Annotated in this window: 72 protein-coding genes and 2 other annotated features (1 of these 74 cut by a window edge); of the genes, 2 read left to right on the plus strand and 70 right to left on the minus strand. The window is 39.2% G+C overall.

Features of this window, described 5'->3' with window-relative positions:
• Window positions 1–215 precede the first annotated feature (215 nt).
• Window positions 216–434 carry a hypothetical protein gene (locus tag BAU23_RS00010; RefSeq protein WP_033656695.1) on the minus strand — a complete coding sequence of 73 codons (219 nt, stop codon included), beginning with the start codon at window positions 432–434 and terminating at the stop codon, window positions 216–218.
• A gap of 193 nt (window positions 435–627) precedes the next feature.
• On the opposite strand from BAU23_RS00010, the gene pdaB reads away from it, so the two are divergent.
• Complete coding sequence (gene pdaB / locus BAU23_RS00015; RefSeq protein WP_000464714.1) at window positions 628–1392, plus strand: polysaccharide deacetylase family sporulation protein PdaB; 765 nt, start codon at window positions 628–630, stop codon at window positions 1390–1392.
• Between the two features lie 126 nt (window positions 1393–1518).
• Here pdaB and kbaA read toward each other — a convergent pair whose 3' ends face one another.
• Window positions 1519–2130 carry a KinB signaling pathway activation protein KbaA gene (gene kbaA / locus BAU23_RS00020; protein WP_001088505.1) on the minus strand — a complete coding sequence of 204 codons (612 nt, stop codon included), beginning with the start codon at window positions 2128–2130 and terminating at the stop codon, window positions 1519–1521.
• A gap of 139 nt (window positions 2131–2269) precedes the next feature.
• Here kbaA and gerD point away from each other — a divergent pair, with 139 nt between their 5' ends.
• Window positions 2270–2884: a spore germination protein GerD gene (gene gerD / locus BAU23_RS00025; protein WP_000826157.1), complete on the plus strand. Its 615-nt coding sequence runs from the start codon at window positions 2270–2272 to the stop codon at window positions 2882–2884.
• Window positions 2885–2936: 52 nt separating this feature from the next.
• Here gerD and BAU23_RS00030 read toward each other — a convergent pair whose 3' ends face one another.
• From BAU23_RS00030 to BAU23_RS00365, 68 genes are all read right to left on the minus strand, one after another.
• The gene (locus BAU23_RS00030) at window positions 2937–4004 is read right to left on the minus strand and encodes an Mrp/NBP35 family ATP-binding protein (RefSeq protein WP_000256622.1); all 1068 of its coding nucleotides are present in this window, start codon (window positions 4002–4004) and stop codon (window positions 2937–2939) included.
• A 143-nt stretch (window positions 4005–4147) separates the two neighbouring features.
• On the minus strand, window positions 4148–4861 hold the full coding sequence (gene cwlD, locus BAU23_RS00035) for an N-acetylmuramoyl-L-alanine amidase CwlD (protein ID WP_000822448.1): 714 nt from the start codon (window positions 4859–4861) through the stop codon (window positions 4148–4150).
• A 66-nt stretch (window positions 4862–4927) separates the two neighbouring features.
• Complete coding sequence (locus BAU23_RS00040) at window positions 4928–5356, minus strand: YbaK family protein (RefSeq protein WP_001101006.1); 429 nt, start codon at window positions 5354–5356, stop codon at window positions 4928–4930.
• 162 nt (window positions 5357–5518) lie between these two features.
• A complete protein-coding gene (gene rpsI, locus BAU23_RS00045; RefSeq protein WP_000079986.1) occupies window positions 5519–5911 on the minus strand; it encodes a 30S ribosomal protein S9 in 393 nt (130 codons plus the stop codon).
• 21 nt (window positions 5912–5932) lie between these two features.
• Window positions 5933–6370, minus strand: coding sequence for a 50S ribosomal protein L13 (gene rplM / locus BAU23_RS00050; RefSeq protein ID WP_001260795.1), 438 nt, complete (start codon window positions 6368–6370; stop codon window positions 5933–5935).
• Window positions 6371–6522: 152 nt separating this feature from the next.
• Window positions 6523–7266, minus strand: coding sequence for a tRNA pseudouridine(38-40) synthase TruA (truA, locus tag BAU23_RS00055; protein WP_002094769.1), 744 nt, complete (start codon window positions 7264–7266; stop codon window positions 6523–6525).
• Between the two features lie 14 nt (window positions 7267–7280).
• Entirely contained in the window at window positions 7281–8075 is a 795-nt protein-coding gene (locus BAU23_RS00060; protein ID WP_001186537.1) for an energy-coupling factor transporter transmembrane component T family protein, read from the minus strand.
• On the minus strand, window positions 8063–8944 hold the full coding sequence (locus BAU23_RS00065) for an energy-coupling factor ABC transporter ATP-binding protein (protein WP_000406526.1): 882 nt from the start codon (window positions 8942–8944) through the stop codon (window positions 8063–8065). The genes BAU23_RS00060 and BAU23_RS00065 overlap by 13 nt, the downstream gene beginning before the upstream one ends.
• Window positions 8920–9762: an energy-coupling factor ABC transporter ATP-binding protein gene (locus BAU23_RS00070; protein ID WP_071733275.1), complete on the minus strand. Its 843-nt coding sequence runs from the start codon at window positions 9760–9762 to the stop codon at window positions 8920–8922. Before BAU23_RS00070 ends, BAU23_RS00065 begins: the two co-directional genes overlap by 25 nt.
• A 105-nt stretch (window positions 9763–9867) precedes the next feature.
• Window positions 9868–10230 (minus strand): 50S ribosomal protein L17, encoded by a 363-nt coding sequence (gene rplQ, locus BAU23_RS00075; protein WP_000331490.1) that lies wholly within the window; start codon window positions 10228–10230, stop codon window positions 9868–9870.
• Window positions 10231–10265: 35 nt separating this feature from the next.
• Window positions 10266–11210 carry a DNA-directed RNA polymerase subunit alpha gene (locus BAU23_RS00080; protein WP_000569644.1) on the minus strand — a complete coding sequence of 315 codons (945 nt, stop codon included), beginning with the start codon at window positions 11208–11210 and terminating at the stop codon, window positions 10266–10268.
• Window positions 11211–11390: 180 nt separating this feature from the next.
• Window positions 11391–11780: a 30S ribosomal protein S11 gene (gene rpsK / locus BAU23_RS00085; protein ID WP_000101797.1), complete on the minus strand. Its 390-nt coding sequence runs from the start codon at window positions 11778–11780 to the stop codon at window positions 11391–11393.
• 24 nt (window positions 11781–11804) lie between these two features.
• Window positions 11805–12170 (minus strand): 30S ribosomal protein S13, encoded by a 366-nt coding sequence (gene rpsM, locus BAU23_RS00090; protein WP_000090790.1) that lies wholly within the window; start codon window positions 12168–12170, stop codon window positions 11805–11807.
• A 21-nt stretch (window positions 12171–12191) separates the two neighbouring features.
• Window positions 12192–12305 carry a 50S ribosomal protein L36 gene (rpmJ, locus tag BAU23_RS00095; RefSeq protein WP_000868344.1) on the minus strand — a complete coding sequence of 38 codons (114 nt, stop codon included), beginning with the start codon at window positions 12303–12305 and terminating at the stop codon, window positions 12192–12194.
• A 35-nt stretch (window positions 12306–12340) separates the two neighbouring features.
• Window positions 12341–12559, minus strand: a complete 219-nt coding sequence (infA, locus tag BAU23_RS00100; protein WP_001029884.1) for a translation initiation factor IF-1 — start codon at window positions 12557–12559, stop codon at window positions 12341–12343.
• A gap of 68 nt (window positions 12560–12627) precedes the next feature.
• The gene (gene map / locus BAU23_RS00105; RefSeq protein WP_000582542.1) at window positions 12628–13374 is read right to left on the minus strand and encodes a type I methionyl aminopeptidase; all 747 of its coding nucleotides are present in this window, start codon (window positions 13372–13374) and stop codon (window positions 12628–12630) included.
• The gene (locus BAU23_RS00110; RefSeq protein ID WP_001048996.1) at window positions 13374–14024 is read right to left on the minus strand and encodes an adenylate kinase; all 651 of its coding nucleotides are present in this window, start codon (window positions 14022–14024) and stop codon (window positions 13374–13376) included. The genes map and BAU23_RS00110 overlap by 1 nt, the downstream gene beginning before the upstream one ends.
• A gap of 56 nt (window positions 14025–14080) precedes the next feature.
• A complete protein-coding gene (secY, locus tag BAU23_RS00115; RefSeq protein ID WP_000490151.1) occupies window positions 14081–15382 on the minus strand; it encodes a preprotein translocase subunit SecY in 1302 nt (433 codons plus the stop codon).
• The gene (gene rplO, locus BAU23_RS00120; RefSeq protein ID WP_000766083.1) at window positions 15382–15822 is read right to left on the minus strand and encodes a 50S ribosomal protein L15; all 441 of its coding nucleotides are present in this window, start codon (window positions 15820–15822) and stop codon (window positions 15382–15384) included. Before rplO ends, secY begins: the two co-directional genes overlap by 1 nt.
• Before the next feature lie 33 nt (window positions 15823–15855).
• Window positions 15856–16038, minus strand: a complete 183-nt coding sequence (gene rpmD, locus BAU23_RS00125; RefSeq protein ID WP_001085231.1) for a 50S ribosomal protein L30 — start codon at window positions 16036–16038, stop codon at window positions 15856–15858.
• Between the two features lie 13 nt (window positions 16039–16051).
• On the minus strand, window positions 16052–16552 hold the full coding sequence (rpsE, locus tag BAU23_RS00130; protein WP_000554646.1) for a 30S ribosomal protein S5: 501 nt from the start codon (window positions 16550–16552) through the stop codon (window positions 16052–16054).
• Window positions 16553–16573: 21 nt separating this feature from the next.
• Window positions 16574–16936 (minus strand): 50S ribosomal protein L18, encoded by a 363-nt coding sequence (gene rplR / locus BAU23_RS00135; RefSeq protein WP_000628818.1) that lies wholly within the window; start codon window positions 16934–16936, stop codon window positions 16574–16576.
• Between the two features lie 31 nt (window positions 16937–16967).
• The gene (gene rplF / locus BAU23_RS00140) at window positions 16968–17507 is read right to left on the minus strand and encodes a 50S ribosomal protein L6 (RefSeq protein WP_000086551.1); all 540 of its coding nucleotides are present in this window, start codon (window positions 17505–17507) and stop codon (window positions 16968–16970) included.
• A gap of 32 nt (window positions 17508–17539) precedes the next feature.
• Window positions 17540–17938, minus strand: coding sequence for a 30S ribosomal protein S8 (gene rpsH, locus BAU23_RS00145; RefSeq protein ID WP_000245511.1), 399 nt, complete (start codon window positions 17936–17938; stop codon window positions 17540–17542).
• Window positions 17939–17967: 29 nt separating this feature from the next.
• The gene (rpsN, locus tag BAU23_RS00150; RefSeq protein WP_001085700.1) at window positions 17968–18153 is read right to left on the minus strand and encodes a 30S ribosomal protein S14; all 186 of its coding nucleotides are present in this window, start codon (window positions 18151–18153) and stop codon (window positions 17968–17970) included.
• A gap of 33 nt (window positions 18154–18186) precedes the next feature.
• Complete coding sequence (rplE, locus tag BAU23_RS00155; RefSeq protein ID WP_001080830.1) at window positions 18187–18726, minus strand: 50S ribosomal protein L5; 540 nt, start codon at window positions 18724–18726, stop codon at window positions 18187–18189.
• 26 nt (window positions 18727–18752) lie between these two features.
• Window positions 18753–19064, minus strand: coding sequence for a 50S ribosomal protein L24 (gene rplX, locus BAU23_RS00160; RefSeq protein WP_000558200.1), 312 nt, complete (start codon window positions 19062–19064; stop codon window positions 18753–18755).
• Window positions 19065–19102: 38 nt separating this feature from the next.
• On the minus strand, window positions 19103–19471 hold the full coding sequence (gene rplN / locus BAU23_RS00165; protein WP_000615912.1) for a 50S ribosomal protein L14: 369 nt from the start codon (window positions 19469–19471) through the stop codon (window positions 19103–19105).
• Between the two features lie 43 nt (window positions 19472–19514).
• Entirely contained in the window at window positions 19515–19778 is a 264-nt protein-coding gene (gene rpsQ, locus BAU23_RS00170) for a 30S ribosomal protein S17 (protein WP_000004106.1), read from the minus strand.
• A 20-nt stretch (window positions 19779–19798) separates the two neighbouring features.
• Window positions 19799–19999 (minus strand): 50S ribosomal protein L29, encoded by a 201-nt coding sequence (rpmC, locus tag BAU23_RS00175; RefSeq protein ID WP_000855718.1) that lies wholly within the window; start codon window positions 19997–19999, stop codon window positions 19799–19801.
• Window positions 19989–20423: a 50S ribosomal protein L16 gene (gene rplP, locus BAU23_RS00180; RefSeq protein WP_000928969.1), complete on the minus strand. Its 435-nt coding sequence runs from the start codon at window positions 20421–20423 to the stop codon at window positions 19989–19991. Before rplP ends, rpmC begins: the two co-directional genes overlap by 11 nt.
• A 1-nt stretch (window position 20424) precedes the next feature.
• On the minus strand, window positions 20425–21084 hold the full coding sequence (gene rpsC / locus BAU23_RS00185) for a 30S ribosomal protein S3 (protein WP_000529958.1): 660 nt from the start codon (window positions 21082–21084) through the stop codon (window positions 20425–20427).
• Window positions 21085–21087: 3 nt separating this feature from the next.
• A complete protein-coding gene (gene rplV / locus BAU23_RS00190; RefSeq protein WP_001148024.1) occupies window positions 21088–21429 on the minus strand; it encodes a 50S ribosomal protein L22 in 342 nt (113 codons plus the stop codon).
• A 17-nt stretch (window positions 21430–21446) separates the two neighbouring features.
• A complete protein-coding gene (gene rpsS / locus BAU23_RS00195; RefSeq protein ID WP_000124454.1) occupies window positions 21447–21725 on the minus strand; it encodes a 30S ribosomal protein S19 in 279 nt (92 codons plus the stop codon).
• A 60-nt stretch (window positions 21726–21785) separates the two neighbouring features.
• A complete protein-coding gene (rplB, locus tag BAU23_RS00200) occupies window positions 21786–22616 on the minus strand; it encodes a 50S ribosomal protein L2 (protein ID WP_000511584.1) in 831 nt (276 codons plus the stop codon).
• A 28-nt stretch (window positions 22617–22644) separates the two neighbouring features.
• A complete protein-coding gene (gene rplW / locus BAU23_RS00205) occupies window positions 22645–22935 on the minus strand; it encodes a 50S ribosomal protein L23 (protein WP_001205557.1) in 291 nt (96 codons plus the stop codon).
• Complete coding sequence (gene rplD, locus BAU23_RS00210; protein ID WP_001127261.1) at window positions 22935–23558, minus strand: 50S ribosomal protein L4; 624 nt, start codon at window positions 23556–23558, stop codon at window positions 22935–22937. The genes rplW and rplD overlap by 1 nt, the downstream gene beginning before the upstream one ends.
• A gap of 25 nt (window positions 23559–23583) precedes the next feature.
• Window positions 23584–24216, minus strand: a complete 633-nt coding sequence (gene rplC / locus BAU23_RS00215; protein WP_000160209.1) for a 50S ribosomal protein L3 — start codon at window positions 24214–24216, stop codon at window positions 23584–23586.
• A 34-nt stretch (window positions 24217–24250) separates the two neighbouring features.
• The gene (gene rpsJ / locus BAU23_RS00220) at window positions 24251–24559 is read right to left on the minus strand and encodes a 30S ribosomal protein S10 (RefSeq protein WP_001040595.1); all 309 of its coding nucleotides are present in this window, start codon (window positions 24557–24559) and stop codon (window positions 24251–24253) included.
• Between the two features lie 401 nt (window positions 24560–24960).
• Complete coding sequence (tuf, locus tag BAU23_RS00225) at window positions 24961–26151, minus strand: elongation factor Tu (protein WP_001029616.1); 1191 nt, start codon at window positions 26149–26151, stop codon at window positions 24961–24963.
• A gap of 117 nt (window positions 26152–26268) precedes the next feature.
• Window positions 26269–28347 (minus strand): elongation factor G, encoded by a 2079-nt coding sequence (gene fusA / locus BAU23_RS00230; RefSeq protein WP_000196380.1) that lies wholly within the window; start codon window positions 28345–28347, stop codon window positions 26269–26271.
• 206 nt (window positions 28348–28553) lie between these two features.
• Complete coding sequence (rpsG, locus tag BAU23_RS00235) at window positions 28554–29024, minus strand: 30S ribosomal protein S7 (RefSeq protein ID WP_001137492.1); 471 nt, start codon at window positions 29022–29024, stop codon at window positions 28554–28556.
• 29 nt (window positions 29025–29053) lie between these two features.
• Window positions 29054–29476 carry a 30S ribosomal protein S12 gene (gene rpsL / locus BAU23_RS00240; protein WP_001142341.1) on the minus strand — a complete coding sequence of 141 codons (423 nt, stop codon included), beginning with the start codon at window positions 29474–29476 and terminating at the stop codon, window positions 29054–29056.
• Window positions 29477–29590: 114 nt separating this feature from the next.
• The gene (locus BAU23_RS00245) at window positions 29591–29839 is read right to left on the minus strand and encodes a 50S ribosomal protein L7ae-like protein (protein ID WP_000121832.1); all 249 of its coding nucleotides are present in this window, start codon (window positions 29837–29839) and stop codon (window positions 29591–29593) included.
• 113 nt (window positions 29840–29952) lie between these two features.
• On the minus strand, window positions 29953–33564 hold the full coding sequence (gene rpoC, locus BAU23_RS00250; protein ID WP_000567946.1) for a DNA-directed RNA polymerase subunit beta': 3612 nt from the start codon (window positions 33562–33564) through the stop codon (window positions 29953–29955).
• 37 nt (window positions 33565–33601) lie between these two features.
• Entirely contained in the window at window positions 33602–37135 is a 3534-nt protein-coding gene (rpoB, locus tag BAU23_RS00255) for a DNA-directed RNA polymerase subunit beta (RefSeq protein WP_000147546.1), read from the minus strand.
• A 291-nt stretch (window positions 37136–37426) separates the two neighbouring features.
• Window positions 37427–38026: a class I SAM-dependent methyltransferase gene (locus tag BAU23_RS00260; protein ID WP_000763273.1), complete on the minus strand. Its 600-nt coding sequence runs from the start codon at window positions 38024–38026 to the stop codon at window positions 37427–37429.
• A gap of 76 nt (window positions 38027–38102) precedes the next feature.
• A complete protein-coding gene (gene rplL / locus BAU23_RS00265) occupies window positions 38103–38462 on the minus strand; it encodes a 50S ribosomal protein L7/L12 (RefSeq protein WP_000159737.1) in 360 nt (119 codons plus the stop codon).
• Between the two features lie 67 nt (window positions 38463–38529).
• Window positions 38530–39030: a 50S ribosomal protein L10 gene (gene rplJ / locus BAU23_RS00270; RefSeq protein WP_000048724.1), complete on the minus strand. Its 501-nt coding sequence runs from the start codon at window positions 39028–39030 to the stop codon at window positions 38530–38532.
• Window positions 39031–39069: 39 nt separating this feature from the next.
• Window positions 39070–39214, minus strand: a sequence feature (ribosomal protein L10 leader region).
• A gap of 49 nt (window positions 39215–39263) precedes the next feature.
• Window positions 39264–39956, minus strand: coding sequence for a 50S ribosomal protein L1 (gene rplA, locus BAU23_RS00275; protein ID WP_002074134.1), 693 nt, complete (start codon window positions 39954–39956; stop codon window positions 39264–39266).
• Window positions 39957–40135: 179 nt separating this feature from the next.
• On the minus strand, window positions 40136–40561 hold the full coding sequence (gene rplK, locus BAU23_RS00280; protein ID WP_001085872.1) for a 50S ribosomal protein L11: 426 nt from the start codon (window positions 40559–40561) through the stop codon (window positions 40136–40138).
• A 167-nt stretch (window positions 40562–40728) separates the two neighbouring features.
• On the minus strand, window positions 40729–41262 hold the full coding sequence (nusG, locus tag BAU23_RS00285; protein ID WP_000415796.1) for a transcription termination/antitermination protein NusG: 534 nt from the start codon (window positions 41260–41262) through the stop codon (window positions 40729–40731).
• Between the two features lie 131 nt (window positions 41263–41393).
• Window positions 41394–41573: a preprotein translocase subunit SecE gene (gene secE / locus BAU23_RS00290; protein WP_001241321.1), complete on the minus strand. Its 180-nt coding sequence runs from the start codon at window positions 41571–41573 to the stop codon at window positions 41394–41396.
• A gap of 32 nt (window positions 41574–41605) precedes the next feature.
• The gene (rpmG, locus tag BAU23_RS00295; protein WP_012260172.1) at window positions 41606–41752 is read right to left on the minus strand and encodes a 50S ribosomal protein L33; all 147 of its coding nucleotides are present in this window, start codon (window positions 41750–41752) and stop codon (window positions 41606–41608) included.
• A 130-nt stretch (window positions 41753–41882) separates the two neighbouring features.
• Window positions 41883–42542, minus strand: coding sequence for an RNA polymerase factor sigma-70 (locus tag BAU23_RS00300; protein ID WP_000387197.1), 660 nt, complete (start codon window positions 42540–42542; stop codon window positions 41883–41885).
• Between the two features lie 67 nt (window positions 42543–42609).
• Window positions 42610–43122, minus strand: coding sequence for an NYN domain-containing protein (locus BAU23_RS00305; protein WP_000997890.1), 513 nt, complete (start codon window positions 43120–43122; stop codon window positions 42610–42612).
• A 3-nt stretch (window positions 43123–43125) separates the two neighbouring features.
• Entirely contained in the window at window positions 43126–43869 is a 744-nt protein-coding gene (rlmB, locus tag BAU23_RS00310; protein WP_000093762.1) for a 23S rRNA (guanosine(2251)-2'-O)-methyltransferase RlmB, read from the minus strand.
• On the minus strand, window positions 43866–44273 hold the full coding sequence (locus tag BAU23_RS00315) for a Mini-ribonuclease 3 (protein ID WP_000564269.1): 408 nt from the start codon (window positions 44271–44273) through the stop codon (window positions 43866–43868). Before BAU23_RS00315 ends, rlmB begins: the two co-directional genes overlap by 4 nt.
• A 2-nt stretch (window positions 44274–44275) precedes the next feature.
• Window positions 44276–45673: a cysteine--tRNA ligase gene (gene cysS / locus BAU23_RS00320; RefSeq protein WP_071733277.1), complete on the minus strand. Its 1398-nt coding sequence runs from the start codon at window positions 45671–45673 to the stop codon at window positions 44276–44278.
• Window positions 45654–46319 carry a serine O-acetyltransferase gene (gene cysE, locus BAU23_RS00325; RefSeq protein WP_000476504.1) on the minus strand — a complete coding sequence of 222 codons (666 nt, stop codon included), beginning with the start codon at window positions 46317–46319 and terminating at the stop codon, window positions 45654–45656. Before cysE ends, cysS begins: the two co-directional genes overlap by 20 nt.
• A gap of 144 nt (window positions 46320–46463) precedes the next feature.
• Window positions 46464–46710, minus strand: a binding site (T-box leader).
• A gap of 47 nt (window positions 46711–46757) precedes the next feature.
• Window positions 46758–48215, minus strand: a complete 1458-nt coding sequence (gene gltX / locus BAU23_RS00330) for a glutamate--tRNA ligase (protein ID WP_000415162.1) — start codon at window positions 48213–48215, stop codon at window positions 46758–46760.
• Between the two features lie 89 nt (window positions 48216–48304).
• A complete protein-coding gene (ispF, locus tag BAU23_RS00335) occupies window positions 48305–48781 on the minus strand; it encodes a 2-C-methyl-D-erythritol 2,4-cyclodiphosphate synthase (RefSeq protein ID WP_000488381.1) in 477 nt (158 codons plus the stop codon).
• Between the two features lie 117 nt (window positions 48782–48898).
• Window positions 48899–49579: a 2-C-methyl-D-erythritol 4-phosphate cytidylyltransferase gene (ispD, locus tag BAU23_RS00340; RefSeq protein WP_000288301.1), complete on the minus strand. Its 681-nt coding sequence runs from the start codon at window positions 49577–49579 to the stop codon at window positions 48899–48901.
• Between the two features lie 16 nt (window positions 49580–49595).
• Complete coding sequence (locus BAU23_RS00345) at window positions 49596–50705, minus strand: PIN/TRAM domain-containing protein (protein ID WP_000919674.1); 1110 nt, start codon at window positions 50703–50705, stop codon at window positions 49596–49598.
• A gap of 162 nt (window positions 50706–50867) precedes the next feature.
• Complete coding sequence (disA, locus tag BAU23_RS00350) at window positions 50868–51941, minus strand: DNA integrity scanning diadenylate cyclase DisA (RefSeq protein WP_000392161.1); 1074 nt, start codon at window positions 51939–51941, stop codon at window positions 50868–50870.
• 3 nt (window positions 51942–51944) lie between these two features.
• Window positions 51945–53321 (minus strand): DNA repair protein RadA, encoded by a 1377-nt coding sequence (radA, locus tag BAU23_RS00355; protein ID WP_001085206.1) that lies wholly within the window; start codon window positions 53319–53321, stop codon window positions 51945–51947.
• Between the two features lie 95 nt (window positions 53322–53416).
• Window positions 53417–55852 carry an ATP-dependent protease ATP-binding subunit ClpC gene (clpC, locus tag BAU23_RS00360; RefSeq protein ID WP_000971189.1) on the minus strand — a complete coding sequence of 812 codons (2436 nt, stop codon included), beginning with the start codon at window positions 55850–55852 and terminating at the stop codon, window positions 53417–53419.
• Window positions 55853–55874: 22 nt separating this feature from the next.
• Window positions 55875–56722 carry the 3' portion of a protein-arginine kinase McsB gene (locus BAU23_RS00365; protein ID WP_000050844.1) on the minus strand. The gene runs 217 nt beyond the window's last position, so 848 of the gene's 1065 nt are visible here — the last part of the coding sequence; its start codon lies off the right edge, out of view; it ends in the stop codon at window positions 55875–55877.

Below are 56722 nucleotides of genomic sequence, written 5' to 3' on the forward strand. Positions count from 1 at the left end.
GTCTAGCATCTAAAAATAAAAATTGACGTTCACGTTGTTTGTTTCGTTCAGTTTTCAAAGAACTTCTTGGTCGCTCATTTGCGACTTCCTTATGTTAACATCTTCGTTTTTCGATGTCAACTAAGTTTTTTAATTTCTTTTTTGTCGTTTTCTGCGTTTCCGCATCAGCGACGGTTATTAATTTATCATATACTTACTCTTAACGTCAACACTTTTTAATAAAAAATTCTTTTTCTTACATAACGAATACATTCTTCCCTATTAGCAACTCTCCGAAATAAACAAAAAATGATTTTATATCTTTCTTCCATCGCTTTTTTCACAACGCTATGTATACGCTCATCTTCAAAATCAAATAAAAGTTCCTCTAACTCTCTCTTCAGTATGTATTCCATTTCTTTTCTCTCTTCCTTCGTTAACATAATCCCAAGCAAATTATCACCCCAATAGTTCCTTACACACATCAATAAACGCCCTACTTATTTTCAATTACCAATAATGTATCATCAAAAAATAAAATTCTATCATTCATTATATCCACCACTAACGATGTTAATCCCTTGTTCTCTTTTTTAAATTTAAAGCATATATGTAACTGAAAAGGATTGGACAAAGGGGCGTAATATTATGTTTTTCTTTTTTATTACGAGTAAAAGAACATTTAAACACATTAGCTTAATAATCGTACTTTCCTTATTTACAGCATGGCTACTCTTTTTAAAAACATATTCACATGAGTCTGCTTTTTCAACTGCTACTGGCCCGAAAGTGATTTACAAAGGGGACACTGCAAAAAAACAAGTTGCATTCACGTTTGACATTAGTTGGGGAGATAAAAAAGCTATTCCAATCCTTAATACACTCAAAGAAAGAGACATTAAGAATGCAACCTTCTTTCTCTCTGCTGCATGGGCCGAAAGACACCCTGATATTGTCGAACGAATCATGAAAGATGGACATGAGATTGGTAGTATGGGCTATAATTACACATCCTATAATTCACTAGAAGCAAATGAAATACGAAGAGATCTTTTGCGAGCGCAAGATGTTTTTACGAAACTTGGCGTAAAACAAGTCAAGCTATTACGCCCACCTAGTGGCGACTTTAACAAAACAACCCTTAAAATAGCTGAATCACTCGGATACACCATCGTTCATTGGAGTAACAATTCAAATGACTGGAAAAATCCCGGCGTAAATAAAATCGTTTCCACAGTCTCTAGCAATTTAAAGGGTGGAGATATCGTCTTATTACATGCTTCTGATTCTGCTCTTCAAACAAATAAGGCTTTACCATTACTCTTACAAAAACTAAAGAGCGACGGATATGAACAAACATCTGTATCACAACTTATTTCCAACACAAGTACGAAAAGCGAAGATATTAAGTAGTTCCTTTCTACACGGTTCTTCACACATAAAAGGCTCCGCTATCTTAATGAAAGATAGCGGAGCTTTTTTATCCTGCGATTTACAAATGATAAGAATCTGGCTAATTACAAATCCACTCTCTCCTCATTAAGCTGACTTACTCTTTTGTCCAATTAAACGATGCAATACAAGTAACTGATATGCATTACATAATAGGAGTGGTATCACCATTAAATATAACCAATCTGTATCATTAATCCGGAGCGCCGGTACCCATTCAAGAATTGTTACAACAACCATAAAGAACAGAGCCGGCACAAATGCTTTTTTATTCGTTTCTTTACTCTTTATGTATGCGACAATTGCCCCAAACACGAATAACACCCCCGCAACAAGTATGTTATTCCCTAATGAAACTTCCCCATTCGCAATAAGTACTGACCTTAAATAAACGAAATCAAACAATACGAACGCAATAAAGAAGAGTTGCACCGCATTCCATAAAGACGATGACCGAAACATCCCTAATCCAAAACGATGGATTGTTAAATACGCAAAGAACCCCATTTGACTTATAACACTAAAAATAAATCCTACGCCCATCAACCAAAAAGAAATTGCTAAAATCTCTTTTCCGTCGAAATTTTGAAAAAATTTAGCGTACTTGTCCCACTCTAAAACAAATCCAATAATGACTGTGCTAATCCCACCTAGAAATAACGTCGTAAAAAATAGTCGTACCCACTTGCGGCTATTCACAACACATCCCCCATTATTCTTATATTTCTAATTAAATTGTATCAATGACAATTTCAAAAAGCTAGCCATGTTAATGTATAAATTCCTTAAAGAGATTTATATTAAAAAAAGAGAACTGTGCTGAAAGGAGCTCCAATTTATGAAACGGCTGCTGCTCGTTTTGATTTCTTCTTTTCTATTTATCGCACTAGTGGCATGTGCACAAGAAAAAGAAGCAAAATCCGAACTTGATTATGATCAAACAAAAAAAATGATTGTTGATATTTTAAAAACAGACCAAGGAAAAAAAGCGATCCAAGATGTATTAACTGATGAAAAAATGAAACAAGCACTCATACTAGATGAAACAGTAGTAAAGAAAACGATCGAAGATGCGATGGTATCTGAAAAAGGGCAACAATTCTGGGAAAAGCTCTTTAAAGACCCTGAGTTCTCATCAAAATTTGCTAAAAGTATGGGAAAAGAACAAACAAACTTAATGAAAACTTTACTAAAAGACCCTGAATACCAATCAGGTGTTATAGAGATTATGAAAAATCCTGAAGTAGAAAAAATTATGTTACAAACAATGAAGAGTAAAGAGTATCGTCAATATTTACAACAAGTACTAACCGAAACTGCCGAAAGTCCACTCTTCCAGGCTAAGATGATTGACATCATTAGTAAAGGTGTACAAAAAGCTGAAAAAGGTGGGTCTGATAAAAAAGGTGCAGGCGGTGAAGGTGGTTCTCAAGATGGGAACAAAGAACAATAATAAAAATTATAGTAACGAGTGGACAATGATATATTGCCCACTCGTTACTACTTTACTTTTGTGTAACAGCTGTCTTATCAATAACTGTCTCAGCTATCGAACGATAAATAAGACCAGTTGTATGTGTATCTTCATATACTGACGGCGCAAAGTCCTCTTTATTCCAATCCGGTTGTTGAAGTGGAATTCGGCCAAGCACATCTGTTTGGAGTTCCGTAGCTAATTTATCTCCTCCACCTCTTCCAAACACATACTCTTTTTCACCAGTTGCTTTACTTTCAAAATACGCCATATTTTCAACAACACCAAGAATACTATGTTCTGTACGTAAAGCCATAGCTCCAGCACGCGCTGCTACAAATGCAGCTGTTGGATGCGGCGTTGTTACAATAATCTCTTTGCAAGCCGGCAACATCGAATGCAGATCTAGAGCAACATCACCCGTACCTGGTGGTAAATCCAATACTAAGTAATCTAAATCACCCCACTCTACTTCTGTGAAAAAGTGATTTAACATTTTCCCAAGCATCGGTCCTCTCCAAATAACGGGTGCGTTATCTTCTACAAAGAATCCCATTGAGATTACTTTCACACCTAGACGCTCCACTGGTATTATCTTATCCCCTCTTACGATTGGGCGTTTTTCGATGCCCATCATATCAGGTACACTAAAACCGTAAATATCCGCATCAATGATACCGACCTTTTTTCCTAGACGAGCTAAAGCAATTGCAAGGTTAACGGAAACAGTCGATTTCCCTACTCCACCTTTTCCACTTGCCACTGCTAAAAATGTAGTATTTGAGTTCGGCGATAATAAAGATTCACTTTTCTCTTCCTCTTGCGGTGGTGCAAACTGAGCTAATTCCTCTTCTGTAAATTCTGCAAAACGAAGTCCAACTGTTGTTGCCCCAAGTTCTTTTACTAACTTTACAATTCCAGACTGCAACTGCATTTGTTCCGCTGTACCTGTTTTTACAATTGCAATTTTAACACTTACATGTTCCTTCTCCGGCTTGACTGTTACCTCTTTAATTGCATTTGTTTCTTTTAACGTCTTATGTAAAAATGGATCTACAATCCCTTCCAACGCTTCCACTACCTGCTCTTTTGTTACCATAATTAGCCCAGCCCCCTGTATGAAAAATAACGTAATGTTAATTAAATTTATCTCTCTTTATTTTTGAAATAAATGCGTTTACATTTCCAGTATAACATATTTTCGGAAAACTTCGTTAACGAGAGAAACTCGAAAAATCCTCCTTATTCCGGAGGATTTCCTTTTTCTGTGAAGTAACGTAATATACCACGATATATTGCAGCTGCTACTTTTTGCTGGTACTTCTCCGAATTTAGCATATACCTTTCATTCACATTCGACAAAAAGCCGGCCTCAATTAAAGCACCCGGTTTTTTAGCATACTTCAATAAGTACACGTGAGGAATTGTTTTAGCAGAACGATTCGTATTTTCTAAGCTCGTTCTCAATTCAGCCTGTATAAATTTCGCAGCCCGTTCATTTTCAATTAAAGAACGGTAGTAGAACGTTTGTGCGCCTTTAGATCCACTGCTAGTTAGAGCGTTTAAATGAATGCTTGCAAAAAAGTCTACATCAGGCTTATTAATAATCTCTACACGTCTTTTTAAATCCTCTGCTTTACGTCTACTATATGACTTTGTATCTTTGTTGGCTAAATCATAATCTCCTTCACGAGTTAAAATAACTAATGCACCTTGTTCTTGTAAATAATCTTGTACTTTTTTTGTAATCTCGAGCGTAATATCTTTTTCTACAATATCCTTTCCACCAACAGCCCCTCCGTCTGGACCACCATGCCCAGCGTCTAGTACGATTACTTTCCCTGATAAGGGTAAATTCCAAGCTCGCCACGATTTTGTAATTTGAAATTCTTGTTTGACCAAAAAAAACAAAACAACCGCAGCGAGCGCAAAAGAGATAATTCGAATTCTCTTCATACCTTTCCTCCTCCAGCTAGTCCCTCTAATTACTTATATGGGACAAGAGGAAAGTTTATGCTTGTCTTAGTGTAGCTTTAATCGATACCTTCGTTCACCTTTTTCATACCCTTCCTGCCACCACAGGCCGATAAACTGCTGGCAAGATTCAAAAAGTAATTCCTCGTCTTGCAATTTAATTTCACGCATAGTCATACTTGTTAAAAATTGAAATAATGTTTCAGTTAATTGTTGCTCTTCTTCTAAGGCTCTATATTTCACATCAAAGAATGATTCACCATAATAACCAAATTTACTGTATCTCGCTCCTAATAAATAAGATTCTATCCCTAGTTCAATACAATAATCTTCATACTGACGATGAAGTTCTTGCATCTGAAAGGCATCACGAATATTTGAGCGCAATGTTTTTAATGATAATTCTCGCAGCATCTTCCGCTCGTATTTCAACTGCTTTTCTTTTTGTTTTTCTTGTAAGCTGACAATGACATTCATAGTACTTATAAACCTCCCTAATACGTATTAGTCTAAACTTCTAAAGAAGAAGCATACGCGAGGCCGTAGCACTAAAATATTCCAAGCCAAAAAAATTGTAAAAGAGGAATTAAACATAAAAAAACCCCAACCAAAATGGTTGGGGTTTGTAGTTCGCAAAAATTAACGTTTTGAGAACTGAGGTGCACGACGTGCGCCTTTAAGACCGTATTTTTTACGCTCTTTCATACGTGCGTCACGAGTTAATAGACCTGCACGTTTTAGTGTTAGACGGTATTCTGGATCAGCTTTTAATAAAGCGCGAGAAATACCGTGACGAATAGCACCAGCTTGACCAGTGTATCCACCACCATTTACGTTTACAAGTACATCGTAGTTACCTAAAGTTTCTGTTGCAACTAGAGGTTGTTTCACTACTTCACGTAATGCAGCAAATGGGATATAGTTTTCAAAATCACGACCGTTAATGATAACGCGTCCTTCGCCTGGAACTAGGCGCACGCGCGCTACTGAACTCTTACGACGTCCAGTGCCATAGTATTGAACCTGTGCCAAAGTAAGCCCTCCTTTAATTGATTATCCGCGAAGTTCGTAAACTTCTGGTTTTTGTGCTTGGTGTGGATGCTCTGCTCCAGCATACACGTTTAATTTCTTAGATACTTGACGTCCTAAACGTCCTTTTGGAAGCATCCCTTTAATTGCAAGCTCTAACATTTGTACAGGGTAGTTTGTACGCATTTCTAGAGCTGTTCTTTGCTTAAGTCCACCTGGGTGGTTAGTGTGACGGTAGTAAATTTTATCGTTTAATTTATTACCTGTTAAATGAATTTTCTCAGCGTTAATAATAATTACATGATCACCCGTGTCAACGTGTGGTGTAAATGTAGGTTTGTTTTTACCACGTAAAATGGATGCTACTTCCGTAGATAGGCGACCTAAAGTTTGACCTTCAGCATCAACCACATACCATTTACGCTCAACTTCGTTAGCTTTTGCCATAAAAGTCGTACGCATGTGTTTCCCTCCTCGTTATCTTTTCCATAGAAAAAATCTATTGTTTATCTTAAACACGATTTCCTTCCGGGGCTAATCGTGGTTTTAGAAACAATACCATATGTTATGATATACTTTTGAGTTTCTAATGTCAAGCAAATGTTACACCAGGATTAGTTGTTATAGTTTACCTGCCATAAGTAAAGTCCATGACCTGGAGCCATCTTTCCAGCAAACTGGCGATTTTGTTTCGCTAAAATCTCTGGAATGCTATCAGGATCAAGCTTTCCTTGCCCTACGTTAAGTAACGTACCAACAATAATTCTGACCATATTATATAAAAATCCATTACCTACAAAACGAAAAATTAATTCATCGTCTTGCTCGATTAACTCAATTTCATAAATTGTTCGCACTTTATCTTTTTTGTCAGTTTTTGCCGAACAAAAAGAAGTGAAATCATGCGTTCCAATAAAATAAGGAATCGCTTTTCTTATAGAGTTTATTTCAAGTGGATATGGATATTGATATACGTAATTTCTACGGAATACATCCGCAGTCTTTGATAATAATACACGATAACGATATTCTTTTTTCTCGACACCGTAACGCGCATGAAATTCTTCTGTTTTTTTCTCTACCTGTCTGATAACAATATCATCTGGCAACATTGTGTTTAAAGCATTACTCCATTGCCACTCTGCAAGAGACAAAGGGGTATCAAAGTGTATCACTTGTCCTTTTGCATGAACGGTAGAATCTGTCCTGCCCGATGCTTGAACACGAACAAGTTCTCCTTTATGCAATTTCTGCAATGCTTTCTCTATCTCTTGTTGAACAGTACGATGCTGCGGCTGAATTTGATAACCACAAAAATGCATGCCATCATATGCAACCGTACATTTTATTCTATCCATTTCTTTATTCTCCATTACGATCGCACCCATGCCAAAATACAAGCTAAACAAAGTAAGCTTATAATCGTTACTGTATCACTTGTTTTCCAGCGTAGTTGCCTAAATTTAGTGCGCCCTTCGCCACTTTGATATCCACGAGCTTCCATCGCAATCGCTAAGTCCTCTGCACGCTTAAAAGCACTAATAAATAGCGGAACGAGTAGTGAAATAATAGCTTTCATCCTATCTTTTATCGGTCCCCCGGCGAAATCAATGCCACGTGACGCTTGTGCTTTCATAATTTTACTCGTTTCATCCATTAATGTCGGGATAAAACGTAGTGAAATTGACATCATTAATGCGATTTCATGAACAGGAACTTTTATACGCTTCAACGGCTTTAATAACGTCTCCAACCCATCTGTAATTTCAATAGGTGTCGTCGTTAACGTTAATAATGTCGTCATTAAAATAATAACAAAGAATCGTATAGAAATGTATATCCCTTGCTCTAATCCTTTTTCATGTATCGAAAACCAACCAAGCTGGAATAGTACTTCCCCTTCTTTATTTGTAAAAATATGCAGGAAAAATGTAAAAAGAAAAATCCATAGAATTGGTTTTAAGCCCGAAAGTACATAACGAATCGGCACTTTTGCAAAAAATAAAGCAATGAGTGCATACAAAAATAAAAATCCATATGAAATCGCATTATTTGCTAAAAAAACAACAAATACATATAAAAAGACAATCAACAGCTTCGTACGAGGATCAAGTTTATGAATGACTGACTGACCTGGAATGTATCTCCCAATAATCAACTGCTGCATGATTCATGACCACCTTTTCGTAACACCTGTACAACTTCATGAGTAAGATCCTCTAAAGATAAGGTAGCCTTCGAAATTGAAATACCAAACTTTTCTTCAATTGCACGTTTATACTTTAAAGACATCGGAAGATCCACACCAATTCTCTCTAATTCATCTGCATGTGAAAATACTTCCTCTGCTCTTCCTTGCAAAAAGACCGTTCCTTTATGCATGACCACAATTTGATCTGCATACTTAGCAGCATCCTCCATATTGTGGGTGACAAGAATGACTGTAAGCCCCTGTTCCTTATGAAGCTTGTAAAACATCTCCATGAGCTCGTGCTGTCCTTTAGGATCAAGCCCTGCTGTAGGTTCATCTAATACAAGCACTTCGGGTTCCATCGCAAGTACGCCTGCTATTGCAACGCGCCTCATTTGCCCACCGCTTAACTCAAACGGAGAACGTGCTAATAACTCTATGTCCAATCCAACAAGCTGGATTGCATCTTTCGCCTTTTGTTTTGCCTCTTCTTCAGATACACCAAAATTAGTAGGCCCAAAACAAATATCCTTCTCAACTGTCTCTTCAAATAGCTGATGTTCTGGGAACTGAAAGACAACCCCTACTTTTTTTCGTAGTGGCTTCAGTTTCTTTTCTTTCTTCCCTGCTGAAATTAAATGTTCACCAATTTGAACCGTACCATTTGTCGGCTGTAATAAACCATTTAAATGTTGAATCATCGTCGACTTTCCTGAACCAGTATGACCAATAATGGCATAATAGCCCCCACTTGGAAACGACACGTCTACATCATAAAGTGCGCGTCTTTCAAATGGAGTTTTATATTGATAACGATGTTCTACTTTTTGGAATGTAATCTCCAAAGTTCGTTCACCAAGCTTTCCATTGTAAGATGCGTATTTTGCAAGTGAATTTCATTTCTTTTTAATAATTCTGCTATTTTAACCGAAAAAGGTACATCTAATCCAATCTCTTGAAGCATATGAGAGGATTTGAAAATTTGCCCTGGAGTACCTTCCTCTAATATTTCTCCCTTGTTCAAAATAATAATACGGTCTGACTGTGCCGCTTCTTCTAAATCATGCGTAATCGATAACACCGTAATACCCTTTTGATTAACAAGTTGTCTAACCGTTTCTACTACTTCAAGTTTCCCCTGAGGGTCTAACATTGAAGTTGCTTCATCTAATATTAAAATAGATGGCTGAAGTGCTAAAACACCTGCTATTGCGACTCGCTGTTTTTGTCCGCCAGATAACGAATGGGGTTCATCATTAAGAAAATCTTCCATACGGACCAGTTGCAGGGCTTGTTCTAGTCTTTCTATCATCTGCTCCCTTGGCATTCCGATATTTTCTAGACCAAATACAACGTCATCTTGTACTGTCGTTCCCACAAATTGATTATCAGGATTTTGAAATACCATCCCAATTTGTTTTCGAACATCCCATACCGTTTCCTCTGATAAAACCACTGTATCATTTACAGTAATGCTTCCTGATTCCGGTAAAAACAAACCATTCAATAATTTTGCAAGTGTAGATTTACCTGAACCATTTTGTCCAATAACAGATACCCATTCTCCTTCATATAAGGAAAATGAAACATCTTTTAATGCATAAGAGGCTGCCCCAGGATATTGAAATGATATATTTTCTGTCCGAAGTTTCTCTTTTTTCAATACAAGGCACCCTTTCCTTCGCCAAGTTAGCCTATTTTTTATATTTAAAAAAAAAGGGCCATGACCAGTTACTTGAAAAGAACTGTCCTGCCCTTTTAATCATCATTATACTAACTCGATAATTACCATTGGTGCTGCGTCTCCGCGACGTGGACCAATTTTTGCAATACGAGTGTATCCGCCTTGGCGCTCAGCATAGCGTGGAGCTACATCAGCGAATAATTTTTGAAGTGCATCTTGACCAGTCTCAGCGTTAGCAACTTCATTGCGAATGAAAGCTGCTGCTTGACGACGAGCATGAAGATCTCCGCGTTTACCTAAAGTGATCATTTTTTCCACTACAGAACGAAGTTCTTTTGCACGAGTTTCTGTCGTTTGGATGCGCTCGTTGATAATTAAATCAGTAGCTAAATCACGTAACATAGCTTTACGTTGCGCACTTGTACGGCCTAATTTTCTGTATGCCATTCGTAGTTCCCTCCTTTGTTGATGGGTTTAAATCCTCAGTCGTCTTTACGTAAACCTAAACCTAATTCCTCAAGTTTATGTTTAACTTCTTCTAAGGATTTACGTCCTAAGTTACGAACTTTCATCATATCTTCTTCTGTTTTGTTCGCAAGCTCTTGTACAGTATTAATTCCTGCACGTTTTAGGCAATTATAAGAACGAACAGAAAGATCTAGTTCTTCGATAGTCATCTCAAGAACTTTCTCTTTTTGATCTTCTTCCTTCTCGACCATAATCTCAGCATTTTGTGCTTCATCAGTTAAACCAACAAAGATATTTAAATGCTCAGTTAAGATTTTGGCACCTAAAGAGATAGCTTCTTTTGGCCCGATGCTTCCATCCGTCCATACATCAAGCGTAAGCTTATCATAATTAGCCACTTGTCCGACACGTGTCTTTTCCACTTGGTAAGTTACACGTGATACTGGAGTATAAATAGAATCAATAGGAATTACTCCTATTGGTTGATCTTCGCTTTTATTTGCATCAGCTGGCGTATACCCACGGCCACGCTTTGCAGTTAAACGCATGCGGAAATGCGCATTTTTTGCTAACGTTGCAATGTGTAAATCTGGATTTAAGATTTCTACATCACTATCATGAGTAATATCAGCAGCTGTGACAATACCTTCGCCCTGTACATCAATTTCCAACGTCTTCTCTTCTTCAGAGTAGATTTTAAGAGCTAACTTTTTCAAGTTTAAGATGATCGTCGTAACGTCTTCTACTACGCCCTCAACTGTTGAAAATTCATGCAATACGCCATCGATTTGGATAGCGGTAACAGCGGCACCAGGGAGTGAGGATAAAAGAATACGACGTAGGGAGTTACCCAAAGTAGTACCATATCCACGCTCAAGCGGTTCAATTACGAATTTACCATATTTAGCATCTTCGTTAAGTTCAACCGTTTCGATTTTCGGCTTTTCGATTTCAATCATTAACTAAACCCTCCTTCAAAACGTCGAAACCCCGGTTAAACAAAGGGATACCCCCTGTCTAACCGAAAGTCCCCCTTAGGCAGTTCCCGATTGTGCACAACAAGCGATGTTTCTGTACGAAATTTCTCGATAATGCATCATATCCATTATAGACAAAAGGGAAAATTCTATACAGAAAAATTACACACGACGACGTTTTGGTGGACGACATCCATTATGAGGAACTGGAGTAACATCTCTAATTGCTGTTACTTCTAGACCTGCAGCTTGAAGAGCACGAATTGCAGCTTCACGACCAGCACCAGGACCTTTAACAGTAACCTCTAAAGTTTTTAAACCGTGCTCCATTGCAACTTTAGCAGCAGCTTCAGCAGCCATTTGCGCAGCGAATGGAGTAGACTTACGAGATCCACGGAAACCAAGTGCACCAGCACTAGACCAAGAAAGTGCGTTACCATGAGTATCTGTAAGTGTTACGATTGTGTTGTTGAAAGTAGAACGAATATGAGCTATACCAGCTTCAATATTCTTTTTCACACGTTTTTTACGAGTGTTTGTTTTACGTGCCATTGTTAGTTCAACCTCCTTTACTTATTATTTCTTTTTATTTGCTACTGTACGACGTGGACCTTTACGTGTACGAGCATTGTTTTTAGAGTTTTGACCACGAACTGGTAAACCACGACGGTGACGAAGACCACGGTAAGAACCGATCTCCATTAGACGTTTAATGTTAAGAGATACTTCACGACGAAGGTCTCCCTCAACTTTAATACGATCGATGATATCACGGATACGTCCTAGTTCGTCTTCCGTTAAATCACGAACTCGTGTTTCTGAAGAAATACCAGCTTCAGTAAGAATTTTTTCAGCAGTTGTGCGACCAATGCCGAATACGTAAGTTAAAGAAATAACAACGCGTTTGTCTCGAGGAATATCTACACCTGCGATACGTGCCATTCTGAATGCACCTCCTTCTGATTAACCTTGTTTTTGTTTATGTTTAGGGTTTTCACAAATAACCATTACTTTTCCACGTCTACGAATAACTTTACATTTTTCGCAGATTGGTTTAACTGACGGTCTTACTTTCATGTCTCGAACCTCCTTAAAGATTACGGAGTGCTATATTATTTAAAACGGTACGTAATACGACCACGATTTAAATCGTACGGAGATAATTCTACCGTAACTTTGTCTCCTGGTAAAATACGAATGAAGTTCATACGGATTTTACCAGAAACGTGAGCCAATACGACATGCCCATTCTCTAATTCTACTTTGAACATAGCATTTGGCAACGTTTCAAGAACGGTACCTTCGACTTCAATTACATCATCTTTAGCCATTCAATAGTTCTCCCTTCTTCAAATCAGTAACATTTTACACTGCTCTGAAATCCCGGAGAGCCAGCTACTTATAAAGTGGTAAGGATTTCGTATCCTGCTTCTGTAAGAGCAATCGTGTGCTCAAAATGTGCACACCATTTACCATCTACCGTTACCACTGTCCAGTCATCAGATAGTGTTTTTACATATCGTCTTCCTTGATTCACCATCGGCTCAACACAGATGACCATTCCCGGCTTTAATCTAGGGCCTCTATTTGGTGGACCATAGTGCGGGATTTGAGGGTCCTCATGTAAGTCTTGCCCGATTCCGTGACCAACATACTCCCTAACGATCGAGAACCCATTCTCTTCAGCATGGGTTTGAACCGCATGTGAGATATTTGATAATCTTTCGCCTGGTTTTACTTGTTCTAGACCAAGATACAACGATTTTTCTGTGACATCAAGTAGCTTTTGAACAGATTCAGAAATGTTTCCAACTGGATACGTCCATGCAGAATCTCCATGGTACCCATTGTATTTCGCACCAATATCGATACTGATGATATCGCCCTCTTCGAGCTTGCGCTTCCCTGGAATTCCGTGTACAAGCTCTTCATTTACAGAAGCACATATGCTCCCCGGAAATCCGTTGTATCCTTTAAAAGATGGCGTAGCACCATATTTTCGAATCGTCTTTTCCGCTATTTGATCGAGCTCTTTCGTTGTAATTCCTGGAGTAATATGCTGTTTCAACTCTTGATGAGTTAAAGCAACGATCCTGCCAGCTTCTCGCATGATTTCTATCTCGCGAGGAGTTTTGCAGATGATCATTACGCTAAGCCTCCGATGAGAACATCGATATCAGCAAATACTTTATTGATATCTTGCTCACCATTAATGCTTTGTAGGTAACCAAGCTCCTCGTAGAAATCAAGCAAAGGTTTTGTTTGCTTAATATTTACATCTAAACGATTTGCTACAGTTTCTTCATTGTCATCAGAGCGTTGGTACAATTCGCCACCACATTTATCGCACACATCAGCTTTTGCTGGTGGATTGAATTCTAAGTGGTAAGTCGCACCGCACTCTTTACAAATGCGACGGCCTGTAAGGCGTTTTAATAACAACCCTGAATCCACATTAATGTTTAAAACATAGTCGATTTTTTTGCCAAGATCTTTCATAATCTCTTCAAGAGCTGATGCTTGTGCAACAGTTCGTGGGAAACCGTCTAATAAGAAACCTCTTACGCAGTCTTCTTGACTCAAACGTTCACGAACAATTCCGATTGTAACTTCATCTGGAACAAGTGCACCTTTATCAATAAAAGATTTTGCTTGTAAACCCATTTCAGTTTCAGCCTTCATAGCTGCACGGAACATATCTCCTGTTGAAATGTGAGGGATGTTATACTTGGCAACAATCTGTTCGGCTTGTGTACCTTTACCAGCACCAGGAAGCCCCATTAAAATTAAGTTCATCCTTGTTCCCCCTCAGAGTACATGAGCATGTAGGGAAGACAATTCTTCCCACTTACTCACTGCTTGATAAACCCTTTGTAATGGCGTTTTACCAGTTGGCTTTCTAGCTGCTTCATTGTTTCTAAAGCAACGCCGACAACGATTAACATACTCGTTCCACCAATCTGTGCAGATGGGGGAAGATTTCCCAGTTTCGTAAAGATAACTGGTAAGATTGCAATCGCTGCTAGGAAAATTGATCCTACAAAGGTCAAACGATACAAGATTTTTGTTAGATATTGTTCCGTATTCTTACCCGGACGAATACCTGGAACATATCCACCTTGTTTGTTTAGATTCTCTGACATTTGCTCTGGATTAACCTGAACAAACGCATAGAAATATGTGAAGGCTACAATGAGCGCAACATATATGATCATTCCCACTGGGTGAGAATAGTTAAAGTTTGCAATGATCCACTGCGATACATCATGATTCGGGAAGAACTGTGCAATAGTTGGAGGCGTAATTAAGAATGAAACAGCAAAAATGACTGGAATAACACCCGCACTATTTACCTTAAGCGGTAAATGTGTGTTTTGTGCTCCAGCATGATTCCCATTCCCTCCTGTTACACGCTTCGCATATTGAATTGGGATCTTTCTAACAGCCTGTTGAATGAAAATAACACCAACAATAACTGCTAGCACAGCTAGTAAGATCAATGCAACTTTAACGATACTCATGAACAATTGATCTCCGATATTTTGAAACTGTTGTTGATACACTTGAGATATAACACTTGGGATCGCTGCGGCAATACCGCCAAAGATAAGGATGGAAATACCATTACCTACACCTTTAGCTGTAATCTGTTCACCTAACCACATTAAAAATGCAGTACCAGCAGTCAGTACCGTAGCAATGTATAAATAAGTGCTCCAACCAGGATTCAAAATTAATTGCCCACCTACCATACCGTTAAAACCGATTGACATACCAAACCCCTGAATAAACGCAAGAACAATTGTAAAGTAACGCGTGAATTGCGTTAGTTTACGACGGCCCATTTCACCTTGCTTCGACCATTCCGAAAATTTAGGAACAACATCCATCTGCAATAATTGCACGATGATGGATGCTGTAATATACGGCATGATTCCCATCGCGAAGATGGAGAAGTTTTTCAAGGCGCCACCGCCAAATGTATTTAGGATACCTAAGGCATTTAATTGATCTTGTGCTTTCAGTACGTCTCCATTTGTAAATGGCACTGGGATAAACGTGCCAATCCTGAATACGACTAACATCGCTAAAGTGAATAATATTTTACGTCTTATCTCAGCAACGCGCATAAAGTTGGAGATTGTACGAAACATTAGATCACCTCAACTGATCCGCCAGCTGCTTCAATTGCTTCTTTAGCACTTGAAGAGAACTTGTGCGCTTTAACAGTTAATTTTTTCTCTACTGCTCCGCTTGCAAGAATTTTAACACCGTCGTTTAACTTGCTGATAACGCCAGTTTCCAGCAATAATTCAGGTGTTACTTCTGTACCATCTTCAAAACGATTTAACGTTGATAAGTTTACAATAGTAAACTCTTTACGGTTAATGTTTGTGAAGCCGCGTTTTGGTAAACGACGGAATAATGGAGTTTGACCACCTTCGAAGCCAAGACGAACACCGCCACCAGAACGTGCGTTTTGTCCTTTATGACCTTTACCAGCAGTTTTACCGTTACCAGAACCGATACCACGACCGACACGGTTACGTACTTTACGAGAACCTTCTGCAGGTTTTAATTCATGAAGTTTCATTCCCAGGCACCTCCTTATATTAATGAGTTATCCTTAAGCTTCTTTTACAGTTATAAGGTGAGAAACTTTGTTGATCATACCAAGAATAGCAGGAGTTTCTTCCTTAACTACAGTTGAATTCAACTTTTTAAGACCTAAAGCTTCTACCGTCGCACGTTGATCTTGTGGACGACCAATTACACTACGAGTGAGGGTAATTTCTAACTTTTTCGCCATTTGTTTTCCCTCCTTAACCTAGTAGCTCTTCTACAGATTTACCGCGTAATTTTGCAACATCTTCAGCGCGCTTAAGTTCGCTTAATCCGTTCACAGTAGCGCGAATCATGTTGATTGGTGTGTTAGAACCAAGAGATTTCGAAAGAATATCTTGTACACCAGCTAATTCAAGTACCGCACGAACAGGTCCACCAGCAATAACACCAGTACCTTCAGCAGCAGGTTTTAAGAATACTTCACCAGCTCCAAAATGACCGTTGATTGTGTGTGGAATTGTTGTACCAACTAATGGTACAGCGATTAAGTTTTTCTTAGCGTCTTCGATAGCTTTGCGAATTGCGTCTGGTACCTCTTGTGCTTTACCAGTACCGAATCCAACATGACCGTTTTTATCGCCAACTACAACTAGTGCAGCAAAGCGGAAACGACGACCACCCTTAACAACTTTCGCGACACGATTTATCGTAACTACACGTTCTTCAAGTTCTAATTTACTTGGGTCAATGCGATGCATCAATTTTCCCTCCTTTGACCATTAAAATTGTAATCCAGCCTCACGAGCAGCTTCAGCTAGAGCTTTAACACGGCCATGGTATAAGTAACCACCGCGATCGAATACTACTTCTTTAACGCCTTTCTCTACAGCACGCTTAGCAACTGATTCTCCAACTTTCGTAGCAGCTTCAGTATTGCTAGTACCGTTAAGAGCAAGGTCTTTATCAAGAGTAGATGCACTTACTAACGTTACACCATTTACATCATCAATAACTTGAGCGTAAATATGTTGGTTAGAACGGAACACGTTTAAACGTGGACGTTCTGCAGTACCAGTAAGCTTAGCACGTACACGTGCATGTCTTTTCTTACGAGTCGCATTTTTATCAGCTTTAGTGATCATTCTTGTCACTCCTTTCTCTCACCTAACGGGTTTACTTAGCAGTTTTACCTTCTTTACGACGAACAACTTCGCCTTCGTAACGAATACCTTTACCTTTATATGGCTCAGGAGCACGTACAGCACGGATGTTAGCAGCAAATTCGCCAACACGTTGCTTGTCGATACCTTTGATTACGATTTTAGTTGGTGCAGGTACTTCAACTTCAAGACCTGCTTCCGGAGTCATTTCTACTGGATGAGAATAACCTACGCTTAAAACAAGTTTATCTCCTTGTTTTTGAGCACGGTAACCAACACCGACTAATTCAAGTCCGCGTGCGAAACCTGCAGTTACACCTTCAACCATGTTTCCGATTAAAGCACGAGTTGTACCGTGTAATGCACGGTGTTCCTTCTGTTCAGATGGACGCTCAACTGTTAGTGTATTTTCTTCAATTTTGATAGACATATCAGCATTGAATTTACGAGTTAATTCACCTTTAGGGCCTTTTACTGTTACAGTATTGTCTTCTGCAATTGTAATAGTAACACCTGCAGGGATTTCAAGAATCTTTTTACCAATACGAGACATGTGGTCACACCTCCGTTCGTTTTAAATATAAATTACCAAACGTATGCTACTACTTCTCCACCAGTTTGTAATTGACGAGCGTCTTTGTCTGTCATTACTCCCTTAGATGTAGAAACAAGAGCGATACCTAATCCGTTAAGTACACGTGGTACTTCATCAGCTTTAGCGTAAACGCGTAAGCCAGGTTTACTGATACGTTTTAATCCAGTGATTACACGTTCATTGTTTGCACCATATTTCAGGAAAATACGAAGGATACCTTGTTTGTTATCCTCGATGTATTCTACATCACGAATGAAACCTTCACGTTTTAAAAGTTCAGCGATCTCTTTTTTGATTTTAGAAGCAGGAACCTCTAATTTCTCATGACGTACCATGTTCGCATTACGGATGCGAGTAAGCATGTCTGCAATTGGATCTGTCATCACCATGTGTTTTACCTCCTTCCCATTTGTGGGTTTTACCAACTAGCTTTTTTAACACCAGGAATTTGACCTTTATATGCAAGTTCACGGAAACAAATACGGCAAAGCTTAAATTTGCGGTATACAGAATGCGGACGACCGCAGCGTTCGCAACGTGTATACTCTTGTACTTTAAACTTAGGAGTACGCTTTTGTTTCGCTATCATAGATTTTTTAGCCACGTTTTCGCCTCCTCTACTTAGCGTTGGCTTCCATTATTTTTGGAATGGCATACCGAATTGTGTTAAAAGTTCACGAGCTTCTTCATCAGTTTTCGCTGTAGTAACGATTACGATGTCCATACCGCGGACTTTGCTTACTTTATCATAATCAATCTCAGGGAAGATAAGTTGCTCTTTAACACCTAATGTGTAGTTCCCACGACCATCAAATGATTTCTTAGAAACACCACGGAAATCACGTACACGTGGTAAAGAAACTGATACTAATTTGTCGAAGAACTCATACATTTGTTGCCCGCGTAAAGTTACTTTCGCACCGATTGGCATACCTTCACGAAGACGGAAACCAGCGATTGATTTTTTAGCACGAGTTACAACAGGTTTTTGACCTGCGATTTGTGTTAATTCTTCTACTGCATTGTCTAAAGCTTTTGAGTTAGATACCGCGTCACCAACACCAGTGTTGATTACGATCTTTTCGATTTTCGGTACTTCCATCACAGATTTATAGTTAAACTTGCTCACTAGAGCAGGAGTAATTTCCTTTTGGAACTTCTCTTTAAGGCGATTCAATGAAGTGACCTCCTTTCTTAAGAAAATTATTTATCTAATAATTCACCAGATTTTTTTGCAATACGAACTTTTTTACCATCTTCTACTTTGAAGCCTACGCGAGTAGGTTCACCTGTTTTCGGATCTAAAATCATAACGTTAGAAACGTGAATAGGTGCTTCTTTAGTAATAATTCCACCTTGTGGATTTAATTGAGATGGCTTAGAGTGTTTTTTAACGATGTTAACACCCTCAACGATAACACGGTTTTGCTTTGGGAAAGCCACAAGGATAACGCCTTGTTTTCCTTTGTCTTTTCCAGTGATTACCTGTACTTTATCACCTTTTTTTACATGCATCTTAATTCTGCACCTCCTTAGCAAGGCAATACCTTAAATTATAGAACTTCTGGAGCTAAAGAAACGATCTTCATGAAGTTGCTATCACGTAATTCACGAGCTACTGGTCCGAAGATACGAGTACCACGTGGGCTCTTATCGTCTTTAATGATAACCGCTGCGTTTTCATCAAATTTGATATAAGAACCGTCCGGACGACGAGCTCCGCTCTTCGTACGTACTACTACTGCTTTAACAACGTCACCTTTTTTAACAACGCCACCTGGTGTTGCTTGTTTTACCGTAGCAACGATAATATCACCAATGTTAGCATATTTACGACCAGAGCCGCCTAATACTTTAATTGTTAAAAGTTCACGTGCACCAGAGTTGTCAGCAACTTTCAAACGAGATTCTTGTTGGATCATGTTATGAAACCTCCCTTCGGACTAAAAATTCCGATTCGTCTATTTAGATAATAACCGCTTCTTCAACGATTTCAACTAAACGGAAACGCTTAGTAGCAGAAAGCGGGCGAGTTTCCATGATTTTAACGATATCGCCAAGTTTCGCTTGGTTTTGCTCATCATGGGCTTTGTACTTTTTAGAATACTTAACACGTTTTCCGTACAAGGAATGAGTTTTGTAAGTTTCAACTAAAACTGTAATCGTTTTGTCCATTTTATCAGACACAACACGACCAGTATAAACTTTGCGTTGGTTACGTTCGCTCACTATGCAAACCTCCCCTCAATTTATCGATTAATTCCGATCTCTCTTTCACGAACTACAGTTTTCATACGAGCAATCGCTTTACGCACTTCACGGATGCGAGTTGGATTCTCTAATTGTCCTGTAGCAAGTTGGAAGCGAAGATTGAATAATTCTTCCTTTAAAGCTTTAACTTTTGTTTCGATTTCGGCAGTGGTTAATTCACGAATATCATTAGTTTTCATTAGATTCACCACCATTTTCTTCACGTTTTACGAATTTACATTTCACAGGTAACTTGTGAGCTGCAAGACGTAATGCTTCGCGTGCTACCTCTTCAGATACACCCGCGATTTCAAACATAATTTTCCCAGGTTTTACTACTGCTACCCAGCCTTCTGGTGCCCCTTTACCGGAACCCATACGTACTTCTAGAGGTTTTGCAGTGTAAGGTTTAGAAGGGAAAATTTTAATCCATACTTTACCGCCACGTTTCATGTAACGAGTCATTGCACGACGAGCAGCTTCGATTTGACGGTTTGTAATCCATGAAGCAGCTTGTGCTTGTAAACCGAATTCACCGAAAGCAATTTCAGTTCCACCTTTTGCACGACCACGCATTTTACCACGATGCTCTCTACGATATTTTACGCGTTTTGGCATTAACATATTATTTTCCTCCTTCCTCAGAAGCTTTCTTTTTTGTAGGAAGGACTTCTCCACGGTAGATCCATACTTTTACGCCTAATTTACCGTATGTTGTATCAGCTTCAACTGCTGCATAGTCAATATCAGCGCGAAGTGTATGAAGTGGAACAGTTCCTTCACTGTAAGATTCTGCACGAGCGATATCAGCTCCGCCAAGACGACCAGAAACCTGTGTTTTAATACCTTTAGCACCTGCACGCATAGCACGTTGAATAACTTGCTTTTGTGCACGACGGAATGATACACGGTTTTCTAATTGACGAGCGATGTTTTCGCCTACTAATTTAGCGTTAAGATCAGCTCTCTTAACTTCTAAAATATTGATGTGTACACGCTTGCCTGTTAATTGGTTAAGAGCTTTACGAAGTGCTTCAACTTCTGTACCACCTTTACCAATTACCATACCAGGTTTTGCAGTGTGAATTGTAACATTTACACGATTTGCTGCACGTTCGATTTCTACTTTAGCAACAGCAGAATCTTTTAAGCGTACAGTAATGTACTCACGGATTTTGATGTCTTCATGTAATAATGTAGCGTAATCTTTCTCAGCGAACCAACGAGATTCCCAGTCACGGATAACACCGACACGAAGACCAATTGGATTAACCTTCTGACCCATCGATTATCCCTCCTTCTTTTCTGATACCACAACTGTGATGTGGCTTGTGCGTTTGTTAATTTGGCTTGCACGACCCATTGCACGTGGACGGAAACGTTTCAACGTTGGACCTTCGTCAACGAAAACTTTTTCAACAACTAAGTTGTTAATATCCATCTCATAATTGTGCTCTGCATTTGCGATTGCAGATTTTAAAACTTTTTCTACAACTGGAGAAGCAGTTTTTGGTGTGTGGTTAAGGATAGCAATCGCTTCACCCACTTGCTTACCTCGGATTAAGTCTACTACTAAACGAACTTTACGAGGAGCAATACGAACTGTTCTCGCTACTGCTTTAGCTTGCATTGAAGTGCCTCCTCTCATTATCTTCTAGTTTTCTTATCGTCAGCAAGGTGACCTTTATACGTACGAGTTGGTGCGAATTCACCTAACTTATGGCCAACCATATCCTCAGTGATGTACACAGGTACGTGTTTACGACCATCATATACAGCGATTGTGTGTCCGATGAACTGAGGGAAGATAGTTGAACGGCGAGACCAAGTTTTAACAACTTGTTTTTGCTCAGATGCAACTAATTTTTCCATTTTGCTCATTAAGTGATCATCGACAAATGGTCCTTTTTTTAAGCTACGAGCCATTTTGGTGCCTCCCTTCGTGATTGGCGTACGGTTCTTGAAGCGAACCGTACTACAATCCCATTATTTTTTACGACGACGAACGATAAATTTATCAGACGCTTTGTTTTTCTTACGAGTCTTGAATCCAAGAGTTGGTTTACCCCATGGAGACATTGGAGACTTACGTCCGATTGGAGAGCGTCCTTCACCACCACCGTGTGGGTGATCAACCGGGTTCATTACAGAACCACGAACTGTTGGGCGCTTACCTAACCAGCGAGAGCGACCTGCTTTACCGATTTTGATAAGTTCGTGTTGTTCGTTACCAACTTGACCGATTGAAGCGCGACAAGCAGATAATACAAGACGTACTTCACCAGAAGTTAAACGTACAAGTACGTATTTTCCTTCTTTACCAAGTACTTGAGCAGATGTACCAGCAGAACGAACTAATTGTCCGCCACGACCAGGCTTAAGCTCGATGTTATGAACAACAGTACCTACTGGAATGTTGATTAATGGTAATGCGTTACCGATTTTAATGTCAGCTTCAGGGCCAGACATAACTTCCATACCTACTTCTAAAGTTTTAGGAGCAAGAATGTAACGTTTTTCACCGTCAACGTAGTTAATTAATGCGATATTCGCAGAGCGGTTTGGATCGTATTCGATCGTAGCAACGCGTCCTGGAATTCCATCTTTGTTACGCTTAAAGTCGATGATACGGTATTGACGCTTATGTCCGCCACCTTGATGACGTACAGTAATTTTACCTTGGTTATTACGACCAGCCTTTTTGCTTAAAGGAGCAAGTAAAGACTTTTCCGGTCTGTCAGTCGTGATTTCAGCGAAATCATTCGTAGTCATGTTACGACGACCGTTAGTAGTTGGATTATACTTTTTAATTCCCATCTCAATTTCCCTCCTTCTTTAGTAAGAATTAAACGCCTTGGAAGATTTCGATTTCTTTGCTGTCAGCAGTTAGCTTAACGATTGCTTTACGACGACGGCTAGTAAAACCAGCGTGACGACCAACACGTTTTGCTTTCGGCTTGTAGTTCATGATGTTTACTTTGTCTACATTAACACCAAAGATCGCTTCGATAGCGTCTTTAACCTCTGTTTTATTAGATTTAACGTCCACGTCGAACGTGTATTTTTTTTCAGCCATCATTTCCATAGAACGTTCAGTGATAACTGGGCGCTTAATGATATCACGAGGATCTCTCATTATGCAAGCACCTCCTCTACTTTTTCCACTGCCGCTTTTGTCATGATTAGCTTATCATGATGAAGCACATCTAGCACATTTACGCCATCAGCAGTGATTACTGTTACTCCAGGGATATTGCGAGCAGATAACTCTACAGATTCGTTTGCATCAGCAGTTACGATAAGAGCTTTCTTCTCAACAGTTAATCCTTTAAGTACTGCTACCATGTCTTTTGTTTTTGGTGCATTTAACACTAGGTCTTCAAGAACTACAATGTTGTTCTCAACTACTTTAGTAGCTAATGCAGATTTGATCGCTAAACGACGAACTTTCTTAGGAAGTTTGTACGCATAGCTTCTTGGTGTAGGTCCGAATACCGTACCACCACCACGCCATTGAGGAGAGCGGATAGAACCTTGACGAGCACGTCCAGTTCCTTTTTGACGCCATGGTTTACGACCACCACCGCGAACTTCAGAGCGAGTTTTTACTTTGTGTGTACCTTGACGTAAAGATGCACGTTGCATCATTACAGCTTCGAAAAGTACAGCTTCATTTGGTTCGATACCGAAAATAGCTTCAGCTAATTCGATTTCACCAACCTGTGAACCAGTTTGGTTATATACAGTAACTTTTGGCATTGGAATTCCTCCTTCCTATTGTGAATTATTTGCTAACCTTCACAGCGCCTTGAACAACTACAAGAGATTTCTTAGCACCTGGAACGTTACCTTTTACTAGTAATAAGTTGCGCTCAGTGTCAACTTGAACGATTTCTAAGTTTTGGATAGTAACTTGGTCTCCACCCATACGTCCAGCAAGTTTTTTGCCTTTGAATACACGGTTCGGAGCAACTGGCCCCATTGAACCTGGACGACGGTGATAGCGAGAACCATGAGACATAGGTCCGCGAGATTGTCCGTGGCGTTTGATAACACCTTGGAAACCTTTACCTTTAGAAATTCCTGTTACGTCAACGATTTCACCTGCAGCGAAAACTTCAACTTTTACCTCTTGACCAACCTCTAATCCGTCCACGTCTGCATCGCGGATTTCGCGAATGAAGCGCTTAGGAGTTGTAGATGCTTTAGCAGTGTGGCCTTGTTCAGGTTTGTTAGTTAACTTTTCACGTTTATCTTCAAATCCTAACTGGATTGCGTTGTAGCCATCAGTTTCAGTTGTTTTCTTTTGAAGAACAACGTTTGGATTAGCAGCGATTACCGTTACTGGGATTAACTCACCGTTCTCAGCAAATACTTGAGTCATACCGATCTTTCTTCCTAAGATTCCTTTGGTCATGAGTTACACCTCCTACATTTTTAAGTTATATAATTTATAGTTTGATTTCGATATCTACACCAGACGGTAAGTCTAAACGCATTAATGAATCTACTGTTTGTGGAGTAGGACTCACGATATCGATTAAACGTTTGTGTGTGCGCATTTCGAATTGCTCACGAGAATCTTTGTACTTATGAACAGCACGAAGAATTGTGTAAATAGTCTTCTCAGTTGGTAATGGGATCGGACCAGAAACTGTTGCCCCAGAACGCTTAGCTGTTTCTACAATTTTCTCAGCTGATTGATCAAGAATACGGTGATCATAAGCTTTTAAACGGATACGAATTTTTTCTTTTGCCATTATTTTCCCTCCTTCGTTCGCCTATTTCTAAAATAGACCTTCTCCATGGAAATTTCCCCACACCATGCCATGGCAAAGCGGCCGGGTGTGTCAGCAACCTTCCACTTCATCGCAGTCAAAGACCAACATTGTCTATTATACAATGTTATTCGTCTAGATGCAAGCATCTTTTTGTTTGCATCTGCTTTTCTCTACTTTTGCTATTATACATGGCACATTAAAGAATTTCAAGTTTTCATCTGTTCTTATTCTACTTACAGTTTTTGGATGTTTCATTTGTTTTTATATACTATAGAAGAAACTCATTCAAAAACAAAAAATGCGTCTCTTTCTTCTATATTAATAAGCAATAAAAAAACTCAAGGGAGAATCCCTTGAGTTTTTAATAATCTATTTAAAGATTACTCAGCAACGATTGTAGCAACTACACCGTAACCTACTGTACGTCCACCTTCACGAATAGAGAATTTAGTTCCCTCTTCGATAGCGATTGGAGCGATAAGTTCGATAGTCATTTCGATGTTGTCACCAGGCATTACCATTTCAGTACCTTCTGGTAATTGGATGATACCAGTTACGTCAGTTGTACGGAAGTAGAACTGAGGACGGTAGTTAGCGAAGAATGGAGTATGACGTCCACCTTCTTCTTTAGATAATACGAAAACTTCAGCTTTGAATTTAGCGTGAGCTTTTACAGAGCCAGTTTTAGCAAGAACTTGTCCACGTTGGATGTCTTCACGAGCAACCCCACGAAGAAGAGCACCGATGTTGTCTCCAGCTTGAGCTTGGTCAAGAAGCTTACGGAACATTTCTACACCAGTTACAGTTGTAGAAGCATTCTCTTCAGCAAGACCGATGATTTCTACTACGTCACCAACTTTAACGATTCCGCGCTCTACACGACCAGTTGCAACTGTACCACGACCTGTGATAGAGAATACATCCTCGATAGGCATTAAGAATGGTTTGTCAGTTTCACGTTCTGGAGTTGGGATGTAAGCATCAACTTCAGTCATTAATTCAATGATTTTTGCTTCCCAATCAGCTTCTCCTTGAAGAGCTTTAAGAGCAGAACCTTTGATTACAGGAATGTCGTCGCCTGGGAATCCGTATTCAGATAATAGGTCGCGAACTTCCATTTCTACTAATTCTAATAATTCTTCGTCGTCTACCATGTCGCATTTGTTTAAGAATACAACGATGTAAGGAACACCTACTTGACGAGAAAGAAGGATGTGCTCACGTGTTTGAGGCATTGGGCCATCAGCAGCAGATACTACTAAGATACCGCCGTCCATTTGAGCAGCACCAGTGATCATGTTTTTAACATAGTCAGCGTGACCTGGGCAGTCAACGTGTGCATAGTGACGAGTTTCAGTTTCGTACTCAACGTGTGCAGTTGAGATTGTGATTCCGCGCTCTCTTTCTTCTGGAGCAGCGTCGATTTGATCGTATCCGCGTGCTTCAGCACCACCAGCTTTTGCAAGAACTGTAGTGATCGCAGCAGTTAATGTAGTTTTACCATGGTCAACGTGGCCGATTGTACCGATGTTAACATGGGGTTTAGAACGTTCGAATTTAGCTTTAGCCATTCTAAATTCCTCCTTAGTTTATATAGGTTATTTTATATTTAGACTAGAAAGTGAAACTTGCGTCCCACTTTCTAAGCTTACATAAGTAGTTATACTTGAACAATCGATAAAAATCAATTATTCACCTTTATTTTTTTTAATAATTTCTTCAGAAACAGACTTCGGTACTTCTTCATAATGATCAAATGTCATTGAGAATGTTCCGCGTCCTTGAGTGTTAGAACGTAATGCCGTTGCATAACCGAACATTTCAGAAAGTGGAACCATAGCGCGAACAACTTGTGCGTTACCGCGAGCTTCCATACCTTCTACACGTCCACGACGAGATGTTACGTCGCCCATAATGTCACCCATGTACTCTTCAGGAATTACAACTTCAACTTTCATCATTGGCTCAAGAATTACTGGGCTACATTTAGAAACCGCAGCTTTAAGTGCCATAGATGCAGCGATTTTGAACGCCATCTCAGATGAATCGACATCATGGTAAGATCCGTCAACTAACGCAGCTTTGATGTCAACTAGTGGATAACCAGCTAGTACACCATTTTTAAGTGAGTCTTCAAGACCCGCTCCAACAGCTGGGATGTATTCACGTGGAACTACACCGCCGACGATTTTGTTTTGGAATTCAAAACCTTTACCTTCTTCATTAGGTTCAAACTCAATCCAAACGTGACCGAATTGTCCACGACCACCAGATTGACGAGCGAACTTACCTTCAACTTTCGCAGCAGCGCGGAAAGTCTCACGGTATGCTACCTGAGGAGCACCAACGTTTGCTTCCACTTTGAATTCACGGCGCATACGGTCAACGATGATATCAAGGTGAAGTTCACCCATACCAGCGATGATTGTTTGGCCAGTTTCTTGGTCAGTGTGAGCACGGAATGTTGGATCTTCTTCAGAAAGCTTAGATAATGCTGTACCCATTTTATCTTGGTCAGCTTTAGATTTTGGTTCGATAGCTACAGAGATAACTGGCTCTGGGAATTCCATAGACTCAAGGATAACAAGACTCTTCTCATCACAAAGAGTATCACCAGTAGTAGTATCTTTTAAACCTACAGCAGCAGCGATATCACCAGCGTAAACTGTTGAAATCTCTTCACGGCTGTTAGCGTGCATTTGTAGGATACGACCTACACGCTCACGCTTACCTTTAGTTGAGTTTTTCACGTATGATCCAGAGTTTAACACACCAGAGTACACACGGAAGAACGTTAACTTACCAACATAAGGGTCAGTCATGATTTTGAATGCTAAAGCTGCGAATGGTTCTTCATCGCTAGACTTACGTTCGATTTCTTCCTCTGTATCCGGAAGAGTACCTTTGATAGCTGGTACATCTAATGGAGACGGTAGGTAATCGATAACTGCGTCTAACAGAATTTGAACACCTTTATTTTTGAATGCAGAACCACAGATTACTGGGAAGAATTCTACAGAAGTTGTAGCCTTACGGATACCAGCTTTAAGCTCTTCTATAGTGATTTCTTCACCTTCTAGGTACTTCATCATCATTTCTTCATCAAGCTCAGCTACCGCTTCAATAAGTTTTCCACGGTATTCTGCAGCTAATTCTTTGTGCTCTTCAGGAATTTCGACACGCTCGATGTCTGTTCCTAAATCGTTACCGTACATGTAAGCACACTCTTCAACAAGGTCAATGATACCATTGAACTCGTCTTCAGCACCGATTGGTAACTGAATTGGATGTGCGTTTGCTTGTAAACGATCGTGGATTGTTCCTACAGAGTATAAGAAATCTGCACCGATCTTATCCATTTTGTTAACGAATACGATACGAGGTACACCGTAAGTAGTAGCCTGACGCCAAACAGTTTCTGTTTGTGGTTCTACACCAGATTGTGCATCAAGTACTGCTACCGCACCATCAAGTACGCGTAAAGAACGTTCTACTTCTACTGTGAAGTCTACGTGTCCTGGAGTGTCAATGATGTTTACACGGTGACCTTTCCATTGAGCTGTAGTTGCAGCAGAAGTAATTGTGATACCACGCTCTTGCTCTTGCTCCATCCAGTCCATCTGAGATGCACCTTCATGAGTTTCACCGATTTTATGAATACGTCCTGTGTAATACAGAATACGCTCAGTTGCTGTTGTTTTACCAGCATCGATGTGAGCCATGATACCAATATTACGAGTGTTTTCTAAAGAGAACTCTCTAGTCATTTGGTGTCTTGCTCCTTCCATATATGGATTGGATTATTTTATTTTAAGTAGCAAAAAAGCCACTTTATATTGTTACATATGCCAGTGTCTTGTACCCTCATTATGTAAAACGAGCGCCCAACGAAAGGGAGAGGCATTCTCCCTCTCCACACTTCCATAAGCGACAAATAAAGCGGTTTATGCTTACATTTATTTTACGTTGAATCCTACCAACGGTAATGAGCAAATGCTTTGTTAGCTTCTGCCATTTTATGAGTGTCTTCACGTTTCTTAACAGATGCACCAGCATTGTTAGCTGCATCTAAGATTTCGTAAGCTAGACGCTCTTCCATAGTTTTTTCACCACGAAGACGAGCATAGTTTACTAACCAGCGAAGACCTAAAGTTGTACGGCGTTCTGGACGAACCTCAACTGGAACTTGGTAGTTAGCACCACCAACACGACGAGCGCGTACTTCAAGAACAGGCATGATGTTCTTAAGAGCTTGCTCGAATACTTCCATTGGTTCTTTATCTGAACGTTCACGAACGATATCGAAAGCGTTATAAAGAATTGTTTGAGATTTACCTTTTTTACCGTCAACCATCATTTTGTTGATTAGGCGTGTTACTAGTTTCGAATTGTACATTGGATCTGGTAACACGTCACGTTTCGCAACAGGTCCTTTACGAGGCATATTGAGTTCCTCCTTTCATTATAAGTTTATTATTTTTTTGCAGGTTTTGGTCGCTTAGTACCATATTTAGAACGTCCTTGCATACGTTTGTCAACACCAGCTGTATCAAGCGCTCCACGAACGATGTGGTAACGTACCCCTGGTAAATCCTTTACTCGACCACCGCGAATTAATACTACGCTATGCTCTTGTAGGTTATGACCGATACCTGGGATGTAAGCTGTAACTTCAATACCGTTTGTTAAACGTACACGAGCGTATTTACGTAACGCTGAGTTAGGTTTCTTTGGAGTCATTGTACCAACACGAGTACATACACCACGTTTTTGAGGTGCAGAGATATCAGTTGATTTTTTCTTTAAAGAGTTAAAACCTTTGTTTAACGCAGGTGATTTAGATTTCCATACTTTATCAGTACGACCATTTCTCACTAATTGGTTAATAGTAGGCATTTGATTATCCTCCCTTCGCATGTTTGTATGACCACATATCCAGGTGGTTCATTATTAGTTGAAAACAAAGTTTTTGCAAGGAAGAGCAAATGCTCTCTCCTCACAAAAACAGTTTTAACTTATTATTCCTATTGCTGAAGCTCCCACTTGAATCCCCGAAACTTTTCCAAGCTTACGAACTGATTCAACTTTGGTTATGGGTATGTTATGTTGCAAGGCGTTACGAATGATAACATGGGTTAACCGCACATCAGCATCTTCCGCAATAACAACTTCTTTAACTATACCATTTTTGATTGCTTCCAATGTTCGTTTATGACCAACGACTACATTTTCAGCATTTGACACTTTTTGATAAGACATATAAATATCCTCCAAAGCATCGTTCAGGAGCAACCTTGATTATAGTAACATTTTGACTCATACAATGTCAACTAGGATTAGATGTTTTTATACAAAATTTACGACGGAAAATTTTACTGTTCCACATAAATCTCATCGTTTTCTACATTCATGTCATCTTGTGTTGTTTTTACAAGATCCACTTTGCGATAACGATTCATACCTGTTCCAGCAGGAACAAGTTTACCGATAATAACGTTCTCTTTCAATCCTAGAAGCTCATCACGTTTACCTTTAATTGCTGCATCAGTTAAGACACGAGTTGTTTCTTGGAATGATGCTGCAGATAAGAATGAATCAGTTTCAAGTGAAGCTTTTGTAATACCAAGTAAAACAGGTCTAGCTGTCGCTGGCTGTTTACCTTTTAGTAACACTTTCGCATTCGCATCAGTAAACTGATGGATATCTAGTAATGTTCCTGGTAATACATCTGTTTCACCCGCATCACTTACACGAACTTTACGTAGCATTTGACGTACCATTACTTCTACGTGTTTGTCACCAATTTCTACCCCTTGCATACGGTATACTTTTTGAACTTCACGTAATAGGTATTCTTGAACTGCCGTAATGTCCGTTACTTTTAGTAATTCTTTCGGATCAATAGAACCCTCTGTTAACTCTTTACCGTGGCTAATTGGCTGTCCTAGAATTACTTTCAGACGAGCACCATAAGGAATAGCATACGTACGAGCTTCAACCTCACCCTGTACAACTACTTCTTGACGATCTTTAACATCGTTGATCGCTGCGATAACACCGTCGATTTCACTGATAACTGCCTGACCTTTCGGATTACGAGCCTCAAAGATCTCTTGGATACGAGGTAAACCTTGTGTGATATCATCTCCGGCAACCCCACCTGTATGGAACGTACGCATCGTTAACTGTGTACCTGGCTCACCGATAGATTGAGCTGCGATAATACCTACCGCTTCTCCTACTTCTACGTCTGTACCAGTTGCTAAGTTACGACCGTAACACTTCTTACATACACCATGGCGAGTATTACACGTAAACGCTGAACGAATGTTTACAGTTTCAACACCCGAATTTTCAACAATATGAGCGATATCTTCAGTAATCAATTGATTTTCAGCAACTAATACTTCACCTGTTTCAGGATGTTTTACAGTTTTTCTTGCAAAACGTCCAACAAGACGATCATATAATGACTCAATTACTTCATTACCCTCTTTAATCGCACCGATTAGTAAACCGCGATCTGTTCCACAATCATCTTCACGAACAATTACATCTTGTGCAACGTCTACAAGACGACGTGTTAAGTAACCAGAATCGGCAGTCTTAAGTGCTGTATCGGCAAGACCTTTACGAGCACCATGCGTAGAGATGAAGTACTCAAGTACTGTTAAACCTTCACGGAAACTTGATTTGATCGGAAGTTCAATGATACGACCAGATGGATTGGCCATCAGACCACGCATACCAGCAAGCTGAGTGAAGTTAGATGCGTTACCACGGGCACCGGAATCACTCATCATGAAGATTGGGTTGCGTTTATTCAAGGACTTCATCAGTTTTCCTTGGATAACATCTTTTGCATTACTCCAAATAGAGATAACGCGATCGTAACGTTCTTCTTCCGTGATTAAACCGCGACGGAATTGTTTAATTACATTATCTACTTTTGCTTGTGCTTCGTGGAGAATTTCATCTTTTTCACCTAATACAAGAATGTCAGATACCCCAACTGTAATACCAGCTTTTGTAGAGTATTTAAATCCTAAGTTCTTCATACGGTCAAGCATGCGAGACGTCTCTGTAATTTTGAAACGCTTGAATACTTCCGCAATGATGTTACCAAGGATCTTCTTGCTAAATGGCGCCACTTCTTCGCGACTAGCAATAATTTCTTTAATGTTCGCACCTTTTTCAACGAAATATTCCGCTGGTGTTTCTTTTTCAAGGTTTGAATTTGTTGGTTCATTAATATAAGGGAACGACTCTGGTAAGATTTCGTTAAATATTAATTTACCAACTGTTGTTAATAGAAGCATACTCTTTTGCTCTTCAGTAAACGTTACATTATTTACTGAACTTGCAGCAACTGCAACACGTGTGTGCAGATGTACATATCCATTTTGGTATGCAAGTATTGCTTCGTTTGCATCTTTGAAGACCATACCTTCACCGATTGCACCTTCACGCTCAAGTGTTAAGTAGTAGTTACCTAATACCATATCCTGAGATGGAGTAACAACTGGTTTTCCGTCTTTTGGATTCAAGATGTTTTGTGCCGCTAACATAAGAATACGAGCTTCTGCTTGTGCTTCTGATGATAACGGAACGTGAACCGCCATTTGGTCACCATCAAAGTCCGCATTGTATGCAGTACATACAAGTGGATGAAGACGGATTGCACGACCTTCTACTAATGTAGGTTCAAACGCCTGGATACCAAGACGGTGAAGTGTTGGTGCGCGGTTTAGAAGTACTGGATGTTCTTTGATCACAGATTCTAAAACGTCCCAAACTTCAGGTTGTACACGCTCGATTTTACGTTTCGCACTCTTAATGTTGTGTGCTAATCCTTTTTCCACTAACTCTTTCATAACGAAAGGTTTGAACAGTTCAAGCGCCATTTCTTTCGGTAATCCACATTGGTACATCTTTAAGTTCGGTCCTACAACGATTACAGAACGACCAGAGTAGTCAACACGTTTACCTAATAAGTTTTGACGGAAACGTCCTTGTTTACCTTTAAGCATGTGAGATAGTGATTTTAATGGACGGTTACCTGGTCCAGTAACTGGACGGCCACGACGACCATTATCGATTAATGCGTCTACAGCTTCTTGTAACATACGTTTTTCGTTTTGAACGATGATGCTTGGTGCACCTAAGTCCAATAGACGTTTTAAACGGTTGTTACGGTTAATTACACGACGGTATAAGTCGTTTAAATCAGAAGTAGCAAAACGTCCACCATCCAACTGTACCATTGGGCGTAGTTCTGGTGGGATAACTGGAAGAACATCTAGGATCATCCAAGATGGGTGATTTCCAGAGTTACGGAATGCTTCTAATACTTCTAGACGTTTAATAGCACGAGTACGTCGTTGTCCTTGTGCTGTTTTTAATTCTTCTTTTAAGAAGTCTACTTCTTTATCTAAATCGATGTCTTGTAATAGCTTTTTAATTGCTTCTGCACCCATAGCAGCTTGGAATGTGCTGCCATATCGATCACGATATGCACGGTATTCTTTTTCAGAAAGTAATTGCTTCTTATCAAGTGGTGTATCTCCACTTTCTGTTACAACATAAGAAGCGAAATAAATTACTTCTTCAAGCGCGCGAGGGGACATGTCTAAGACAAGTCCCATGCGGCTCGGGATACCTTTGAAATACCAAATATGAGATACAGGAGCAGCTAATTCGATATGACCCATACGTTCACGACGAACTTTTGCACGCGTTACTTCAACGCCACATCGATCACAAACTACACCTTTATAACGTACACGTTTATATTTTCCGCAATGACATTCCCAGTCCTTTTGTGGTCCGAAAATACGCTCACAGAACAAGCCGTCTTTTTCAGGCTTTAACGTACGATAGTTAATCGTTTCTGGTTTCTTAACTTCACCGTATGACCAAGAACGAATCTTGTCAGGTGAAGCAAGTCCAATCTTCATATATTCAAAGTTATTTACATCTATCAAGGGGCCTACCTCCCTTTTAGTCTACAGGTTATCCCAATTATTCCTTAGTTGACTCAACTTCGACATTCAATTTATCTGCTGATTGATGATCATCGTCATCTTCCGTATCACGCATTTCAATTTCTGTGTCGTCGCTAGACATCATTTTAACGTCCATACCTAAACTTTGCAGTTCTTTAATCAATACTTTGAATGATTCTGGAACGCCTGGTTCTGGAACATTTTCGCCTTTAACAATTGCTTCATACGTCTTAACACGTCCAATAACATCATCAGACTTCACTGTTAAGATTTCTTGAAGAGTATAAGCAGCACCGTAAGCCTCGAGTGCCCAAACCTCCATCTCACCGAAACGCTGTCCACCGAACTGAGCTTTACCTCCAAGAGGTTGCTGCGTTACAAGTGAGTACGGTCCAGTAGAACGAGCATGAAGTTTATCGTCAACCATGTGCGCAAGTTTGATCATATACATGACACCAACAGATACACGGTTATCGAACGGTTCACCAGTACGTCCGTCATACAGGATTGTTTTCGCGTCATTTGCCATACCAGCTTCTTCAATTGTGCCCCATACATCTTCCTCACGAGCACCATCGAATACTGGTGTTGCAATGTGAATACCAAGATATCTTGCTGCCATACCAAGATGAAGCTCTAATACCTGACCGATATTCATACGAGATGGTACCCCTAATGGGTTTAACATGATATCGATTGGCGTACCGTCTGGTAAGTAAGGCATATCTTCTTCTGGTAAAATACGAGAGATAACACCTTTGTTACCGTGACGTCCGGCCATCTTGTCACCTTCAGAAATTTTACGTTTTTGAACGATATATGCACGTACAAGTTGATTCACGCCTGGTGGCAATTCATCGCCATCTTCACGGTTGAATACTTTTACGTCTAAGATAATACCGCCACCACCGTGTGGTACACGTAGTGATGTATCACGTACTTCACGTGCTTTTTCACCGAAGATTGCATGTAATAGACGTTCTTCTGCCGTTAATTCTGTTACACCTTTTGGTGTTACTTTACCAACAAGTAGGTCTCCATCTTTTACTTCAGCACCGACGCGAATAATACCGCGCTCGTCAAGGTTACGAAGTGCATCTTCTCCAACATTCGGGATATCACGTGTAATTTCTTCTGGTCCAAGCTTCGTATCACGAGCTTCTGACTCATATTCTTCAATATGAATAGAAGTGTACACATCATCTTTTACAAGGCGCTCACTCATGATGATCGCATCCTCGTAGTTATAACCGTCCCATGTCATGAAGCCAACAAGCACGTTACGTCCAAGTGCTAGTTCGCCTAGTTCCATAGAAGGACCATCCGCAAGGATTTCACCTTTTACAACTTCATTTCCAACACTTACGATTGGACGTTGGTTGTAACAAGTTCCTTGGTTAGAACGAATGAATTTTTGCATTTTGTAGCGATCTAAGTCGCCTTTTACTATTTGACCGTCAACTTCTACATAGCGACGTACCCAAATTTCACGTGCTTCTACGCGCTCAACAACACCAGGGTGTTTACAGATTACTGCAGCACCTGAGTCTTTTGCTGATACGTACTCCATACCTGTACCTACAATCGGTGATTCCGGATTCATTAACGGAACCGCCTGACGTTGCATGTTCGCTCCCATAAGTGCGCGGTTAGAGTCATCGTTTTCTAAGAACGGAATACAAGCTGTCGCTGCCGACACTACTTGTTTTGGAGATACATCCATGTAGTCGATGCGCTCTTTATTTGTGACAATGTTTTCACCACGGAAACGAGCTACGATATCTTCATCAAGGAATTCCCCTTCTTCAGATAATTTCATATTCGCTTGGGCTACAACATAATTATCTTCTTCATCTGCCGTTAAATAATCAACATGCCCTGTTACAAGACCAGTTTCTGGGTCAACACGACGGTATGGTGTTTCGATGAAACCAAACTCATTTACTTTCGCGAACGAAGATAATGAGTTAATCAAACCGATGTTTGGTCCCTCTGGTGTTTCAATTGGACACATACGACCATAGTGAGAGTAGTGAACGTCACGTACTTCAAAGCCTGCGCGCTCACGCGTTAAACCACCGGGTCCTAATGCAGATAGTCTTCGTTTGTGAGTTAACTCTGCTAATGGGTTTGTTTGGTCCATGAACTGAGATAACTGAGAACTTCCGAAGAACTCTTTAATAGATGCAATAACAGGACGAATATTGATTAATGCCTGTGGTGTAATTGCATTTGTATCTTGAATCGACATTCTCTCACGAACAACACGTTCCATACGAGAAAGACCGATACGGAATTGGTTTTGTAATAGTTCTCCTACTGAACGCAGACGACGGTTTCCTAAGTGGTCAATATCATCTGTATCCCCTACTTTGTATAGTAAGTTGAAGAAGTAACTAATAGAAGCCAGAATATCACCTGGTGTGATGTGTTTTACATCGCGAGTAATATTTGCATTCCCAATTACGTTGATAGAACGTTCGCCTTCTGATTCTGGAGCATAAATCTTAATAGATTGCAGCTCAACATCGCCTTCTACCACTCCACCCATTGGTTTCGCTGTTTTGAATCCAATGTTCTTCTCTAAGTAAGGTAAAATGCGATCCAGTGTACGACGATCTAAGATTGTTCCTTCTGCCGCTAAAATTTCACCAGTTTCTGGATCCACTAATGTTTCAGCTAAACGTTGGTTAAACAATCTGTTTTTAATGTGTAACTTTTTGTTGATCTTATAGCGACCTACATTTGCTAAATCATAGCGCTTCGGATCAAAGAAACGAGACACAAGTAAGCTCTTTGCATTTTCTACTGTTGGTGGTTCACCAGGACGTAGACGCTCATAAATTTCAAGCAATGCTTTTTCTGTGCTATCTGTGTTGTCTTTTTCTAACGTATTGCTTAAGTATTCGTTATCACCTAAAAGCTCGGTGATTTCTTGATCAGAGCCAAACCCTAATGCGCGTAACAAAACAGTTACAGGAAGTTTACGCGTACGGTCAATACGCACATATACAACATCCTTAGCATCTGTTTCATACTCTAACCAAGCTCCGCGGTTTGGAATTACAGTAGCAGTAAAACCACGTTTTCCGTTTTTATCCACTTTGCCACTATAGTATACGCTTGGAGAGCGAACTAACTGGGAAACGATAACACGTTCTGCACCGTTAATTACGAATGTTCCAGTCTCTGTCATGAGTGGGAAATCTCCCATGAACACATCTTGTTCTTTTACTTCACCAGTTTCCTTGTTGATTAGACGCACTTTTACACGAAGTGGTGCTGCATACGTCACATCACGCTCTTTGCATTCGTCTACAGAGTATTTAGGTTCACCTAAGCTGTAGTCGATAAATTCAAGCGATAGATTTCCCGTAAAGTCTTCGATCGGAGAAATGTCTTGGAACATTTCTCGCAAACCCTCATCAAGAAACCACTGATAAGAAGAGGTTTGAATTTCGATAAGATTTGGTAACTCTAATACTTCACTAATACGGGCATAACTTCTTCGTTGGCGGTGGCGTCCGTATTGAACTAGTTGACCTGTCAACTGCTTCACCCCTCAAATCATGAGTATTATAAATGCACAAAAAAATTTGTGCAAAATCACAAATAAATACAACTACTGCTATTAGCGTAGTTTTTTTCTCTTAAAGATAGATACGTTGAGTCTTTCTACCTGCTCAAAAAAGAAAAATGGCTTCTTTAAGAAAACCATCATTCTGTTTCATAATCTGCTGATTTTACTATCTTTTCCAAGAGAAACAAAAATATACATCTTTCTCAACGCAGAAAATCATATATTGGCATTGTATAATGTTAACATAGCCAAAAATAACCGTCAACGCTTTTTTGATTTTATGATATAATATCCTTTTTTCTTTTCTACAACTTCAACTTCAGAAAATACTTCTTCTAGTTTCTTCAGCGCAGATGGTGCACCTTGTTTCTTTTGAATAACAATCCACAATTCTCCACCTGAAACCAAATACTCCACAGCCTTTTCTAAAATCTCGTGCACGACATCTTTACCAGCACGAATTGGAGGGTTAGATAGAATAGCAGCATACTTGCCATCTACATTTTCATAGACGCTACTTTGAAAAATACGTATATTCTCGATTCTGTTATTAGCGGCGTTTTCTTTCGCAAGCCCAAGTGCCCTTTCATTCACATCCACCATGTGAACTTCACGGCCTTGAAACTCTTTCGCTAATGACAAACCAATAGGGCCGTATCCGCAACCTACGTCTAATATATCACCTTTAATATCTGGCATTTGAAACGCTTCAATTAAAAGACGAGAACCAAAGTCCACTTCGTTTTTCGAGAACACCCCATGGTCAGATAAAAAAGTAAATCGAGATTCACGAAGGGTAAATTCCCATCGTTTACGATCACTTTTACTAGAAGGGTCGTTAGAAAAATAATGGTCTGCCATATGGCCACCTCTTTTCTTTACAGTTAAAAAAAAAGCTCGCATGAGAGCGAGCTTTTTTTAAAGCATCAAAAGTTAATTACTTAACTTCTACAGCAGCGCCAACTTCTTCAAGTTTAGCTTTCATTTCTTCAGCTTCCTCTTTAGAAACGCCTTCTTTGATTGCTTTTGGAGTGTTGTCAACTAATTCTTTAGCTTCTTTTAAGCCAAGACCAGTGATTTCACGTACAGCTTTGATAACTTTGATTTTTTGAGCGCCAGCACTTGCAAGTACTACGTCAAATTCAGTTTTCTCAGCAGCAGCTTCACCAGCGCCACCAGCTACAGCTACAGGAGCAGCAGCAGTTACGCCGAATTCTTCCTCGATAGCTTTTACTAAGTCGTTAAGTTCTAATACAGTCATAGATTTAACTGCTTCAATGATTTGTTCTTTAGTCATTGTAAATATCCTCCCTTAGATAGGTTTGTATTGTTTTATAGATAACAAGTAATTATCTTTTAAAAAATTAAGCGCCTTGCTCTTCCTTTTGCTCTGCAACTGCTTTAGTAGCAAGTGCAAGGTTACGGATTGGAGCTTGAAGAACGCTAAGAAGCATAGAAAGTAAGCCTTCACGTGATGGAAGAGTAGCGATAGCTTTAACCTCATCAAGTGTTACAAGTTTACCTTCGATTACGCCCGCTTTAATTTCTAAAGCTTCATGTTTTGTAGCGAAGTCGTTTAATACTTTCGCAGGAGCAACTACATCCTCGTTACTGAACGCGATTGCGTTTGGTCCTGTTAAGAATTCGTTTAACTCAGCCATTTCAGCAGATTCTGCAGCACGACGAGTTAAAGAGTTTTTGTAAACTTTGAACTCAACGCCAGCCTCACGTAAGTTTTTACGTAATTCTGTTACTTCAGAAACTGTTAAACCACGGTAGTCAACAACGATTGTAGATTTACTCTCACGAAGTTTTTCAGCGATTTCAGTTACAACTTGTTGTTTAGTTTCGATTACTTTGCTCATGTTATTACACCTCCTGTAGATTATATAGAAGATGTACCGAAAGTGCACTAAAAACCTCCATGCCCAACTTGTAGACATGGAGGCATATAGTCACAGAAAAAAGATTCCGCTTCGTATATTAACACCTAGGTAGGAAATTAAGTCGAATGACACCTACTGTCTACGGTACACTATTTAAATTCACAACATAAATAATTATATTAAAACTTCTTTATGAAGTCAACTTCCAATTTTTACGCAAGTGTAGAAACGTCTACGCGTACGCCAGGTCCCATTGTAGAAGCAACAGTTGCATTCTTCATGTAAGTACCTTTTGCAGCAGCTGGCTTAGCTTTTTGTAGCGTGTCAGCAATTGTTTTGAAGTTTTCTACTAGTTTAGCATCTTCGAAAGATACTTTACCGATTGGAACGTGGATGTTACCAGCTTTATCAACGCGGTATTCAACTTTACCAGCTTTGATTTCGTTAACAGCTTTAGTTACATCGAAAGTAACTGTTCCAGTTTTAGGGTTTGGCATTAAACCTTTAGGTCCTAATACGCGACCAAGTTTACCAACTTCACCCATCATGTCAGGAGTTGCTACTACTACATCGAAATCGAACCAACCTTGTTGGATTTTACCGATGTAATCAGCATCGCCTACGAATTCAGCGCCAGCAGCTTCAGCTTCTTTTGCTTTTTCGCCTTTAGCGAATACTAATACACGTTGTACTTTACCAGTACCGTGTGGAAGAACAACTGCGCCACGAATTTGTTGGTCAGCTTTCTTAGGGTCAACACCTAAACGGAATGCAGCTTCTACAGTTGCATCAAATTTAGCTGTGTTTGTTTTCTTTACTAATTCTACTGCTTCTGTTGCAGAGTAAGCAGCTGCACGATCAACAAGCTTCGCAGCTTCTACGTACTTTTTACCTCTTTTAGCCATTTTTATTTCCTCCTCGAATGTGGTTTTAGCGGAATAACCTCCCACGTTTACGCCTTTTTTTCAGGGATAACCTGAGGATGCGCGCCATCCTTTTATTTAAAAAACGATAATCATTTACGATAATAAAGGTTGCGAATTGGAATTCCAGACCCGCAACCTTTTTTTAAAAACAAATCGAATTAGTCTTCGATAACGATGCCCATACTGCGTGCAGTACCTTCAACCATACGCATTGCAGCTTCTACGCTAGCAGCGTTTAGGTCAGGCATTTTAGTTTCAGCGATTTCGCGTACTTTATCACGCTTAACAGTTGCCACTTTATTACGGTTTGGTTCACCAGAACCAGACTCAATACCAGCTACTTTCTTAAGAAGAACAGCAGCAGGAGGAGTTTTAGTAATGAAAGTGAATGAACGGTCCTCAAATACCGTAATTTCAACAGGGATGATAAGACCAGCTTGATCTGCTGTACGAGCGTTAAACTCTTTACAGAAGCCCATGATGTTAACACCTGCTTGTCCTAATGCTGGACCAACTGGTGGAGCTGGGTTAGCTTTACCTGCAGGAATTTGAAGCTTTACCATTTTAATTACCTTTTTAGCCACGAGACACACCTCCTTAAGTCCGTGATGTGGTCAATTGGACAGTGATTTGCCCTCCCACGTCATGTTTTATCTGTAACGATAAAATCTTTCAAAAAACGTCTCCGATAACGAAGACGTACTGACTTAAAAGATATTATCACTTTTTACAATTCATTTCAAGTTTCATTTTATAATTTTTCAATTTGATGGAAGTCAAGTTCAACTGGAGTCTCGCGACCAAACATGTCTACAAGCACACTAACTTTCTTCTTCTCCACATCAATTTCTTCAATAGCACCTGTATAATCTGCGAATGGACCCTCATTTACACGTACTGTCTCATGAAGTTCAAAGTCGAAATCAACCACTTCGTTGTCCATTCCCATATGTTTCATAATGGTAACAACTTCCTCTTCTAATAGAGGAGATGGTTTAGATCCAGAACCCGAAGAACCAACAAAACCTGTTACACCCGGTGTATTACGAACAACATACCAAGAGTCATCAGTCATGATTAGTTCCACTAACACGTAACCCGGGAACACTTTTCTTTTCATTAATTTTTCTTTACCATTTCTCATTTCTACTTCTACTTCTTCCGGGACAACAACACGGAAAATTTTATCTTGCATACCCATTGATTCTACACGTTTCTCTAGGTTTGCTTTTACTTTATTTTCATATCCAGAATAAGTATGGACAACATACCAACTTTTTTCCATTCATTTAGGACGAGCGTCCTTCCCTCCCTGACGTACATTTTTTTGCGCAAATGAAAAAACCCGTTCACCGGGCTTTTACACAGTTCTTATAAATAACATTATATCATGGATAAGTGCTTCTTATTCAAGAATTAACCAAGAATTAACCGAATTAAAGAAGAAATGCCCATATCAACTACTGCGAAGAAAATCGCAAAGAACACAACTGTAGCGATAACAGTCGCTGTTGAGCGGAGTAATTCATCTTTTTTAGGCCAACTTACTTTTTTCATTTCGCGACCTACATCGCCGAAAAAGTTCGTTAAACGCATCTACGGGACCTCCAGTGTATTATTTCAATTATTTATTTTGTTTCCTTGTGAACTGTATGCTTATTGCATGTTTTACAAAACTTCTTTATCTCAAGTCGCTCTACTGAGCTCGTATCTTTCATCGTAGAGTAGTTTCGATTTTTACACTCTTCACATGAGAGTACAACTTTTTTCCTCATTAGTTACACCAGCCTTGTAACGTTATGTCCCTAAAAATGTATCATACAACAAAAGACAATGTCAATGTCATGACTCTCACTCTCTTTACAAAAAGAAAACAGGTGAATTAATTTACACCTGCGGTACTTTCTATGAATTTAAATTTGTACTCTCTCTCATTTCCATATAGCGTTCCAACTTCCTTTTCACACGCTGCAATGCATTATCAATAGATTTCACATGTCTGTTTAACTGTTCTGAAATTTCTTGATAGGAACGGCCATCTAAGTATAAAGAGAGCACTTTTCTTTCTAAATCGCTTAATAATTCAGATATTTTTGATTCTATGTCGGTATATTCTTCCTGACTTATAATCATTTCTTCAGGATCAGTTACTTTCGCTTCCGAAATAACATCTAACAGTGTTCGATCAGATTCCTCATCGTAAATTGGCTTATCTAAAGACACATACGAATTTAATGGAATATGTTTTTGCCTTGTTGCTGTTTTAATAGCGGTAATAATTTGTCGAGTGATACACAGTTCAGCAAACGCTTTGAATGAAGACAGCTTGTCCTCTTTATAATCACGAATAGCTTTAAACAATCCAATCATACCTTCTTGAACAATATCTTCTCGATCGGCACCCACTAAGAAATAAGATCTTGATTTCGCGCGAACAAAGTTCTTATATTTGTGTATTAAATATTCTAGAGCGTCAGTATTACCTTTTCGAACTAACTCAACGATTGCCTCATCCTCTAAATCACGAAATGTAACGTCGCCTACACTTACGAAGCCTGCTTCCACCTTGATCCCTCCGACCGCTATTTATTTAGCAATATTATACAGTAAAAAGATAAAGAGCGTCAATGCTTCAACGCTCTCCTCTTCTTAATTTTTCTAACTTTTCTGTAATATCTTCACTAAATATCTTTCGCATGGCTGGTTGCTTTTCTTTCGTGTCTTTCGTACGTCTTCTTACTTGTTGCTCCATCGCTTGTACTTCTAATTCTAATTCACGCGCAGATTTCCGAAGGGCACCTTGTGCAAATATAACCCATTGTTCCGTATAATCAGAAGTCGCAACATATATTTGTGTATTAATATTTCTAAGTTCGATTGCCAGTTTCTCTATCTTTTCGTCCGCAGTTTGATTCTTACGCGTGAATATTACTTCTATCCGCGATTGTTTCATCTTTTTTTCAATACCATGGACTGTATAGGCATCGAAGACTATCATTACTTTCGTTCCTGTATAACCTTGATAATCCGCCATCTTATCAATAAGCGCGTCTCTTGATGATTGCAAATCTACATCCCGTAGTTCCTTCAATTCTCCCCAAGCCCCGATAATGTTGTAACCGTCAACGATTAAAATATCGTTCATTTTTTATTTACCAATTTCGTGACGTTTACGATATACCTCATACATTAACAAACTTGCGGCTACTGAAGCATTTAAGGATGTAACTTTACCAACCATTGGTAAAGTAATTAAGAAATCACATTTTTCACCAATAATACGACTCATACCTTTTCCTTCACTACCGATTACTAATCCGATTGGCATTTTACCATCTAAATTACGGTAATCTGTTTTCCCTTTGGCATCTGTACCAGCAATCCAAAGTCCACGTTCTTTTAATTCATCAATTGTACGAGATAAATTTGTTACACGCGCAACAGGAATATATTCAATTGCCCCAGTCGACGCTTTCGCAACTGACGCTGTAAGTCCTACTGCTCTTCTTTTCGGAATAATAATTCCATGAGCTCCCGTCGCATCAGCTGTACGCATAATAGAACCTAGATTATGCGGATCTTCAATTTCATCTAAAATTAAGAAGAACGGATCTTCATTACGTTTTTCTGCTACTTTAAATAAATCTTCTAGCTCAGCATATTGATATGCAGCTACTTGAGCAATTACACCTTGATGATTTCCCTCAACTAATTGATCTAATTTCTTCTTCGGTGCATGTTGCAAAATAACCTTATTTTCTTTCGCTAATGCCAGTACAATCTGTACTTGCCCTTTGGCAGCACCTTCTGCGATCCAAATTTTATTAATATCTCTCCCTGATCGTAACGCTTCAATTACAGGGTTACGTCCGATAATATATTCACTACTCATGATGATGTGCTCCCTTCCTTTTCTTCTAAAACAGCAATTGCCTTATATACAATTTCGTCTAATCTTTCACGATTATTTAATAAGTGATGATAACCGATTAGAGCTTCCAACGCTGTACTATATCGGTATGTTTGTACATCCGTATTCTTCGGAACAGTACCCGAATTCGCATTGCGCCCTCTTCTTAGTACTGCCTCTTCTTCCTCTGTCAAAAATGCCGTCTCTAATAAATGATAAACAACTTTCGCCTGTGCTTTTGCCGAAACAAAGCTCGTCCCTAAGCGATGTAATTGATTAGGGCGAACTGTTCCTTTTTGAAGAAGGTGATAGCGGATATATTGTTCATATACCGCATCACCCATATATGCTAACGCTAAGCTGTTTAATTGCTTTGCATCAATCATCTTTATCCTCTTTTCCATCTTGTACCTTGAGCGGTATCTTCTAAAATAATATTACGGTTTTTTAAATCATCGCGAATTTGATCGGATAATGCGAAATCACGATTTTTACGAGCTTCAATACGCTTTTGGATAAGCGCCTCAATTTCTTCATCAAGTAATTCTTCTTGCGCTAATTCTAATCCTAAAATATCAAATAACGTTTCAAGTTGTTTCACGTATGCTCCAATTACAACTTTAGAAGTATGTTCTTCTAATAAGTATTGATTTGCGTGATTTGCTACATTATATAATTCAGTAATCGCATTAGCCGTATTGAAATCATCATCCATTGCTTCTTCAAATGCAACCTGGAATTTTTCCATTTCAGCTAACCATTTCTCATTATGATCTGTTAAATCTGTACTACTTTCCATACGATGCTTTAAATTACCGTAGGCTGTTTTAATTCTTTCTAGCCCATTATTCGTACTTTGTAATAACTCTTCACTAAAGTTAATCGGATGACGGTAATGTACTGATAACATAAAGAATCTAATTAACTGTGGATCATATTGCTTAATGATATCGTGAACTAAAATGAAGTTTCCAAGTGACTTAGACATTTTCTCATTATCAATATTAATATATCCATTATGCATCCAGTAACGTGCAAATGTTTTTCCAGTCAACGCCTCAGACTGCGCAATTTCATTTTCATGATGAGGAAATGCCAAGTCTTGACCACCAGCGTGAATATCAATTGTATCCCCCAAATATTTACGCGCCATCGCTGAGCATTCAATATGCCATCCTGGGCGTCCTTTCCCCCATGGGCTTTCCCAGAAGATTTCTCCTTCTTTCGCAGCCTTCCATAAAGCAAAGTCAAGAGGGTCTTGTTTCTTTTCTCCTACTTCAATACGCGCACCGTGACGTAAGTCTGCGATTGGTTGATGCGATAATTTACCGTAACCCTCGAATTCTTTCGTTCTAAAGTACACATCACCTTCTGATTCATATGCATACCCTTTATTCACAAGTTCTTGAATAAATTCAATAATGATATCCATATTTTCCGTTACACGCGGATGAACCGTCGCATGTTTGCAACCCAGTGCCGTTACATCTTCAAAATAAGCTTCAACAAAACGATCTGCAATTGTTGGTACATCTTCGCCTAATTCATTTGCAGCCTTAATTAATTTATCATCCACGTCAGTAAAGTTAGATACATACTGCACATCATATCCTTTATATTCTAAGTAACGGCGCACCGTATCAAATACCATAGGTGGTCTTGCATTCCCAATGTGAATGTAGTTATAAACTGTAGGTCCGCACACATACATCTTTACCTTATTTTCTTCTAGTGGAATAAACTCTTCTTTTTGACGCGTTAACGTATTATAAATGTGAATAGTCATTTTTATCCTTCCTTTCTACCTTTACTTCAAGTTGCTTTCTCAATTTATCAAGTTCTGCTTCCATAACCTTTAATTTATCAAAAATTGGGTCCGGAAGATCAGAATGATTTAATTCTTGACCAATCTTTACTCCATTTTGAATAACGACTCGACCAGGTATGCCTACAACTGTAGAATGCGCAGGGACTTCTTTTAATACGACAGATCCTGCTCCAATTTTAGAATTCTCTCCAACCGTAATCGAGCCTAGTACTTTAGCACCTGTTGCAATTAATACATTATCCTGAATTGTAGGATGCCTCTTTCCTTTTTCTTTACCGGTACCACCTAATGTAACACCCTGATAAATTGTTACATTATCACCAATTTCACACGTTTCTCCAATCACAACTCCCATTCCATGATCAATGAAAAAACGACGACCAATAGTTGCTCCCGGATGAATCTCAATGCCAGTAAAAAAACGACTTACTTGTGAAATCCAGCGTGCAATAAAGAAAAAATTCCTTTTATAAAAAGCATGTGCAATTCGATGGGACCAAACTGCATGCAATCCAGAGTAAGTTAAAATGACTTCGAAATAACTTCGTGCCGCTGGATCCTGTTCAAAAACGACTCCAATATCTTCCCGAAGCCTCTTAAACATCGATGTTCCCTCCCCTTTATGGGCTGCTTTTTTCGAATGAACTAACTCCCTTAACTCCCCACTTCCCCTAAATCTTTATACAAGGAGATAAAACTTATACTCATAACCTATTTTGGTATAAAAAAAAGACGCCTCTGTCATATCGACAGAGACGCCTTTTAAGCGCGGTTCCACTCTGTTTAGGCTAAAGAAAGCCTCAAACTCATCCATGATAACGGTTTACACCGCTTCTGCTTACTTTCCGCCCTAAGACGTTCTACGAAATAATTCGCTGTTCAACAGAAGACTCGAAGGGGCATTTCAAAAATCCGCTTATAAACCACTCCCAGCCTAAAGGTGGTTCTCTCTGTAAAAAGCCTGATTTTCTACTTCTCCTTCTCGTCGCTTTTCCTTATTAGGTTTTAAGTATACTTATTATATTTCTAAATCTAGAAAATGTTAACCAATTACTTTTTGAATACGATTTAAAACTTTTTCTTTTCCAAGAAGAGCAATCGCATTAGGAAGTTCTGGGCCATGCGTTTGTCCAGTAGTAGCAACACGGATTGGCATAAATAAGTTTTTACCTTTATGTCCTGTTTCCTTTTGAACTGCTTTAATAGAAGCTTTAACTGCTGCTGGCTCCAGCGCTTCTAGAGCTTCTAATTGACCAGCAAATGCACGAAGTACTTCAGGTACTTGCTCACCTTTCAATACTTCCTGTCCTTCTTCTTCATGATCAACATGATCTTTAAAGAACATTTCAGAAAGCTCTACAATTTCAGCTCCAAAGCTCATTTGGTCATGATATAAAGCAATTACATCACGAACCCAAGCTTGTTCTTGTTCGCTTAAGTTTTCACCTACGCGACCAGCCTTCACTAAATGCGGTAAGCTTAGTTCAACAACCGTATCTAATTCTTGCTTTTTCATATATTGGTTGTTCATCCATTTTAGTTTTTGAGAATCAAACAATGCAGGTGATTTCGATAAACGAGCTGCATCAAACATTTTGATAAACTCATCTTGAGAGAAGATTTCATCTTCTCCTACCGGCGACCAACCTAGTAGTGCGATAAAGTTAAAGATTGCTTCTGGAAGATATCCAAGCTCTTTATATTGCTCAATAAATTGAATAATAGATTCATCACGCTTACTTAATTTTTTACGGCTTTCATTTACAATTAAAGTCATATGACCAAACCTCGGGATATCCCAACCGAAAGCTTCGTAAATCATCATTTGTTTTGGCGTGTTTGAAATATGATCATCACCACGAAGTACGTGTGTAATTTCCATTAAGTGATCATCTACTGCTACCGCAAAGTTATAAGTTGGAATACCATCTTTTTTCACGATAACGAAATCGCCAAAATCATTTGAATGGAATGCCACTTCGTCTTTTACGATATCTTTAAACGTGTAGTCACGATCAGCAGGTACACGGAAACGAATACTTGGAATGCGGCCTTCAGCCTCAAATCCTTTCATTTGCTCCTCAGTTAAATCACGGTGATTTCCAGCATAACGCGGTGTTTCACCACGAGCGATTTGACCTTCACGCTCTGCTTCTAGCTCTTCTTCTGTCATATAACATTTGTAAGCTAAACCACGCTCTAATAAATCTACATATAATTTTTTATAAATATCTAAACGTTCTGTTTGACGATATGGTCCAAATTCACCACCAACATCAACACCTTCATCCCAGTCCATACCGAGCCATTTCAAGTATTTTAATTGGCTTTCTTCTCCACCAGCAACATTACGCTTTACATCAGTATCTTCAATACGAATAATAAACTTACCATCTTGATGACGAGCAAATAAATAATTAAATAATGCCGTACGCGCATTTCCGATATGTAAGTGTCCTGTTGGACTTGGCGCATAGCGCACTCTCACTTGCTTTTCCATAATTGGTACACCTTCCATTCTTAATGTCTACACATTTTATAATTGTACAACAAAAAAATGTGATTATCCATCTTACGAATTAAAAACCATTATTTTTTCTGCAATAATACGACTGCTTGAGAAGCAATCCCTTCTTCTCTACCTGTAAATCCTAATTTTTCTGTTGTTGTTGCTTTTACATTAATATTATCAACAGACGTTTCTAATAGTTCACTAATACGTTTGCGCATGCTTTCAATATGCGGTGCCATTTTTGGCTTTTGGGCAATAATTGTACAATCTAGATTTCCTAGCTCGTAACCTTGTTCACGCACAAATTCCCAAACTTTCTGTAACAATATAGCTGAATCTGCATCTTTAAAGGCAGGATCTGTGTCAGGAAAATGCTTTCCAATATCTCCTGCCGCAATTGCTCCTAAACACGCGTCAGCAATCGTATGTAACAATACATCCGCATCCGAGTGACCGATTAATCCTTTCTCATGAGGAATTGTAATTCCGCCGATAATTAATGGTCTACCTTCCGCAAATTCATGTACGTCAAAACCTTGTCCAATTCGAAACATTCTTTGTATCCTCCTCAAGCTAAACTACTGAGCTTTATGATTCTATATTATATCGCTATCCCTATAAAGAAAAGCCCGGCCGTTGCCGAGCTTTTCTTTACTATAATGCCATCACTACTATTTCTTCTGAACATGAAGGAAACTTTCAGCAATTAGCAAATCCTCCGGAGTCGTCACTTTAATATTATAGTAACTCCCCTCTACTACGCCTACTGGCTTCCCGATACGTTCTACGAGACTTGCATCATCTGTACCAAGGAAACAACTCTGCTTTGCACTTCTATGAGCTTCTAATAACAGAGGAACAGAGAACCCTTGCGGTGTTTGAACTGCTTTAAGCTGAGAACGTTCTACCGTTTCAACAACAACACTCTGTTCTACTTTCTTAACTGTATCCTTCACTGGCACTGCACAAATGGAAGCACCATATTTTTCTGCTGCAGTTAATACATCTTGAACCATTTTATTCGTTACGAACGGGCGCGCACCATCGTGCACGAGAACATACTCAACTCCACTCACATGATGCAGTGCATTATATACGCTATCTTGTCTTTCAGCTCCGCCCTGAATAAATTGCACCTGTTTTCCAACTGGGTACTTCTGTATTAACTCCTCAAAATAAGGACGTTCCTCTTCATTAATTGCCATAATAATACTTTCACATGCTGTATCTTTTTCAAAAGCACGTAATGTATGCACAATAATCGGTACTTCATTTATAAGTAAGAACAACTTATTTTTGCCAGCACCCATCCGTTTTCCTTGACCCGCTGCTGGAATAATTAATGTATACATATTAAAAATCCTCTACTTATAATGCTTTTTCTAATAATTTACGTTTTGCGAATATCATACGACCAGCCGATGTTTGCAATACACTTGTAACAAGTACATTGAGTTGTGAACCGACATATTCTCTACCGTCTTCTACTACAATCATCGTGCCATCATCTAAATATGCAACACCTTGATTTTGTTCTTTACCATCTTTCACAACATAAACACTTAGTTCTTCGCCAGGGAGTACAACTGGTTTAATTGCATTTGCTAAATCGTTAATGTTTAATACTGTTACCCCTTGTAATTCAGAAACTTTATTTAAGTTGAAATCATTTGTTACAACAGTTCCACCGGTGATTTTCGCTAACTTTACAAGCTTGCTATCCACCTCTTGGATATCCTCGAAATCGCCTTCATAAATTTCTACCGGAATTGGCATCTCTTTTTGAATACGATTTAAAATGTCTAACCCTCTGCGACCACGATTACGCTTTAACGCATCGGAAGAATCGGCAATATGCTGAAGCTCTTCTAATACGAATTGTGGAATCACAATTGTTCCTTCTAAAAACTTTGTTTGGCAAATATCAGCAATACGTCCATCAATAATTACACTCGTATCGAGAATCTTCCAGTGAGCTGTAGACTTCTCTACTTCTCCCTCGGCCTCTTCAGCCTCACTATTGTTCTTTTTCTTACCACCACGTTGCGGTAATGTAAATAATCCTAGCAATTCATTTCTCTTTTTAAACCCTACTTGGAACCCTAAATATCCAAGTAAAAGGGTAAAGAACACTTGCAATACTGTACTAATGACTGGGATTGTAAATTCACGAATTGGTATTAAAATTAAATATGCAACAATAAGACCAGAGATCAACCCTAATGTACCAAATAAAACATCTGCTACTGGCGCCTTTACAAGGGCCTCTTCGATATGCTTAATAAGTTGAACAATATAATCTACAAGCCAAAATGTTGTTAAAAATAAAATAATTGCACCAATAACTGCCCGAACATACGATCCTTCAAGCCATGGAACAGCACCTATGTCCAATACATTAATAACTTTTGGGATTAAGAAAATCCCTAATGCTCCCCCGATCACTAAAAAGAAGAGCTGTACGATCCGTTTTAACATCCAACCACCTCCTACTCATTATTAACCATTGTTTTGCTAATCAAAACGCCGAATGCAAAAGCGGACGTGTTTTTTTTTATAAATAGTTTTATTTACCAATATACCATATCATATACCAAAAATGTTCTAGTGTCGTTATATTATGGAATCAATGTAATATTCTTAATTGTGTCTACTCATATAGAGATGCTCTTGAATTCTTTTTAGGCCTTCTCGTATTTTCTTCGCTCTAACTTCTCCAATTCCTTCCACATCATCCAATTCATTTATAGTTGCGCGACAAACACCTTGCAACGTTTTAAAGCGATTAATTAAATTTTCAATGATAAGTGGTGGAACGCGAGAAATTTTGCTTGCGATTCGGTATCCTCTCGGTGTCACACTTTCCTCTAAGCTCATTTGTCCTGGATAACCAAGCAACTTAACTAAATCGCTATCCTCTAGAAGTTGTGTATTTGCAAGATCTTGTAACTTCTTCAAAATTTGATGGTGATCTTGCGTTTTCTCTTGATAGTAATCCTTAATCAATAGCGCCGCCTCTGCTTCTAAATCAGCTAGTAATTCTGTGAGTTGTAAACGAATTAATCTTCCTTCTGTTCCTAACTCATGAATGTAGCTCAATATTTCATTTTTAATACGCAGTACCATTTCAACACTATGTAAAACATGAACTACCTCGGACATTGTAACAACCTCTTCAAATTCTAGAATGCCCAAATTCGTAATCCCATCATTCCATACAGCTTTATATTTTTCTAACGTTTGAATAGCTTGATTTGCCTTTGTTAAAATTACACCTATATCTTTTAGTGTATAACGTAAGTTCCCTTGATATAGTGTAATTACGTTACGTCTTTGTGAAATAGCCACAACAAGGCTAGCCGTCTGCTTTGCTACACGCTCTGCCGTTCGATGACGCATACCTGTTTCAATAGAATCAATGGATGGATCTGGAACTAATTGTGCATTTGCAATTAAAATTTTGCTCCCAGTTTCATTTAAAATAAGTGCCCCATCCATTTTTGCTAATTCATATAAACTAGCTGGTGAGAATGCACAATTAATGTGAAATCCTCCATCAACAATACTTTTAATCTGCTCATTATACCCAAGAACAATTAGCCCTCCAGTTTGCGCACGAAGTACGTTATCTATCCCTTCGCGTAGTGGTGTTCCTGGGGCAACGAGCTGTAGAATGTTAATCATACTTTTGACACGTTGCTTGTTTTCCTCCATAGCCTAGCCTCCTAATGTCAAACGAAGCGCTTCTCCTAAATTAGAAACACCCACTACCTCAATCCCATCTGGAATTGTCCATCCTCCCAAATTTTTTCTAGGAATAATAGCACGTTGAAATCCTAATTTTGCTGCTTCTTGTACACGTTGTTCAATTCTTGATACTCTTCTTATTTCTCCAGTTAGGCCTACTTCTCCTATTACCGCATCGGTTGGTGCAGTAGGTTTATCTCTGAAACTTGAAGCAATACTTAATGCAACGGCTAAATCGATTGCTGGTTCATCTAATTTCAAACCACCCGCGACTTTTAAATAAGCATCTTGATTTTGCAACAATAAACCGGTTCTTTTTTCTAAAACTGCCATAATAAGCGAAACGCGGTTATGATCAATTCCCGTCGCCATTCTTCGAGGATTTCCAAAACTAGTAGGAGAGATTAATGCTTGTATTTCTACTAAAACCGGTCTTGTTCCTTCCATTGAAGCAACCACTGTGGATCCTGCAACTCCAACTGGACGTTCCTCAAGGAAAATTTCAGAAGGGTTTAGTACTTCTGCAAGACCTAGCTCCTTCATTTCAAAGATACCCATTTCATTTGTCGAACCAAAACGGTTTTTCACAGCTCGCAAAATACGATATGTATGGTGACGATCTCCTTCAAAGTAAAGAACTGCATCGACCATATGTTCTAGCATACGTGGTCCTGCAATTGCCCCTTCTTTTGTCACATGTCCGACTATAAAAATAGGAATCCCTTTCGTCTTTGCAAGTTTCATTAATTCCGCTGTACATTCACGTACTTGCGCGACACTTCCTGGGGCTGACGTCACTTCAGGTAAATGTATCGTTTGAATGGAGTCAATAACAACAAAAGCTGGATTCATCTCTTCAATGTGCGATGCAATTCGCTGTAAATCAGTCTCTGCTACAACAAATAGATTACTACCCTTTACATGCAAACGATCTGCACGAAGTTTAATCTGCTTTGCCGACTCCTCACCCGATATATATAGTACATCATATGAAGAATCTGCTAATTGCGATGAAATCTGTAATAGCAATGTTGATTTTCCAATCCCGGGGTCTCCACCAATAAGTACTAAGGACCCATCTACAATCCCACCACCAAGTACACGGTTAAACTCTTGGAATTTCGTTTCAATACGCGCCTCTGACTTTGTTTCCACTTCTGTTAGGCGTCTTGGTTTTGTTACTTCTGATTGGATTGCATTGGCATAATTAAGGCGTCTTGATGATACAACCGGTTCCATCTCTTCAACAAGCGTATTCCATTGACCACATCCAGGACATTTCCCCATATATTTTGGTGACTGATAACCACATTCTTGACATGTAAACTTTGTTTTCTTTTTAGCCATATCTTTTTATAGTTCACTTCACTTTCATCTATAAACGTTTATCCTTCTCGTACAAGAAAGAGGGCTATCGCGTAGCCCTCTTTGTTTGTCTATACTTATTTTACCTTTTCCGCACTATGAATGACAAATGATTCTCCTTCTACATCAAAGATAACTTTTTGTCCTTTCTCAATAGCGCCTTTTAACAGTTCTTCTGACAGTCTATCTTCCACATGCTTCTGAATTGCCCTACGAAGTGGACGAGCACCGTACTCACGATCAAATCCTTTATCAGCAATCGCTGCAATCGCTCCTTCTGTTAGGTGTAATTCAATCTCTTGTTCTTTTAGGCGCTTCACTAACTGATTAACCATAAGTGTTACAATCTCTTGAATATGTTTTTTCTCAAGCATATGGAACACGATAATTTCATCAATACGGTTTAAGAATTCTGGACGGAATGCCTTTTTCAGTTCATCCATTACTTTACCTTTCATATCTGAATAATCGCGCCCCTCATCTTGTACGTTAAAGCCAAGATGTTTATTACGTTTTAACGCATCTGCACCGACGTTAGACGTCATAATAACAATTGTATTACGGAAATCAACTGTACGCCCTTTAGAATCCGTTAAACGACCATCTTCTAATACTTGTAGTAAAATATTAAACACATCAGGATGAGCTTTCTCTACCTCATCTAATAGGACAACCGAATATGGCTTACGACGAACTTTCTCTGTTAATTGTCCACCTTCTTCATATCCAACATATCCTGGAGGAGATCCAACTAAACGAGAAGTAGAATGCTTCTCCATGTACTCAGACATATCGATACGAATCATCGCATCCTCATCACCGAACATAGATTCCGCTAACGCTCTTGCAAGTTCCGTTTTACCTACACCTGTTGGTCCTAAGAAAATAAATGAACCAATTGGGCGCTTCGGATCTTTTAATCCTGCTCTTGCACGGCGAACAGCTTTTGCCACAGCTACGACTGCTTCATCTTGACCAATTAAACGATCATGTAAAATCGATTCTAAGTTTAATAATTTATCCGTCTCTGTTTGTGCAAGTTTAGAAACTGGGATACGTGTCCATGTGGAAACGACATTTGCAATGTCTTCTACTGTTACTTCTGAATTTTCTTTTCCTTGTTGCTCTTTCCACTGGCGTTTTGTATCTTCTAACTTTTCACGTAAACGTTGTTCCATATCACGTAAGGAAGCAGCTTTTTCAAATTCTTGACTTTGTACAGCTGCATCTTTTTCTTTTCTAATTTCTTCAAGCTTCACTTCAAGCTCTTTTAAGTTCGGTGGTGTTGTATAAGAACGTAAACGTACTTTTGATGCAGCCTCATCAATTAAATCAATTGCTTTATCAGGTAAGAAACGATCTGTAATATAACGATCTGAAAGTTTTACAGCCGCATCGATTGCATCATCTGTAATAGATACACGGTGATGCGCCTCGTAACGATCACGTAAACCTTTCAAAATTTGAATTGATTCCTCTAAACTCGGCTCATCAACGTGGATCGGCTGGAAACGTCTCTCTAAAGCTGCGTCTTTTTCAATATATTTACGATATTCATCTAAAGTTGTCGCCCCAATACATTGCAATTCACCACGAGCTAGAGATGGTTTTAAAATATTTGATGCATCAATTGCACCTTCTGCTCCACCTGCGCCAATTAATGTATGAAGCTCATCAATAAATAGAATAATATTGCCTGCTTGACGAATTTCATCCATCACTTTCTTTAAACGGTCTTCAAATTCACCACGATATTTCGTTCCAGCTACAACTGTCCCCATATCTAATGTCATAACACGCTTATCTCTTAAAGTTTCAGGAACTTCATTATTTACAATTTGCTGTGCTAATCCTTCTGCAATTGCTGTCTTACCTACACCAGGTTCTCCAATTAATACTGGATTGTTTTTTGTTCTACGGCTTAACACTTCAATTACACGTTGAATTTCTTTACTACGTCCAATAACAGGATCTAAACGATTTTCACGTGCCACAACTGTTAAATCACGCGCTAAACTATCAAGCGTCGGTGTATTTGCATTTGTTGACGAACCGCCTTGGTGACCTGAACTAGCTTCGTTACTTCCAAGAAGTTGCAATACTTGTTGTCTTGCCTTGTTTAGACTTACACCTAAATTATTTAAAACACGTGCCGCTACCCCTTCACCTTCACGGATTAAACCAAGTAAAACATGTTCTGTTCCAACGTAGGAATGGCCTAACTTACGCGCTTCATCCATGGACAACTCAATAACCTTTTTAGCACGAGGTGTGTAATGTACTGTTTGTGAAGCTTCTGTTCCACGCCCAATTAATGCTTCTACCTCTTTTTGAACTTTCTCTGGACTTAATCCAAGAGCAATTAACGCTTTTGCTGCAATCCCTTCGCCTTCGCGTACAAGCCCAAGTAAAATATGTTCTGTACCAATATTATTATGCCCAATGCGAATTGCTTCCTCTTGAGATAAAGCTAATACTTTCTGTGCTCGTTCTGTAAACCTTCCAAACATCATAGAAATCGCCTCCTACTTGCGCTTAGTTTTGTTCAATACGTAATCGCTCACGGATTAAGGTTGCTCTCCGATAATCTCTTTCTTCTGGTCCTAAGGGCCCTCCTGCATATTGCTGCAAAATGCCTGGCTGAGTAAGGACCATTAACTCAGTCAAAATATTTCTTGATATCCCTTTTATATATCCTAGGTCAATACCAAGTCGTACATCTGATAAACAAGTAGCCGCTTCCGCAGATTGGATTAAACGACTATTGGAGAGTATACCGTAAGAACGATATACTTTATCTTCAAGCTCAATGCTCGAATTTTGTACGATTAATTCTCTAGCTATTTTTTCTTGTTGTATAATTTGTTGAATGACACTCTTTAAATCTGCAATAATATCTTCTTCTGCTTTACCTAGTGTCATTTGATTGGACACTTGAAATATATTACCTAACGCTTCGCTACCTTCACCGTATATTCCTCTTACTACTAACCCTAATTTTTGAATTACTTGTATAATACGGTTAATCCTTTTCGTTAAAACCAGTCCTGGTAAATGAATCATTACAGAGGCCCTTAATCCTGTACCAACGTTAGTAGGACAACTCGTAATATATCCAAGTGATTCATCAAAAGCGTATTCAACCTCTTCCTCTATCCAATTATCTATTTGATTAGCACTTTGAAGCGCCTTTGATAACTGTAACCCTGAGAATAAGCACTGAATCCTAACGTGATCCTCTTCATTAAGCATGACACTAATATGTTCACTTTCTGATAGTAAACATGCTCCGTATTCTGTTCCTGCAAGATTTGGACTAATTAAATGTTTCTCAACTAAAACCCTCCTTTGAAGAGGATTTAATTCATTCATTTTTAATAGTT

The sequence above is a fragment of the Bacillus nitratireducens genome, from assembly GCF_001884135.1.
GTDB lineage: Bacteria > Bacillota > Bacilli > Bacillales > Bacillaceae_G > Bacillus_A > Bacillus_A nitratireducens.

Excerpts from the sequence above, each read along its gene's own strand:
- rpsJ (WP_001040595.1), bottom strand. The coding sequence starts at position 24,559 with ATGGCAAAAGAAAAAATTCGTATCCGTTTAAAAGCTTATGATCACCGT.
- map (WP_000582542.1), bottom strand. The coding sequence starts at position 13,374 with ATGATCATCTGCAAAACTCCTCGCGAGATAGAAATCATGCGAGAAGCT.
- rplW (WP_001205557.1), bottom strand. The coding sequence starts at position 22,935 with ATGAGAGATCCTCGTGATATCATTAAGCGCCCAGTTATCACTGAACGT.
- BAU23_RS00245 (WP_000121832.1), bottom strand. The coding sequence starts at position 29,839 with ATGTCTTATCAAAAAGTGTCAAATGCTGAAAATGTAGTCGTTGGTCAT.
- gltX (WP_000415162.1), bottom strand. The coding sequence starts at position 48,215 with ATGGAAAAGCAAGTGAGAGTGCGCTATGCGCCAAGTCCAACAGGACAC.
- cwlD (WP_000822448.1), bottom strand. The coding sequence starts at position 4,861 with ATGAAGAGAATTCGAATTATCTCTTTTGCGCTCGCTGCGGTTGTTTTG.
- BAU23_RS00305 (WP_000997890.1), bottom strand. The coding sequence starts at position 43,122 with ATGAACGATATTTTAATCGTTGACGGTTACAACATTATCGGGGCTTGG.
- rplB (WP_000511584.1), bottom strand. The coding sequence starts at position 22,616 with ATGGGAATTAAAAAGTATAATCCAACTACTAACGGTCGTCGTAACATG.
- secY (WP_000490151.1), bottom strand. The coding sequence starts at position 15,382 with ATGTTTCGTACAATCTCCAACTTTATGCGCGTTGCTGAGATAAGACGT.
- radA (WP_001085206.1), bottom strand. The coding sequence starts at position 53,321 with ATGGCTAAAAAGAAAACAAAGTTTACATGTCAAGAATGTGGTTATCAG.
- rpsC (WP_000529958.1), bottom strand. The coding sequence starts at position 21,084 with ATGGGTCAGAAGGTTAATCCAATTGGTCTTCGTGTCGGTGTTATCCGT.
- rplM (WP_001260795.1), bottom strand. The coding sequence starts at position 6,370 with ATGCGTACGACTTTTATGGCAAAAGCTAACGAAGTTGAGCGTAAATGG.
- rpsE (WP_000554646.1), bottom strand. The coding sequence starts at position 16,552 with ATGCATCGCATTGACCCAAGTAAATTAGAACTTGAAGAACGTGTAGTT.
- BAU23_RS00110 (WP_001048996.1), bottom strand. The coding sequence starts at position 14,024 with ATGAACTTAATTTTAATGGGGCTTCCTGGTGCTGGTAAAGGTACACAA.
- rpmJ (WP_000868344.1), bottom strand. The coding sequence starts at position 12,305 with ATGAAAGTAAGACCGTCAGTTAAACCAATCTGCGAAAAATGTAAAGTT.
- rplJ (WP_000048724.1), bottom strand. The coding sequence starts at position 39,030 with ATGAGCAAAGTAATCGAAACTAAACAACAAGTTGTAACTGAAATCGCT.
- BAU23_RS00315 (WP_000564269.1), bottom strand. The coding sequence starts at position 44,273 with ATGATTGATGCAAAGCAATTAAACAGCTTAGCGTTAGCATATATGGGT.
- rpsK (WP_000101797.1), bottom strand. The coding sequence starts at position 11,780 with ATGGCACGTAAAACAAACACTCGTAAAAAACGTGTGAAAAAGAATATT.
- rplV (WP_001148024.1), bottom strand. The coding sequence starts at position 21,429 with ATGCAAGCTAAAGCAGTAGCGAGAACAGTTCGTATTGCTCCTCGTAAA.
- ispF (WP_000488381.1), bottom strand. The coding sequence starts at position 48,781 with ATGTTTCGAATTGGACAAGGTTTTGACGTACATGAATTTGCGGAAGGT.
- BAU23_RS00060 (WP_001186537.1), bottom strand. The coding sequence starts at position 8,075 with ATGCAGCAGTTGATTATTGGGAGATACATTCCAGGTCAGTCAGTCATT.
- BAU23_RS00030 (WP_000256622.1), bottom strand. The coding sequence starts at position 4,004 with ATGGTAACAAAAGAGCAGGTAGTGGAAGCGTTGGAAGGGATTGTAGAT.
- rplL (WP_000159737.1), bottom strand. The coding sequence starts at position 38,462 with ATGACTAAAGAACAAATCATTGAAGCAGTTAAATCTATGACTGTATTA.
- rpsH (WP_000245511.1), bottom strand. The coding sequence starts at position 17,938 with ATGGTGATGACAGATCCAATTGCAGACATGCTTACTCGCATCCGTAAT.
- fusA (WP_000196380.1), bottom strand. The coding sequence starts at position 28,347 with ATGACTAGAGAGTTCTCTTTAGAAAACACTCGTAATATTGGTATCATG.
- rpsM (WP_000090790.1), bottom strand. The coding sequence starts at position 12,170 with ATGGCACGTATCGCAGGTGTAGATATTCCTCGAGACAAACGCGTTGTT.
- ispD (WP_000288301.1), bottom strand. The coding sequence starts at position 49,579 with ATGTATACATTAATTATTCCAGCAGCGGGTCAAGGAAAACGGATGGGT.
- cysS (WP_071733277.1), bottom strand. The coding sequence starts at position 45,673 with ATGACTATTCACATTTATAATACGTTAACGCGTCAAAAAGAAGAGTTT.
- nusG (WP_000415796.1), bottom strand. The coding sequence starts at position 41,262 with ATGGAAAAAAGTTGGTATGTTGTCCATACTTATTCTGGATATGAAAAT.
- rpsS (WP_000124454.1), bottom strand. The coding sequence starts at position 21,725 with ATGGCTCGTAGCTTAAAAAAAGGACCATTTGTCGATGATCACTTAATG.
- BAU23_RS00345 (WP_000919674.1), bottom strand. The coding sequence starts at position 50,705 with ATGTTAAAACGGATCGTACAGCTCTTCTTTTTAGTGATCGGGGGAGCA.
- rplR (WP_000628818.1), bottom strand. The coding sequence starts at position 16,936 with ATGATCACTAAAGCTGATAAAAATGCGACTCGTAAGAAAAGACATGCA.
- BAU23_RS00080 (WP_000569644.1), bottom strand. The coding sequence starts at position 11,210 with ATGATTGAAATCGAAAAGCCGAAAATCGAAACGGTTGAACTTAACGAA.
- BAU23_RS00260 (WP_000763273.1), bottom strand. The coding sequence starts at position 38,026 with ATGGCAGACCATTATTTTTCTAACGACCCTTCTAGTAAAAGTGATCGT.
- infA (WP_001029884.1), bottom strand. The coding sequence starts at position 12,559 with ATGGCTAAAGATGATGTAATTGAAGTCGAAGGTACCGTTCTTGAAACG.
- cysE (WP_000476504.1), bottom strand. The coding sequence starts at position 46,319 with ATGTTTAAGAGGCTTCGGGAAGATATTGGAGTCGTTTTTGAACAGGAT.
- rpmG (WP_012260172.1), bottom strand. The coding sequence starts at position 41,752 with ATGAGGAAAAAAGTTGTACTCTCATGTGAAGAGTGTAAAAATCGAAAC.
- rplX (WP_000558200.1), bottom strand. The coding sequence starts at position 19,064 with ATGCATGTAAAAAAAGGTGATAAAGTACAGGTAATCACTGGAAAAGAC.
- rpsG (WP_001137492.1), bottom strand. The coding sequence starts at position 29,024 with ATGCCTCGTAAAGGACCTGTTGCGAAACGTGACGTGTTACCAGATCCA.
- rplQ (WP_000331490.1), bottom strand. The coding sequence starts at position 10,230 with ATGGCATACAGAAAATTAGGCCGTACAAGTGCGCAACGTAAAGCTATG.
- rplP (WP_000928969.1), bottom strand. The coding sequence starts at position 20,423 with ATGTTAATGCCAAAACGCGTAAAATATCGTAGAGAGCATCGTGGTAAA.
- BAU23_RS00040 (WP_001101006.1), bottom strand. The coding sequence starts at position 5,356 with ATGAATGTCATTGTCAGCTTACAAGAAAAACAAAAAGAAAAGCAGTTG.
- rplD (WP_001127261.1), bottom strand. The coding sequence starts at position 23,558 with ATGCCAAAAGTTACTGTATATAACCAAACTGGTTCACAGGTTGGTGAA.
- rpsL (WP_001142341.1), bottom strand. The coding sequence starts at position 29,476 with ATGCCTACTATTAACCAATTAGTGAGAAATGGTCGTACTGATAAAGTA.
- rplO (WP_000766083.1), bottom strand. The coding sequence starts at position 15,822 with ATGAAACTTCATGAATTAAAACCTGCAGAAGGTTCTCGTAAAGTACGT.
- rlmB (WP_000093762.1), bottom strand. The coding sequence starts at position 43,869 with ATGAGTAGTGAATATATTATCGGACGTAACCCTGTAATTGAAGCGTTA.
- truA (WP_002094769.1), bottom strand. The coding sequence starts at position 7,266 with ATGGATAGAATAAAATGTACGGTTGCATATGATGGCATGCATTTTTGT.
- secE (WP_001241321.1), bottom strand. The coding sequence starts at position 41,573 with ATGCGTTTAACGAACTTTTTCGGCGATGTAGGTCGCGAAATGAAAAAA.
- rplC (WP_000160209.1), bottom strand. The coding sequence starts at position 24,216 with ATGACCAAAGGAATCTTAGGAAGAAAGATCGGTATGACTCAAGTATTT.
- rplF (WP_000086551.1), bottom strand. The coding sequence starts at position 17,507 with ATGTCTCGTATTGGTAAAAAGATTCTTGAAATCCCTGCAGGTGTTACT.
- clpC (WP_000971189.1), bottom strand. The coding sequence starts at position 55,852 with ATGATGTTTGGAAGGTTTACAGAACGAGCACAGAAAGTATTAGCTTTA.
- rpmD (WP_001085231.1), bottom strand. The coding sequence starts at position 16,038 with ATGGCGAAAAAGTTAGAAATTACCCTCACTCGTAGTGTAATTGGTCGT.
- rplN (WP_000615912.1), bottom strand. The coding sequence starts at position 19,471 with ATGATCCAACAAGAATCTCGTTTGAAAGTTGCTGACAACTCTGGTGCA.
- pdaB (WP_000464714.1), top strand. The coding sequence starts at position 628 with ATGTTTTTCTTTTTTATTACGAGTAAAAGAACATTTAAACACATTAGC.
- rplA (WP_002074134.1), bottom strand. The coding sequence starts at position 39,956 with ATGGCTAAAAGAGGTAAAAAGTACGTAGAAGCTGCGAAGCTTGTTGAT.
- disA (WP_000392161.1), bottom strand. The coding sequence starts at position 51,941 with ATGGAGGAAAACAAGCAACGTGTCAAAAGTATGATTAACATTCTACAG.
- gerD (WP_000826157.1), top strand. The coding sequence starts at position 2,270 with ATGAAACGGCTGCTGCTCGTTTTGATTTCTTCTTTTCTATTTATCGCA.
- tuf (WP_001029616.1), bottom strand. The coding sequence starts at position 26,151 with ATGGCTAAAGCTAAATTCGAACGTTCTAAACCCCATGTTAACATCGGT.
- rpmC (WP_000855718.1), bottom strand. The coding sequence starts at position 19,999 with ATGAAAACTAATGATATTCGTGAATTAACCACTGCCGAAATCGAAACA.